Source organism: Agrobacterium sp. ST15.16.055 (genome assembly GCF_027956555.1).
Taxonomy (GTDB): Bacteria; Pseudomonadota; Alphaproteobacteria; order Rhizobiales; family Rhizobiaceae; genus Agrobacterium; species Agrobacterium salinitolerans.
Map to the genome: position 1 here is coordinate 109934 of NZ_JAQKGN010000010.1, position 55788 is coordinate 165721.

Below are 55788 nucleotides of genomic sequence, written 5' to 3' on the forward strand. Positions count from 1 at the left end.
TGAGCGGACCATAGGAGCGAAGCTCCATTTGGGCAACCTGTGAAATATCAAAATGTTCCGCCAAAGGGGAAAATTCCTCCAGCACCGGCAGCCACCATATTTGTTTCACAACCCCGGCGTACCGTTTTCCACCCTATCGGTTCGCTTTTGCCGAGATTGCAGGAAGGAAATTCCATGACCCGCGCTTTGCTCCGTCCCCTTATTCTCGCCGCCGCCCTCTCCTCCCTCGCCCTGCCGGCCGCCGCCTCGTCGGACGATGCCTGGAAGGAATTCGTGGCGGATGTGCAGACAGCCTGCCTAACCGGAGCCAAGGACATGATCGAGGATGCCAAGGCGGTGGTCGATCCTGTCGGTAGCGAAAATTACGGTCTCGCCATCCTGACCGGCAAAGCGAAGGGCGCGGATGCGACGGTCAGCCATATCTGCGTCTACGACAAGAAAACCAAGGCCGTGGAGCTGGGTAGCGAGCTTGCCGGGGACACGCTGAAGGTGGAAATCCCCGGTTCCACGAAACCCTGATCGTTCAGAAACGCGGCGTGGTATCGCCCTCGCCCAGCGAGCGCTGCATCAGCACCGTATCCAGCCATTGGCCATGTTTCCAGCCGATGGACTTGAACGTGCCGACAAGTTCGAAACCGGCAGCGCGATGCACGCCGACTGAAGCCGCATTGGCGCTGTCGCCGATGACGGCGATCATCTGCCGAAAGCCACGCGCGGCGGCTTCCGCAATCAGCGTATCGAGCAGTTTGCGGCCGATGCCCATGCCCTTCATGGCCGGATCGATATAAACGGAATCCTCGAGCGTCGCGCCATAGGCCGGGCGGGCGCGGTAGGCGCCGGCATAGGCGTACCCGGCTATCTTTCCATCGTGTTCGGCGACGAGATAGGGGTAATTGCCCTCCACCAGCAGGCGGCGACGCTCGGCCATGGTCTCCACATCAGGCGGATCGATCTCGAAGCTGGCGCGGCCATGCAAGACGGCATCCCGGTAAATTTCGGTGATGGCTGGAATATCCGCCTCATCACAGGGGCGGATTAAAAGGCTGGAAACGGTGGAAAGGGTCATTCTTTTGTCCTGCGGATCATTCACATCCTCATTGTGCATTGCGACGCAGCCAAAATAAAGATTATCTATCTTATACAAACGATAAGGTTTTCTTTGATGATGGACCTCGACCTGCGGCAGTTGCGCAGCTTCATGGATGTGGCCGATCTCGGCAGTTTTTCCGCCGCCGCCGACAAGGCCGGGCTCACGCAGCCAGCCGTCAGCCTGCATATAAAGCTTCTGGAAAAACAACTGGGCGTGCGGCTGATCGAGCGGGTCGGCAGGCGGGCGCAGCCAACGGCGGCGGGGCGGGATTTTCTCGTCCATGCAAGGCGCATATCCGAAGAGGTGGCGCATGCGATCGAGACGGTTGCGCCGCACCGTAGCGGGGCGACGGGAAGCCTGCGTATCGGCACGGGCGCCACCGCCTGCATCTATCTGCTGCCGCCGGTGCTGGGCAAAATCCGGCAGGCCATGCCCGGCATCGAGATCGTTGTGCAGACCGGCAATACCCACGATATCCTCCGGCTTCTGGAGGCCAATACCATCGATGCGGCGGTGGTGGCCCTGCCCGCCAGTGGCCGCAGCCTCGATATTCGCGACATCCATCTCGACGAACTCGTCGCGGTTTTCCCGCAAGGTTCCGTCTCTGACGCAACGGTGCTCAACGCCGAGACGCTTTCGGCGCGGCCGCTGCTGCTTTACGAGGGCGGCAATACGCGCCGGCTGGTGGATCAATGGTTTTCGGTGAGCGGCCGCACCGTGCAGCCCGCCATGGAACTGGGCAGCGTCGAGGCCATCAAGAAACTGGCGGGCGCGGGCCTTGGCATTGCCATCGTGCCGCGCATGGCGTTGGAGCATGAAGATGCGGCGTCCGGGCTCGGACACCGCTCGCTCGAACCGCCGCTTGAAAGGCGGATCGCGCTGGCGATGCGGAGAGACAAACACATGACGGCGCCGCTGCGGGCGCTTGCCGCTGCGCTGCCGGATGTGCGGAAACGGTGAAACCCGCGCCGGTCTCCGGCGCGGGTTTCATGATACTCTTCTTCCGTCATGACGGGCCTGAGACAGCCCCGCTCTCAGAACTCCGTCCAGTCGTCACCCTTCACGGCCAGCGCCGCATTGCCACGGGCGGCAGCCGGGCGGGCTTTGGGGGAGGAAGTGACCGGTGCGACGGGCGCGTGGACCGGATTTGCAGCACGCTGCATCTGCCGCGCCGTCTCCCGCAAGGCAGAAGTCTGCTGACCCAGCTGGAACTGTGCCAGCAGCGCCTGGAGATTGGCGCATTCCTGCGCGAGGCCGGCACCGGCCGCATTCATTTCCTCGACCATGGCGGCATTCTGCTGCGTGGCCTGATCCATGTGGTTGACGGCCGTGTTGACCTCGGAAAGGCCGGCCGACTGTTCCTGTGCTGCGGTCGCGATGGCGTCCATATGGCTGTTGACGGAAAGCACCAGCTGCTCGATCTCGGAGAGCCCGACGCCGGTATCGGCCACCAGCTTCACGCCTTCACCCACCGCAACGGCTGACGCGGTGATGAGCTGCTTGATTTCCTTGGCGGCGTTGGCGGAGCGCTGCGCCAGTTCGCGCACTTCCTGTGCGACGACGGCAAAGCCCTTGCCGGCATCGCCCGCCCGTGCCGCCTCGACGCCGGCATTCAGCGCCAGAAGGTTGGTCTGGAAGGCGATTTCGTCGATGACGCCGATGATCTGGCCGATCTGGCGCGAGGAATGTTCGATGCGCTCCATAGCGGCGACAGCATCGCGCACAACCTTGCCGGAAAGATCGGCCTTTGTCCTTGCCTCACGCACCGTGTCGCGCGCGTCGCTCGCCCGTTTGGAGGTGGCGGAAACATTGGCGGTGATCTCTTCCAGCGCAGCGGCGGTTTCTTCGAGAGAAGCGGCCTGCTGCTCGGTGCGGCGGGAAAGATCGTCGGAGGCCGACGACACCTCGTGAGCGCCGCCATTCACCGTCTGCACGGACTGGCCGACGCTGCTGAGCGCCTCGCGCAGCTGGTGCACGGAGCTGTTGAAATCGTGCCGCAACGCCTCGAATTGCGGTGCGAACGGCGTGGCGATCTCACAAACCATATCACCGGAGGCAAGCCGGCGAAGACCGCTTGCCAGCGAACCGGTCGCCTGATTGAGCCGCTCTTCGGCCTCCGCCTCCGCACGCTGCTGCAGTTCGGCCCGGTCGCGTTCGGCCTGCTCCCGGTTGGCGACGGCGTCGGCTTCCAGCTGCCTGTTGCGGACGGCCGCCTCGCGGAAGATTTCCACGGCGCGGGCCATCTCGCCGATCTCGTCGCCGCGTTTTGCACCGGGCACATCGATGGTCAGGTTGCCGGTGGACAATTCCATCATCGCATTTGTCAGGCGGCTGATGGGACGGGTGACGCGGCCGACGATGACGGCAAGGCAGAGAATGCAGATGCCAAGTGTGAGGATGAACGCGGCGAGATAGATCATCGCGCCGATAAAGGCGTCCTGTCTCGCCTTTTCGGCATTGGCGTTGAGAACATCCATCGCTTCAGAGGCGATTTTCGCAACCGTATCGAGGCTTTCGGTGACGGTATTGCGCCATGTATCGATGGTGAAGGTTGGCGTGCGGCCGTTGTTCAGATCGTCGATCAGCTTTGCGCGCTGCGCGACGAAATCACCCTTGAAATAGGTTCTGTCGGCAACGGCATAGATATCTTTCAGTGCCTTCGGCGTCGATTCATGCGCGACGAGGTCGCCGGTGGCTTTCCAGGCAAAAGCCGCGCCGGCATCGAAATTGCCAAGCTGCTGGGTTTCCTGCGGGGTCAGCGGCCGCTGCTGGGCCACGACCGCATTGATGACAACGGTGGCGCTGCCGCCGAGCGCTCGCGCCGACCAGCCATAGGACCGCAACTGGATGAGGCCGGTCAGGCTCTGGTCCAGCGAACGAACCTCACCTTCCACCGCCGTAGAGCCCGCTTCTAGCGCCGTCAGGAAATCCTGGCCGAGCGCCAGCACGGTCTTGTCCAGCCCGTTTTCACGACGGTCGAGCGGCAGGGTCACGTTGGCGTCAACCTTTTTGCGCAGCTCCAGGAATTGCGTGTAGACATCCTTCACGCGGGCAAGCGGGGCCTTGAGGCCAGCCTGATCGAGCGTGGCGGACTGTTCGAGAAAGGCGCCCATGGCGGCATCCACCTTCTGGCGCGACGCCTGCACGCTGGCGATGGTACTGGCCGTCTTCGCCGGGTCGACCGTCAGCGCCGAGGCGCTGTTGCCGCGTTCGCTGCGAAAGTTCAGCAAGGCGTTGAAAAGCAGCCTGTCCAGCGAAACGAGCTGCGCCACCTCCGAAAAGCTGCGGGCACGCTGCACGGACTGCAACATGCCATTGCCCACGAAGCCCGCCAGCGCGATGCCGACGAGCAGAAAAAATCCCACAAGTATATTACGAATGCTGAAAGACATTTGGCGGCCCCCATTAGCCCGGATCGGTAATGCCGCAAGCTAACCAGTGGTCCTCTAAAATTGGATTAAATTCCCCTGAATTTTTATGGGAAATAATGCGGTTCAAAATAAAAGGCCGCGGCAGGGATGAGCCCGCCGCGGCTTTTTGAAAAATTGGGGTTTACCCGGCCTTAAACATCCGCGCCGAGACGCGCCCAGTCCATGTAGAGATCAAGCGCCTTGCGCGCGACCGGGCCTGCCTGCAATTCGCGATCATCGAGCTTCACGACGGGCGAAACCTTGGAATAATTGCCGGAGCAGAATATTTCATCGGCCTCCCGGAAATCCTCGACCGAAAGCGTCGCTTCGCGCACGTCAAAACCGGCCTGGCGCAGAAGACCGATCACGCGCGAACGGGTAATGCCGGCAAGGAAGGTGCGGTTGGGAACCGGGGTAAGGACGACGCCGTCCTTGACCATGAAGATATTGGCCGAGGCGGATTCGGCGACATTGCCGTTCATGTCGCGCATCAGGGCATTGTCGAAACCGCGCGAGCGTGCTTCCAGAATGGCGCGACCGCTATTGGGATAAAGGCTGCCGGCCTTGGCGTCGGTCATGGCGGTTTCCGGCGAAGGGCGGCGCAGCGGCGAAACGGTGAGCGTCAGCGGCTTGCCGGCATCCATCGGCGCTTCGAACAGGCAGAGCGCAAAACGGGTGGAACCGGCATCGGGCGCCACGACGCTGCCGGGCATGCCGTGTTCGGCCCAATACATCGGCTTGATGTAGATCGCCGTCTTGCCGTCGAATTTCTTGACGCCTTCCAGCGCCAGGGACTCGATCTCCTCGGCCGTCATGGTCGGCTTCATGCCCATATTGGCGGCGGAGCGATTGACGCGCTGGCAGTGCAGATCGAGATCGGGCGCCACGCCATCGAACCAGCGGGCACCGTCGAACACCGTGGAGGCCAGCCACATGGCATGCGAGGTCGGGCCGATGAGCGGCGGGTTGCCGGGCAGCCATTGACCGTCAACATAGGTCCAGGTGGTTGATCGGGGTGCGGTATCGACGCTCATGATGGTCTCCTGTCTCAAGCGTTTTCGTTCGATAAAACGCTCCGTCTTTTTTTCTGATTCATTGCCGGATGAAGAACGCTGCGCGCTCTCAACTGGGCGTGTGCTGGAAATCGGCCGGAGTGAATGCCTCTCCCCTGACGAGGTCAAGTTTTAATTGCAGTGATTTCTGATTTTGATGGAAAATAACAAAGCGACGGCCCCGCAGGTACGTTTTATAAGGTGAAACAAAAGCTTGATGAATGAATTCATCACCATAATTCATTGATCGGATGATGGCGGGGCAATGTGGCCCATGCGATGCTGAGGATCTGACGGCAGTCTGCAGGAGAAAAATAATGGTATGGTCCGCACAGCAATATCTGAAATTCGAAGACGAGCGGACGCGTCCCGCGCGGGATCTTCTGGCGCAGGTGCCGCTGGAGCGGGTGCTGAACGGCTATGACCTCGGCTGCGGCCCCGGCAATTCCACCGAGCTTCTGACCGACCGTTACGGCGTCAATGTCATTACCGGCATCGACAGCGATGACGACATGCTGGAAAAGGCGGCGGACCGGCTGCCCACCACCAGTTTCGGAAAGGCCGATCTTGCCACGTGGAAGCCGGCGCAGAAGGCAGACCTGCTCTACGCCAATGCCGTGTTCCAATGGGTGCCGGATCATCTCGCCGTTCTTTCGCAACTGATGGACCAGCTGGAAAGCGGCGGCGTTCTGGCCGTGCAGATGCCTGACAACCTGCAGGAACCGACGCATCGCGCCATGGAGGAGACCGGGGCGAACGGGCCCTGGAAGGACACGTTCGCAGATGGCAGGCTGCGCCGCAAACCCCTGCCCGCGCCTTCGGATTATTTCGATGCGCTGACACCGAAATCCGCGCGGGTGGATGTGTGGCACACCATCTATAATCATCCGATGAAGGATGCGGAAAGCATCGTCGAATGGGTCAAGGGCACGGGACTGCGCCCCTATCTCACCGCCGTCGGCGAGGAAAACCGCGAAGCCTTCCTCGCCGATTACACGCGGCGCATCACGGCGGCCTATCCGCCGATGGCGGACGGCCGTTTGCTCCTGCGCTTTCCACGGCTTTTTGTGGTGGCGGTGAAGAAGTAGGGCACGCTACACGATGCCGCGTTTTTCGCATACTGGCGCATCCTCTCAATCCTCATTCCTGTGCTTGTCACAGGAATCCAGCCGACGCGCGTCTGCGCGGCGGGGAGTGTCCTCTCAGCCCAAGGACTTGGGCTGGCTGGATCCCTGTGACAAGCACAGGGATGAGGAGCGTACGGGATACGGAGTACGATGAAAAAGGTCAGGCTTCCTTAGCCAAAAAGTCCTCAACGCATTCTCTCTAACCAGCAAAGGCATAGACCCGGAGACGGTGGCTGTCCGGGTCGGCGGCCGTGAAGGTGTAGCCGAACTCCATTTTCGCGGGCTGCTGCAGCATGGCAATGCCTCTTGCCTTCCACCCGGCAAAAGTCTCATCCACCTGCACATCGTTTTCGACCCGGAAGGCAAGCTCGCCGCCACCGCCTGTCACCGATGCCATGGGCTCCACGGTGTGCCGCGACCAGAGGCCGAGCTTCATGCCATTGGCAAGGACGAAGAGGGAAAATGTCGGGGAAGATTCGACGGGATCGACACCCAGCAGGGCCTTGTAAAATTCGGTGCTGGCCGGCGGGTTGTCGACGTAAAGGATGGTGAAATCAGGGTGGGTCATGGCTGTTCTCCTGTGTTGCGGATGAACGGTTTCTAGACCCCGCTGCTGTCAATTTTTGTCAGCATGATGCCGCCGCCGCTGTTTTTCCCGTTCGCGCCATTCTTTCAGCAGCGCCTGGCGGCGGCGCGGATAACGGCTGTCGAGGGGACGGAAATCTTCGATGCGGTCGGCCCGGAAATTACGGTAGTCCTGCCGTGTCTCGCACCAGCCCAGCACCACCCGCACCAGATCGAAAAAAGCAAGCGCGAAAGGCCAGATCACCCGTTCCGTCAGGTCTCCCTTTTCATCGCGATAGGTGATGGCGACCCGGCTTTCCTTGCGGATCGTATCGCGAATGGCCGCCAGATCGACATGGATGGCCGCAAGGCCCTGCCCCGGACCGACAAGCAGGGTGGAATGATCGAGTTCCTCGCGCAGCGCATCGGGCAGGACGGCGCCGATCTTGACGAGAGCGGCGCGGGCGGCCTGCGCCAATCCCGCATCGGCGCGACCCGCCACCCAGCGCGAGCCGAGTACCAGCGCCTCGATTTCCTGCTGCGAAAACATCAGCGGCGGCAACAGGAAACCGGGGCGCAGCACATAACCCACGCCCGCCTCGCCTTCGATATCCGCACCCTGCGCCTGAAGCGTCGCTATATCGCGGTAGAGCGTGCGCAGGCTGACGCCAGTCTCAGCGGCAAGGGCCGCGCCGCTGACCGGCATGCGGTGGCATCGCAGGATCTGCAACAGATCGAGAAGCCGTTGTGAGCGTGACACTTGATACTCCTGCGTTGAACTTGCCTGGTTCGCCAGGGCGCGACGCGGTTGAGACTGGTAGCGCCGGAACGACCAATCCGCAACGAGCGCGGTTTCCCGCTATGGCAAAACCTTGAAACCGATTACGCTGTAACGAGTTAGTAAGGAAACGTCCCCCACCGGCTGTCTCTGCCGGCCATCACTTCAATGACAGGAGAAATATCCATGTATGACGTCAGCGCGAATGGCGCGAATATTCCCGCCCTCGGTTTCGGCACCTTCCGCATTCCGGAAGACGATGTCAGGCGCATTCTGCCGGAGGCACTGAAACTCGGCTTCCGCCATATCGATACCGCGCAGATTTACAAGAACGAGGGCGCCGTCGGCGAGGTCATCGCGCAATCGGGCATTTCCCGACATGATATCTTTCTTACCACCAAGGTCTGGGTGGACCGTTTCCGCCACGACGATTTTCTCGCTTCCGTCGATGAAAGCCTTGTAAAGCTGAAGACCGACTATGTCGATCTGCTGCTTTTGCATTGGCCGAAGAGCGATGTGCCGCTTGCCGAGCGCATGGGCGCGCTGAACGCGGTGCGCAAGGCCGGCAAGGCGCGCAATATCGGCATTTCCAACTTCAACGTGGCGCTGACGCAAGAGGCGGTGAAACTGTCCGACACGCCGCTTGCCACCAACCAGATCGAATATCACCCCTATCTCGACCAGACGAAGGTGATTTCGGCGGCGCGCAAGCATGGAATGTCGGTGACGGCCTATTATCTGATGGCCGACGGCAAGGTGCCGAACGATCCCGTGCTGAAGGATATCGGCGCAAAACACGGCAAGACCGCCGCGCAGGTGACCCTGCGCTGGGCGGTGCAGCAGCCGGATATCGTGGCGCTTTCCAAGACGGCGACGGAAAGCCGCCTCAAGGAAAATTTCGATGTTTTCGATTTTGTGCTGACGGAAGAGGAAATGCGGGCGATCCACGCGCTTGCAAAGCCGAATGGCCGCATCGTCAATCCCGGCCACCTCGCGCCCGACTGGGACGATTGAGGCGGCCTCCCCTCCGCTTTGGTCTCATCGTTCGGTCAAGGCCAGCTTCGCACCCAGCGCCACGAAAGCGGCCGCGAAGCTGCGCCGCAGCCAGGCGAGGACCGCCGGGCGCGACACCACCTGCCGCCGGACCGAGGCGGCGAAACAGCCATAAAGCGCAAAGACCAGAAACGTCATGGCCATGAAGATCAGCCCGAGATCGATCATGCGCCATGTCGGCAAAGCCTCATCCGGCGCGATGAACTGCGGCAGAAAGGCGAAAAAAAAGATCGACAGTTTCGGGTTCAGCAGATTGATGAGAATCGCCTCCCCGATGATACGGGCGGCCTTCCGGGGTTCTCTGGTATCGTCGATCTTCAGCGCACCCTCCTCCCGCAGCGTGTTCCACGCCATATAAAGCAGATAGGCAACCCCCAGATATTTGACCACGCCAAAAGCCAGCGCACTGGTGTGCAGAATGGCGGCAAGGCCGGTGATGGCGGCGAGCAGATGCGGCACGATGCCAAGCGCGCAACCAAAGGCCGCAACGACGCTCGCCCTCGCCCCCTGCGAGAGGCCTGCGGCCAGCGTGTAGACCACGCCGGTTCCGGGAGAGGCAGCGACAATGAAGGATGTGATGAGGAATTCGGGTGTCATGGTGCGGGTATGTCCTGTGGGTGGAGGACAGGAGCATGATGATGCGTGGGGCGGGTGTCTTGGATGAAATTGCAGCATTGGTGCTCGGAGGCCGGTGCCAAAGTGAGAGGCTACGGTGTCGGCCTCGTCCGGTTCCGTCCGGTTCCGTTCATTCCAGCTCACTTCAAAACGAGAAAATACGACTGACTTGATGAGGGTGGAGAGGTGCGTCCCGCGCTCCCCCGGATCCCGAGGCTGGCGCATAAGGCTATTCCCCATTTGCGCTAACATGCCTTACGAAAGTGCCGCCCGATAAACCGCCGGCGTCACGCCGAATTGTCGCACAAAAACGCGGTTCAGATGGCTCTGGTCGGCAAAACCGGCAATAAAGGCAGCCTCGGCGGGCGAGGTGCCGCCAGCCAGCGCGTGGCGCGCCAGATGGACGCGGCGCTGGAGAAGGTAACTGTGCGGCGTCAGGCCCGTGGCCTTCGCAAAAGCCCGCAGGAAGCGGAACTGGCTCATGCCGGCCTCCCTTGCCAGATCGGCAAGGCGGAACGGCCGGGCGGGGTCGTCATCGATGCTGCTTTTCGCCCGCCTTATGGTGGCGGGCGCCGCCACGACAGGCGAGTTGGCCGGGGTCTCCATCGCACCCGCCAGAAGCGTCAGCAGGGTCTCGTCACTATCGAGGGTTTCGCCCGGCCGTTCCCTTGCCGTCATGGCTGCAAAGACTGCATTGAACCGCTTCGCCAGCGGCCTGATATCGACGGGATAGGCGAATTCGAACGAACCTCGATCCTTCTCGCCGATATCGGCAACAGCGTCGCGGACGATATCGATGTCGAGATAGAGCATCCGCCATGCACGGCCGCCCTCCCCGAGCGGAATACCGTCATGCACCTCGCCCGGATTGACGGTGATGAGATGGCCGGCGCCCGCTTCCACCATGCCACGGCCGGAGAGCGATTTCTGCGCGCCGCGATGGATGAGGCCGATGCCGAACTGATCATGCATATGGCGCGGAAAGGAACGGTCGCTATCCGCCGCCACGGCGACGACGCCGGGCAGACTGGTTTTCGGCATCAGGAACCGGCCTTGGGCCATGAATGCGCGCGCTCCACAAATAAGAGCGCGACGCTATCACAGGATGTCCAGTCGCGACAGATGCTGCCCTTTACGGATGCATATGGTTGATCATGGCGAAGACCTGATCGAAATTGCCGTTCTGCGCGGCAAAACGCAAAGGCTTGCAGCGTTCTACCACCACTTCCTTCTCATCCGGGCGATTTTCAAGAATATCCATCACCTCGGAAATGAAAGCGTCGAGCGGCATGGCCCTTTCATCGCTCGCCTGCCCCTCGCCCATCAACGTCGTCTGCACATAGGGCGGCACGATTTCGATGACCTCTACCGGCGTTTCCTTCAACTGCTCGCGCAGCGCGACCGAATAGGCGTGGATGGCCGATTTGGTGGCGCTGTAAGTGGGGGTCAGCACCATGGGCACGAAAGCGAGGCCGGAAGAGACCGTCAAAACAGTTGCGGCAGGTTGCTTGAGGAAATGCGGCAGAAGCGCCGCCGTCAGGCGAATGGGCGCGAGAAGATTGGTGGCGATGGTTTCTTCGGCCGTGTCGAGATAATCCGGTGCTGCGGCGATGTCTTCCGGCCGCATGATGCCGGCATTGTTGATGACGGCGTTGAGGGTCGGATGGGCCTTCACCAGAGCTTCGGCAAACGCGCGGATGCCCGCGGCGTCCGTCGCGTCCATCACCATCGAGGCCATGCCAGGATTGGCGGCCGTCACCTCGTCGAGCACGGCCTTGCGGCGGCCGGAAATGATGACCCGGTTGCCGGCCTTGTGAAACGCCTCCGCCAGCGCCCGGCCGATGCCGGAACCGCCGCCGGTGATGAGAATGGTGTTATCAGCGATTTTCATTGCAACATCCTTTGCTTGTTGGCTGAAAGGAAGTTAGCTATTATGCTCTCTAATCGAAAGTAGGCACCCAAAAGATTTATACTTACCAAAAGGAGAGTGTGAAATGAAACGGCACGCCGCCGACCCGGCCATCGAGAGCCGGCGCAAGGTTCCGCCGCCCACGGATACCGATCCGGCAATAGAGGCGCTGGTTCAGGACATCATTGCCAAGGTCGCCGACAAATGGACGATGCTCATTCTGGAAGTGCTGGAAGAACATGGCACGCTGCGCTTCACGCAGATCGGCAGGCTGGTCGGCAATATCAGCCAGAAGATGCTGACGAAAACGCTGCGGCAGATGGAAAGCGACGGGCTGGTGCGCCGCACCGTGCATCCCGTCATCCCGCCGCATGTAGATTACGGCCTGACGAACCTCGGCCGCACGCTGGGCAGCGCCTTTTGCGGCGTGTGGATATGGGCGGAAACACACCATGCCGAAATAGAAGAGGCGCGGCGCCTGTTCAATGAACAGCCGCCGCGCCCCGCTACTGAGTAGTTTCGCCTCAGGCGAACTGGCTGAGGCCCGGAACCGAGGCAATCACCTGGTCGACGACCTCATCACCCGCATGCTGGCGGGCAACGGCGATGGTTTCCTTGGCGATGGTGGAAATTTCGCCCATGCCTAGGCCCTGGCTCATCAGTTGCTGGCCCAGCCCCATGATGCCGCCGCCGCCGATCGCGCTCATCAGGCCGCCGAGCAGACCGCCACCGCCCGCACCTTCGCCATTAAACTGCGCCACCAGTTCGCTGGCGCCGGGAATGGCTTCGATCATGCGGGCGATCGGGCCGTCTGCGGCCTCACGCTGAAGAAAACCGAGAATCATGCCAATGGCCTTTTCGGCCAGCTCGGGGCTTATTCCCGCCTTCTCGGCGATCTGGCTCACGACTTCGTTCATTCTTGCCTCCTGTTGAAAAACGACGCCAACATCGAATAACTGACGTTAACGTCAACGTAAAACAATATGGAGCCGCATTCAAGCGGCCACGGACAGGTGCGGCAACTTTCACCAGGCGGTTTTTCTTCATCGCCATCAAGCAGTTGTTGCGCCTTGAAACTGTCCTTATAAGATCATCACAACCAAACTATGAAAAGGCCGCTATCGTCAGAAGTGGCCACAACATGGTGGTGACGCTTTAAATTCGGACATGACTTTTACAAAATCCACCGCGATTTTAAGGGTCAGGCACCAGCCGCAGGAGAAATGGTCGATGTTGCAGGACGGACAGCTCTATATCGGGACCAGCCGCAATCCGGACGACAGCCTGAACAAGGGCGAATATCTCGAACTGAAATTCGGCAACCGCCACGGCCTCATCACCGGCGCGACGGGAACGGGCAAGACCGTGACCTTGCAGGTGCTGGCCGAAGGTTTTTCAAAGGCCGGCGTGCCGGTTTTCTGTGCCGATATCAAGGGCGACCTTTCCGGTATCGCCGCTGAGGGCGAAGCCAAGGACTGGGTGCAGAAACGCGCTGAACAGATCGGCTTCACCGATTTTGCCTATGGCAAATCGCCGGTGATCTTCTGGGATCTCTACGGTGAAAAAGGCCATCGCGTGCGCGCCACCATCGCCGAGATGGGGCCGCTGCTGCTCGCCCGGCTGATGGACGCTTCCGAAGCGCAGGAAGGCGTGCTCAACATTGCCTTCAAGATCGCCGATCAGGGCGGGCTGCCGCTGCTCGATCTCAAGGACCTGCAATCGCTCCTGAACTATATGGGCGAAAACGCAACCGAGCTTTCCAACCAGTTCGGCCTGATTTCCAAGGCCTCGGTCGGTTCGCTGCAGCGTGGGCTGCTGGTTCTGGAACAGCAGGGTGCGGCGAATTTCTTCGGCGAACCGGCGCTGAAAATCGCCGACATCATGCGTGTGGGTACGGATGGGCGCGGCACGATTTCGGTTCTCGCCGCCGACCGGCTGATGATGAACCCGCGCCTTTACGCCACCTTCCTGCTCTGGATGCTTTCGGAACTGTTCGAGGAGCTGCCGGAAGTGGGCGACCCGGAAAAGCCGCGACTGGTGTTCTTCTTCGACGAGGCGCATCTGCTGTTCAACGACGCGCCGAAGGTGCTGGTCGAGCGCGTGGAACAGGTCGTGCGGCTCATCCGCTCCAAGGGCGTGGGCGTCTATTTCGTGACGCAGAACCCGCTCGACGTGCCGGAAACCGTTCTCGCCCAGCTTGGCAACCGCGTGCAGCACGCGCTTCGCGCTTACACCCCGCGCGAGCAGAAGGCGGTGCGCACCGCGGCTGACACCTTCCGCCAGAACCCGGCCTTCAACACCGCCGACACCATCACCACACTCGGCACCGGTGAGGCGCTGATTTCCACCCTGCACGACAAGGGCGCCCCCTCCATTGTCGAGCGCACGCTGGTCCGTCCGCCATCCGGCCGTGTCGGGCCGCTGACGGATGCGGAGCGCAAGTCCCTGATCGATGTGAGCCCCGTCGCCGGGCAATATGACAAGGATATCGACCGGGAATCGGCCTTCGAAATCCTCGCGGCCCGCGCCCAGAAGGCGGCAGAGGCCGAGGCCGCCAGGCGCGCGGAAGAGGAAAACGCCAAAAACCAGTCCGACAACGCCTCCGGCCGCTGGCGCCTGCCCGGTTTTGGCGATGACGAACCCGCGCAAAATTCCAGCGGCTCACGCAGCGGCGGCGCCCGCCGGTCCGGCTACCAGCGCGAAACGGTGATCGAGGCGGCGATGAAAAGTGCTGCCCGTTCGGTCGCCACCTCCGTCGGCCGCGCCATCGTGCGCGGGATTCTGGGAAGTCTGAAGCGCTAAATGGAGACGCCGCCCGTTCTCGATGAGACGGGCGGCGCTTTATTGGCGTCGCGGTCACTTCTGGCGATAGAAAATCATGCCGCCGTGATGGAGCACATCGTCGACGAATTCACCGTCCGCCGTAAAACCGGTATCGTCCCAATAATCGATGTGGTTTCCCTTCACCTCATATCGTCCCCGATAGGCGCTCTTGCGGCTGCCTCGCGCCTCGTCATAACGACCATTGGGCAAAAGCTCCTGACGGACGTGCCCATCGCCGGTGACCCACATGCCGACATAAGGGTGGTTCTTGACTTCAGCGGTTTCGGTCATTGTCAGCTCCATGGCGTTATCTACTTTGCGGGTCTCGGCCTCGGCGGAAGCCGCTGCGAGCAGAACCGCAACTGACGTTGAAACAATATTCATTGCCACATCCTCCTCAGGCGGCGGTGGGTCGCACGACGATTTCGTTGACGTCCACATCGTCGGGCTGCTCGATGGCGTAACGCACCGCGCGGCCGATGGCGTCGGGCTTCAGGGCAATGGCGCGATAGGTCTGCATCAATTCCGCAGCCGCCGGATCGGTGATGGTGTGGGCAAGTTCGCTTTCCACCACGCCGGGGTGAATGCAGGTGACCCGCAGGTCGCGGTTTTCCTGACGCAGCCCGTCCGAAATGGCGCGAACCGCAAATTTCGTCGCGCAATAGACGGCTGCCGTGGGCGAAACGGCGAGCGCACCGATAGAGGCGATGTTGATGATATGGCCGGAGGCACGCGCCGTCATTTCCGGCAGCACGGCGGCGACGCCATAAAGCACGCCCTTGACGTTGACGTCGATCATCCGGTCCCATTCATCGACCTTGAGCGACGACATCAGCGACAGCGGCATGATGCCGGCATTGTTGACGATAACGTCGATCTGCCCGAAAGCCTTGCGCCCCGCTTCCGCGAAGACCTCGACGCTGTGCCTGTCGGTCACGTCAAGCGGGTGGACGACGACGTCAGCCCCCGTCCGCCGCAGCTTTTCGGCCAGTGTCTCGAGGCGATCCAGCCGGCGCGCGCCGAGCACCAGCTTCGCGCCGGCGGCGGCCAGTTCCCTGGCAATCCCCTCACCGATCCCGCTCGATGCACCGGTGATGAGAACAACTTTGTTCAGTGTCATGGCTATCTCCTTGCTGTTACGGCCGGTTTTTTCGAAACCGACCGTTGCAGGGAAGATAACGCTCAGGCATTGTCGTGATAACCTCGTCAATAATTAACTCAATGGATAGAATTTCTAACCAATGAATATTGATCTCAACGCTGTCTCGACATTCTGCCTTGTTGCCGAGGAACGGAATTTTCGCGCCGTTGCCGACAGGCTGGGCGTGACCCGTTCCGCTGTCAGCCAGACCATTCGCAAGCTCGAAGAAACAATGGGAATTGCGCTGGTGCAACGGACCACCCGCAGCGTCAGCCTGACGGAAGCGGGACAGCAGCTTTACGCCGATGCCTCGCCGTCCATAGGCGCGATCTCGCGGGCAGCGCAGGCGGCCTCATCGCTCGGCGGCACGGTGCGCGGTCAGCTTCGGCTCGCCGTTTCCTCCATTGCCGAGCGCTTCTTATCCGGCCCCCTGCTCGCGAGTTTTGCCGAGTCGCATCCACAGGTGCAGCTCGATATCGTCGTGACGGATGAGGAATTCGATATCGTTGCAGAGCATTACGACGCGGGCGTGCGACTGGGAGAGCTTATCGAACAGGATATGATCGCCGTTCCCGTCTCGGTTCCACAGCGGCAGCTGGCCGTGTGCTCGCCGCACTATCGGAACCGCTTCGGCCTGCCGACGCAGCCCCGCGAATTGATAGAGCACAGGTGTATCGGCTGGCGACCCCGCCCGGGCGTGGCGCCATACAGGTGGGAATTTGCGGAAAACGGCCGGGAATTTGCCGTGGCGGTGGAGCCTGATTTCACCACCAACGACATGCAACTGATGATAAAGCTCGCCTGTGCCGGTGCGGGCATCACCTTCGGCATGGAAGAGACGTTCCGGCCCTATCTGGAGCGCGGAGAGCTTGTTCCCATGCTGGAAGACTATTCACCCAGCTTCGCAGGGTTCTATCTCTATTACCCCAGCCGTCGAAACCTCGCGCCGAAGCTGCGCGCCTTCATCGATCATGTCCGCTTGTCGAGGGAGCGCTGATCTGCCGGATAATACCCCGGCAGATCGTCGGAAAAACATGATTACTTCTTCTGGGAAACCAGCGAGAAATAGGCACCCTGGGGATCGACGCAATTGACGATCCAGCTATCGCCGGGCACTTCCATCGGGCCGTTGACGACCTGTCCGCCGCCGGCGCTGACGCGGGTGACGGCATCATCGATACCGTCCACATTGAAGTAATAACCCCAATGGCAGACGGGAACCTCCGGCATGCGTTTCATGACGCCGCCGACGGCCTTACCGTTATGGGCGAAGATGCGGTAGGGGCCCATTTCGCCCATGTCGAAATCGTGGTCCTTGGTCCAGCCGAAGACCTCACCATAAAAGGCCATGGCCTCGTCGACATTGTCGGTGAAGAGTTCATACCAGCCGACATGGCCCTGCTTTGCCTGCTTGTCTTCAGGGAAGCCGCCGGTTTCCATCGGCTGCGGCGTCATGATGCAGAGCACCGCGCCGAAGGGATCGGCAACAACGGCGAAGCGGCCGATTTCGGGAATATCCTGCGGCGGACGCCTGACCGCGCCGCCCTTCTCGGCGAAAAGCCTCGCCGTGGCGTCCACATCGTCGACATCGACATAAGCGGTCCAGTTGGGCGGAATGCCCTGACCCTTGTGTTCGTCGGTCAGTTCCATGACCCCGCCCATGCCGCAGCCGTCGGCCTCCAGCACGAGATAGGGCATTTCCGGCGAGCCGAAATCCTTGGTCTGCCAGCCGACGACATGACCGTAAAAGCGGGCGGCCGCTTCCATGTCGGGCGTCATCAATTCAACCCAGATGAATTTTCCATGCGTATCGGACATTGTCGTCTCCTGTGGACGGTTTGGCGAGGTGTTCGGCGCGCACCCGCCGCAGGACGCGGCGGCGCTGTTGTCGACGGGCAATACCGGCCGGGCATCAGGCCTTGCGGCGGAATTCCGATGTCATGAAGGTCTTGAATGTGCCGTCCGGCTGCCTGACGCTGCCGGAAAAGCTGCGGTGATTGTCGTCATGCAGCACCAGCACGTCGTGATAGGTAGCGGTTCCGCCGGAACCGTCGAAGGCCGGGCCTTCCGCTTCCAGCGTCAGGGTCTTGCCGTCATCTTCCAGCCAGCCCTTGTAGACCCAGAGATTGGTCATCATCGACCCTACCCAGGTGCCGACGAAATTGCCCTTGGCCGGGTCGAAGCCGACCGTGATCACCGCCGTCATATCCGTACCATCAGGCATCTTGCCGGTGCCGTTGCCGATGATCCACAGACCGCCGACGGAGCGGACGGATTCGGTGAATTGCTGCGACGGGTCGCTGGCGTCGTAGTTCTCATGGCCGGAACTGGAGGTCATGACCCAGTCCCCGACGATTCTCTTGAGGAATTCATGTTCCTTCTGCGGCTTGGCGATTTCCATTTCCATTGTCTTCTCCTCCTCATCCGTCCGTTTTCAGTGGCAGCAGGCCGCCGCCTTCGGCGCGTCCTCGTACTGGTCGTGGCGACGCACCCAATCCATTACCTCATCTTCATTACGGCCCTTTGGCACCAGGTCGAGCAGCATCAGCGTGCCGAGCGTCTGTTCCGCACCGCGGGCGTATGTGGAATAGGTATGGTAGATCTTGCCGTCATCGCCCTTGGCGAAAACGCTGATGCCGTGCAGGTCCTTCAGGTCGCCATAGGGCGCCATGTTACGGTAATTATAGGTGATTTCGCCTTTGGCCATGTCCTCGTCGCGGAACGAGGCCTGATAATCATAGTTGAAATCGCCGCCCTCGGCCGAAACCCAGGGGAATTTCCAGCCCATGCGGTTTTTATAGCTTTCGATCTTCTCAAGCGGCGCACGCGACACGGCGACGAAACCCGCATCGCCATGCTTGAGGTGGATCAGCGCACCATCGACGTGATCGGCAAAAAAGGAGCAACCGACGCAGCCCTCCTCCCAGTCCGGTGCCAGCATAAAATGATAGACGATGAGCTGACTGCAGCCGCCGAACAGTTCCGTGAGCGACTTGGGGCCGGAAGGGGCATCGAAGATATAATCCTTCGTCACCTCTTCCCAAGGCAGCGCACGCCGGGCCTCGTTCAGCCTGTCGCGGGCGCGGGTCAGTTCCTTTTCCTTCACCAGCAGGTCGCGGCGGGCCGCAAGCCACTCCTCTTTCGAAACGACGGGATGAGACATGATCTTTCCTCCTTGGATCCGTCTTTCACTGCGGCTTGGCCTCTCCGTGGCGGGCGCCGCGCATCTCTGTGTTGAAATCCGAGAAATGGAGCCACAGAGCATCAAGTTCCGCTTGACTATTTAGGTTGATATCAACATATTTAGCGCATGTCAAACGCCAACGCGATTCCTTTTTCGACAACTCTTCTTGTGCGCGATTCCTGCCTGTGCCTGCATGCGCAGCGCGCGGCGCGGGCGCTGGCACGGCTGTTTGATAATGCGCTGAAGCCGGTGGGCATCAATAATGGCCAGTTTTCGCTGCTGATGTCGCTGAACAGGCCGGAGCCGCCGCCAATGGGGCCGGTCGCCAATCTTCTGGCGATGGACCGCACGACGCTGACGGCGGCGCTGAAGCCGCTGGAACGGCGCGGGCTGGTCAGCATTGAGCAGGACCCGAAGGACAAGCGCGGCAAACGGTTGCGGCTGACGGCTGACGGGATGGCCGTGCTCGCCGCCGCCTTCCCCATCTGGCAGCAGACCCATGCGGAAATAGAAGCCAAGATTGGCAGCGGCGACCCTGAAAGGTTGCGCCGCGATCTTGTCGACCTCGGCTGACAGGATTGACGGCATGGCGCCACTTTTGTCGGCGAAAATGTCATCCGGCCGTCGTGCCGGGGAGCGACACTACGAAGAAAGCGCAATCAAGGAGGAATGATCATGCGTGCAATCGTTTTTGTGAAAGCCACCAAAAGCAGCGAAGACGGCGTGATGCCAACGACGGAGCTAATTGAGGCGATGGGGAAATTCAACGAGGAACTGGTCAATGCCGGCATCATGCAATCCGGCGATGGCCTGCACCCCTCCTCCAAAGGCAAACGCGTGATTTTCGACGGCGACAGCCGCACCGTAGTCGATGGCCCCTTCCCCCATACCAACGAGTTGGTCGCCGGTTTCTGGATATGGCACGTGAAGGACATGGATGAGGCCGTGGAATGGGTGAAGCGCTGCCCGAACCCGATGCTGGAGAAGAGCGAAATCGAAATCCGCCCGATGTTCGAGATGGAAGACTTCGGCGATGCCGTGACGCCCGAGATCGCCGCCCATGTGGAAGAACTGCGCGCGCGTGTCGGCAAACAATGATGCCAGCGCGCTGAACAAATCCGCGTAAAATGATCCGGTGCGGCACCTGTCACCCTCCCGTCAGGGATGGATCCGGCCGCACCGCCCTTCCCAAATCTTCACCCTTCTCTAATCGGGTTGCCATGGATCACCACCGCTGGTAATGGTCAGGTGGTTCAACACGTTTCAAGAAAGGAGGCTTCGCATGGATATTTCCTGCTTCTGGCGCAATCGTCAGCTCTGCCACCTTTTTGCCCTGCGGACACGTTTGCAGGGCTGACCGGAACAACCACCCTCTGGTTTGCCTAAAAGGACGCGCAGGACGCAGTTTGTCTGCCATTGCGCATAGTTTCACGACGGATCACCGAGAACCGAAACCCGTCCTGCACGCGCAGGCAACGGTACGGGTCCGTCTTTGCCAGAGACGACATCATGACCATCATCACGCTGCGAAACCTCGGAATCATTCTGGGCAAACCGCTTTTTTCCAATCTCAGCCTCACCGTGAATACGGGAGACCGCATCGGTATCGTCGCCGCCAATGGCTGTGGCAAATCCACCCTGCTCAACTGCCTCGCAGGTGACATGGAGCCCACCAGCGGCGACATCACCCGGCTGCGCGGGCTGACGCAGTCCATCGTCCACCAGCACCTACCCTCGCCGCTAATGGAACGGACGATGCGCGATGCCGTACTTTCCGCCCTGCCGGCGGACACGATCGACAGCGACAGCTGGCGCGCCGACATCATCTTCGATGCCATGTTGGTGCCCGAACCGTTCCGCGAGCGGCGGCTGAAAGAACTGAGCGGCGGCTGGCAAAGGCTTGCCATGCTGGCCAAAGCCTGGATCACCGAACCTGACGTGCTGCTGCTCGACGAACCGACCAACCATCTCGACCTCGAAAAAATCAACGTGCTGGAAAGCTGGCTTGGGGAATTGCCGCGCGATACGGCCGTCATCATCGTCAGCCACGACCGGGCGTTTCTCGACAATGTCACCCGGACCACCCTCTTTCTACGACCGGAAAACTCGGCGCTGTTCCGCCTGCCCTATGGCCATGCGCGCGCGGCGCTGGAGGAGGAGGATGCCGCCGATGAGCGGCGTTTCCAGCGCGACATGAAAACCGCGCAGCAATTGCGCCGGCAGGCCGCCAAGCTCAACAATATCGGCATCAATTCCGGCAGCGACCTGCTGACCGTCAAGACCAGGCAATTGCGCGAGCGGGCGGAAAAGATCGAGGAAAAGGCGCGGCCCGCCCATATCGAGCGATCCGCCGGCAAGATCCAGCTCGCCAATCGCGGCACCCATGCCAGGGTTCTGGTCACTCTGGAAGATGTGCCGGTCTCGACGCCGGACGGGACAGTGCTGTTTCGCACCGGCCGGCAATTTATCCGCCAGGGCGACCGTATCGTCATTCTCGGCCGCAACGGCGTCGGCAAGACAAGACTGATGTCGCTTCTGCAGGCGGCTGTATCGGGCGCAGGCCAGATACAGGACGGTATCAAGGCGACGCCCTCGCTGGTGGCCGGATATGTCGACCAGTCGCTCGCCGAGATCGATGACGACAGCACGCCCGTTTCACTGCTGTCCCGCCGCTTCGACATTGGCGACCAGCGCATCCATGGCCTGCTTGCGGGCGCAGGCATCGACATGGAAATGCAGAAACGCCGCATCGCCGCCCTTTCCGGCGGGCAGAAGGCGCGGCTTGCCATGCTGGCGCTCAGGCTGGCGGAGCCGAATTTCTACCTGCTGGACGAGCCGACCAACCATCTGGATATTGAGGGGCAGGAAGCGCTGGAGACGGAAATCATCAGCCGCGAAGCCAGCTGCGTGTTCGTCTCGCATGACAGGCGTTTCGTTCGGGCTGTCGGAACCCGCTTCTGGCTGATCGACAAGCGCAAACTGGTGGAAGTCGACGATCCCGAAGGATTTTTCGCCTCGGCCTGATGGTTTTGAAAAGCAAACGCCCGTCAGCCCAAAAGGCTGGCGAGGCGTGGATCGCCGGCGAAATCCAAAACCGCAAAACCCGTTCTGCGCATCGGAAATTCGCAAAGCGCCTGCACCCCCGTTTTCGACAGGTGGATGCGCCAGCTCATCCGTTCCACCGGCGTCTTCGCGGCAAAAGCCGTCGGCGACAGAACCGCGATGTTGAGGCCGCCGGCGGGGTCACGTACCGAGCGATAGAGGATAGCTTCGATCTTCGCCAGACGTGCCTGATCGGCCAGCGCCTGGCATGGCTCGTAATTCTGCAGATCGGTCCACAGGCGAGCGTCCCGGTTCAGTTCAGGTTTCGTCAGATTGAGCGCCGCATCGGTGGCGATACGTGCGGCGAAGGCGGAATAGTCGGCGGGATTGGCAGGCAGCAGCGTTCCGGGCGATTCGGCATAAAACAGCAGCCGGTAAAAGGCCATTTCGGCCAGCGCCGTCTCCACTTTTTGGGCGGCGTAATAAACGCCTTCGGTATAGCCCGCGCGACGGAAGCGCGAACCATGCGGATAGGCGGCTCCATACCGGAAGGGCGTGGCGAGAAGATAATCGAAACCGGCGCAATCAGGCGGAAACGGCCGCTTGCTGGTCTCCAGAATATCTTCCAGCAGCGATTGCTCCTCCACCGTATCCACCAGTTTCATGGTGGAAACCTGATGCTGCGCTTCCACCAGCCGCCAGTATTTTCCCGATACGGTGCGTTTTTCAGACAGGAGCGCGTCGGGCGTCCAGATAGGAGAGGACATCGATCAATCCGGTAATGGTGGTCAGTTTGTCGGCAGGCACGGCGTTCAGCGCGACATTGCGATTGCGCAGCCAGTTTTTCGCCACGGCCTCATCGCCGCCGGCAATCGCATCCAGCGAGCGGAAAACCCGGATCAGCAGCACCGCAAGCTCGAAGGATTTGGCGCCCGGTTCCAGCAGGAAATCGAGCCGCTTCATGCGCGACACGGTGGGGGCGGAAACGCCGAGAATATCGGCCGTGCGAGCGGCATTGAGGCCCAGCCGCTCGGCGGCGGCGATAACGGCCTTGGTAACGACCCTGCCCTGTGAGGCGGGATCCATGGCGCTCTTGGCGTGAATATTCATGGCGCATATCCTTTCCTTGGAAAGAATATAGCATTTTTCTTTCTGAAAACAAGAAGGCCGGGATGAACCCGGCCTCATTGTTCACATGGATTGCTCCCGCGAATTGGATCAGGCCACCGAGACCGGCACTTCCGTGGAGGTGCGCATGGCGTGGCTGTAGGGGCAGACGATGTGAGCGGCGGCAACCAGCTTTTCGGCAACTTCGCGCTCGACGCCCGGAATATTGGCCTTCAGCGACACTTCGATGCCGAAACCGCCGCCGTCTTCGCGCGGGCCGATGCCGACGGTCGCCGTCACAGTCGTGTCTTCAGGAATTTTTACTTTTTCCTTGCCGGCGACAAATTTCAGCGCGCCCAGGAAGCAGGCGGAATAACCGGCCGCAAAAAGCTGCTCCGGATTGGTGCCACGGGCGCCATCGCCGCCCAGTTCCTTCGGAACGGTGAGGGTGACGTCAAGAACACCGTCTTCCGACTTGGCGTTGCCGGCGCGGCCACCGGTGGCGGATGCTTTGGTCGTGTAGAGAATGGGCATGACATTTACTCCTTCGGGTTGATGTGAATATCTTGTAGACCACAATTAAATTGTGCGCAATATAATTTTGCACATTGAATGCGATTTTGTTTTTTGCGATAATTTTCAAGAAATTTCGCCGCGCATCCATGCGGCAGGAACCGAAAGCGGGGGCTGATTGTTCCCCTCCCGGTTGATTTTGGAGCAGGAAAATGGACGCAGCGGGCGACGAGAAGACAATGGAAAGCCTGTTGAGGCTGGACCAGCAGATATGTTTTGCCCTTTATGGCGCGGCGCACGCCTTCACGCGCGCCTATAAGCCGTTGCTCGACCCGATCGGGCTGACCTATCCGCAATATCTTGTCATGATGGCGCTATGGGAAAAGGAGACATCCACCGTCAAGGCGCTCGGCGAAATGCTGGGCCTCGATTCGGGCACGTTGTCGCCGCTGCTGAAACGGCTCGAACATGCGGGGCTGATCACCCGCAAACGCGGCACGGTGGACGAGCGGCAGGTGCTGGTGGCCTTAACGCCCAAGGGCGCGGACCTCAAAAAAGAGGGCGTGAAGATCATGGCCGCCATCGGCGGCGCCACCGGCTGCGGGCTGGAGGAACTGGCCCAGCTGCGGGACCGGGTGAATGCGTTGAAGGATGGCCTTTCGAGGGGTTGACCCCCTGAAAACAAGGGGTCGGAAAGGATTTATTAACTAGTTCCCGATAAAGTTGCATTTATATTTTATGCAGCTAATATGATTTGCAGCTGCATTTCCAGCCCCAAAAGCCGATGAAGGCATTTTGCGGCAGATTTCAAAAGGCATATTGATGACTTTGATCTCTGCGAATTCGATGGCATTGACCATTCTCAATCAAATTTTTTCCACGCGGGACATCTCACAGAATAGAGCCGCTAACTCGATCCTCAATATTGTCGCAGACAGCCCGCAGAAGACTGCGCAAGCCATTGACACGATCGTATCGCTTGCTTCCCGCGTTACCAAAGTAAAACAGGAGACTGTTGCCACAAAGGAGATAGTCTCCGCCGCCATTCCGCAGGCAACGGTAAGCGCGATGAACGCCGCGGCGACGTATATAATGTCGTCCTCTTACATCAAGCCGATCGAACGGACAGCGGAGAATGCAGAAGCGATTGTAAAGGAGCTAATATCCATGGCTTCGAGAGCCAGTCCGCGCCAAGTATCAAAAATCATTGTGCCAGCGCGCGAAGAGTACGATGCCCAGTACACTGAGTGGGGTGCAAAACGCATCGCGAATGGTGAGGATGAGGCGCTTGTGAAAAAGCAGGTCGCGTATTTTATCAGTGACCGAGTTTACGAAGGCCAAGTCAAAATGGCGGAACTCAACAACTCTCTCGATGGAACATATTGCGAAGTGTCGAGACAGTATATGCATGACAGCGAAAAAGCGCTTAAGGAATTTTTCGGTTCCGCCATAGTTCTTAAACTGGGTGAAAATGGTCAGGTGTCGGTTACACCCGGTACGCTATATTACGGCAACGGGCAGAAAATGGTTGAGTACAAAGAAACCGGCGAACTGGAAATTTTCGACAAAATGGGGAGCTTGGTAAAAGCCTACAAAAAATCGGAACTCCAGTCGTATTCAAGTTGAGAGTGCCCCGTCGGTTTTCCGACGGAGCGCCGACCCTTTAACTCATGCAAGCAAGCCAAATTCAAACATAGAAGGGACCAGTGATGCAGCCGAGACGTCAGAAAGCACAATTTGCAAACCGTCCACGCTAATATTGGCGTGTCCGTTGACACCGTCTGCAATCATAAGATCCGCAAAATCGTCTGCTATCGCGGTGTCAAACCGTATTCTATCACTTCCTAACTGGAAGTCTTTGATAGTGTCTTGCGCGTTCCTGACGGAAAAATAGAACGTGTCAGCGTCAGCCCCACCCCAAAGAACGTTTTCACCATCTCCACCTTCGATCAAATCGCTGCCTGCGCCTCCGTCGAGAACATCGTTTCCAGCTCCGCCGCGCAACTGGTCATTTCCAGCTTCACCAAATAGCTTGTCTGCGCCGTCCCCACCGCTAAGCTGGTCGGTTCCAGTCCCACCATAAAGACTGTCATCGCCTCCATCGCCATACAGAAGGTCGTTACCACCTTGGCCGTTAAGGTAGTCGTTTCCATCACCACCATAGAGCTTATCGTTCCCGGCCGCGTTCAAATCCGCAATCCAGCGATTAGCACTGGTAGAGTCGCCGAATAGTCTGTCATTGCCACCATTGCCGTAAAGCGTGTCGTTCCCGCCATCGCCTTGAACTGTCTCACCGAGCCTGCCGCCGATGAACGTATTATCGTTCGCCCTGCCATAGATCGTAACGCTGGAATCCATGTACTTAACACTCGAAAAATCAACTTTTCCTGCAAAGTAGACGGGCTCCACCGGCCATTGGCTAAACTGATTGAATTGAATTTTTTCAATACTGCTCAAGCCATTATCGGCAATCATGATGGCGGTCCACGAGTAGCCCGACGTTGGAGAGACATAAATTCTATCCTCCCCTTCACCGCCATAAAACCGCTCCCACCCGTTCTGGACTCCACCTAGACCGCCAAACGCACTGCCACCAAGCTGAAACGTATCGTTCCTAACCGCGCCGTAACGATCACCATAATAACCCGTATTCATTATAACAAAAAATGGCCGCAGCACGTTTCGTGTTGCAGCCATTATTTTTCAGCTCGGTCAGCTTATGTACTGAATGTGGTTCGGATGCTCCGTCAGCTTACTGCCACACCACCACACGCGCCTTTTGCGGCACGCGGTCGTAGAGGTCGATGACGTCCTGGTTCATCAGGCGCACACAACCGGAGGAGACGGCCTTGCCGATGGAGTTCCATTCCGGCGAGCCGTGCAGGCGGTAGAGCGTGTCCTTGCCGTTCTGGAAGATATAAAGGGCGCGCGCGCCGAGCGGATTCTTCAGGCCGGGCGGCATGCCACCGTTCTTGGAAGAATATTTGGTGAGTTCCGGCTGGCGGGCGACCATTTCGTCCGGCGGGGTCCATTTCGGCCATTTCTGACGCCACTGGATGACGCCCTCGCCCGACCAGGCGAAACCTTCGCGGCCGATGCCGACGCCGTAGCGCATGGCGCTGCCGCCCGGCTCCACCACGTAAAGGAAGCGCGAACGCGTATCGACGACGACGGTGCCGGGGCGTTCGCCGGTCGGATCGACAACCCGCTGGCGATAATAACGCCGGTCGATCTTCTGATAGGGCACGGCGGGAATGACGTAACCGCCATCCTCAACAGAGCCGTACATGACGGCCAGTTCCGCATCGCTGACGCCCGGCGAGAACATCTGCCGGAAATCGCTGCCGATGGCGCCTGCCTGCTGGCGAATGGCGCCTCCCGGACCGGATGAGGCACAGCCTGCGAGAAGCGAAGCGGAGGAGATGCCGAGAAGGGAAAGGAAGGTGCGTCTGGAAAAATCTGTGTCGGTACTTGTCATAAGGCCGGGTTGTCCCACATTTCGAACGGCTATACCGCCGTTGTACGTCATTTGTTCCGTTTCATGCGTATTGCGAAAATAGTTAACCGACCGCTAAAAGCCAGTCACAAGGCGCCGGCGGAATGGGTCTGGCAACTCTTTCTTTTAGAACGTGTTCAGATAACCACAATCTGCCCCCCTTGCGGCACACGCTCATAGAGATCGATCACATCCTGATTGAGCATGCGCACGCAGCCGGAGGACGTCGCCTTGCCCACGGATTGCCAGTCCGGCGTGCCGTGCACGCGGTACAGCGTGTCCTTGCCGTCCTTGAAAATATAAAGCGCGCGCGCGCCGAGGGGGTTGTTGAGACCTGGCGTCATGCCGCCATTGGCAGCGGAGATGGAGGCGAGTTCCGGCTGGCGCTTGACCATTTCATCCGGCGGCGTCCAGCGCGGCCATTTTGCCTTCCACTGGATCTTGCCGCGACCCGACCAGGCATAACCGTCGCGCCCCAGCCCAACGCCGTAACGGATCGCCTTGCCGCCGGACTGCACGAGATAAAGAAAATGCTGCTTCGTATCGACCACGATGGTGCCCGGCGCTTCCGCCGTCTGGTAGCTCACTTCCTGCCTGAGATAACGCGGATCGATGCGACCATAGGGAATGGCCGGCAACGAGCGATCATCGTCGCGGATCGGGCCATATATGACCCGGTGCAGCGGATTGGAAACCGGCAGGCCATAAGCCATGGCCTGACCACGTCCCTGAGGGGCGTTATAACCTTGCACCTGCGGGGCTTGCAGCCCCTGCCCGCGCACTGGCGGACCGTATTCCTGATGGAAGCGGGTTCTGAACAGATCCGGCGGGCGGGTTGAAAGCTGGCCCGGCTGCGGCGGCAGTTCCGGCTGGCGATTGGAGCTGACGGAGTTGAAATTGAACACCGGCGCCGTTTCCCTGACGAAAACATCCGGGTCCATCCGGGTCGTATCCGTCACGAAAAGGCAACCGCCCAGCAGCGGCAGAACCGCAAGAGCCATCAGAGAGGCCGCCCGGCGACCATTTTTCAAAAGGAGTGCTATCATCTGAACCGCTTCATGGAATCCAATCTGCCGGCATGATGGACCCCGCGGCTGGCGCGAAGCTGGCGTCGTTTTTTCAAAAAAATCGAAAAACCGCATTTTTCCTCTTGAAGCTCTAGTTGCTAGAGGTGCCAGATTGGCTGTCGAGTGGAATTCAGGAGCGAACCATGAATATTTCGACACGCGGCAGTTTGAACGGAGCATCGGAGGACCTGACCTTTTCGGTCGGCGGCATGGATTGCGGCAGCTGCGCGGCGAAGATTGAAACCGCGCTCTCCCGCCTGCCCGGCGTCGGCGACGTCAAGGTTTCCGTCGCTCGCGAAAGGCTGAACCTTTCGTTGGCGGAGAACAAGACTCCGGTCGAAAAGATCGAGGATACGTTGCGCAAGCTCGGCTTCAAGCCCGCTCTGCTGCCGCGCGACAAAGCGCCTGCTGCAAAGGTCGAAGCCGATCATCATGATCATTCCTCCTGCGGCGGCCACCACCATGACGAGGCCGAAACGGGCGCCGACAAGAGCAACGCGCTGATCTTTTCAGTCGGCGGGATGGATTGCGGCAGCTGCGCGGCCAAGATCGAAACCGCGCTTTCCCGTTTGCCCGGCGTCGGCGACGTCAAGGTTTCGGTGGCCCGCGAAAGGCTGAACCTCTCGCTTGCCGAGAACAAGACCCCGGTCGACAAAATCGAGGACACGCTGCGCAAGCTCGGCTTCAAACCCGCTCTGCTGCCGCAGGAAAAGACCGCACGCGAAAAGACGCCGGATCATAAGCACGAACATGACCATGATCACGCGACATGCGGTGGCCATCACGATCACGACCATTCCGGGCATGATCACGCAGCACACGACCATTCGGGACACGAGCACCATTCCTGCAACGGGCATGACCACGATCACTCCGGCCATGATCATTCAGGTCACGATCACGGACACGACCATGCGGGCCACTCCCACGCTGCCGCGCCTGCCGCCGCAAGCCAGAGCGCCGAGATAGGGCACGCCCATGGCGCGGACGAAAAAGGTGCATGGTGGCGCACCGCCAAGGCGCGCAACACCTTCACCGGCACCATTCTGGTCGCGATTGCCTATGCGGCGGAACTGACCTTCCCGGCCTGGGGAAGTTACGCCTTCGTCGTCGCGACGCTCGCCACGCTTTTCCCCATCGCGAAGAACGCCGTCAACGCCGCCCGTTTCGGCGCGGTCTTCACCATTGAGATGCTGATGACGATTGCCGCCATCGGCGCGATCATCATCGGCGAGGCGGAAGAGGCGGCCATCGTCGTGCTGCTCTTCTCCGTCGGCGAATTGCTGGAAGGTTTTGCGGCCGCCCGCGCCCGCTCCGGCATCAAGGCGCTCGGTTCACTGCTGCCGAAAACGGCGCTGGTGGAAGAAAACGGATCGCTTCGGCAGATCTCCGCCGATCAGGTGCGCATTGGCCAAGTGGTCGTGGCGCGTCCCGGCGACCGTATCGCCGCCGACGGCGTTGTCATGGAAGGCCAGTCCAGCGTCGACGAATCGCCGATGACCGGCGAGAGCATTCCGGTCGCAAAAGAAAAGGGCGACCGAGTCTTCGCCGGCTCGATCAACCATGACGGTTCGCTGCGCATCCGTGTCGACCGCGCGCCGGAAGACAACACCATTGCCCGGATCATCACGCTGGTCGAGGAAGCGCAGGATGCCCGCGCCCCGACCGAGCGCTTCATCCAGAGCTTCTCGCGTTATTACATGCCGCTGATCGTCGCGATCTCGGTGCTGACCATCGTCGTTCCGCCGCTTGTGGGCCTCGGCGACTGGGATACCTGGATTTATCGCGGTCTCGCGCTGCTCCTCATCGGTTGCCCCTGCGCGCTGGTCATCTCCGTTCCCGCGGCGATTGCCTCCAGCCTTTCGGCTGCAGCACGCCACGGCATGCTGGTGAAGGGTGGTGCTGTCATCGAGATGCTGGCGCGCACCGAAACCGTCGCCTTCGACAAGACCGGCACGCTGACGCTCGGTGAGCCCGTCGTGACGGATGTGATCGCGCTTGACGGCAACGAGGCCGAACTGATTGCGCAGGCCGCGACCATCGAAAACGAGTCGAGCCACCCGCTCGCCCGCGCCATCGTCAATCATGCCGAAAAGGCCGGCGTGAAGCCCCTGCCCGGCTCCAACATCAAGGCGATTTCCGGTCGCGGCATGCAGGGCACTGTCGGAGGCAAGGAGCTGTTCATCGGCGCACCGCGCTTTGCGACTGAGGTCGGAACGCTCTCGAAGGACCTCTCTGATCGCATTTCCGCGCTGGAAAGCGAAGGCAAGACGGTGGCTGTCGTGATGACCGGCGGCGCGGCAAGCGGCCTCTTCGCCATGCGCGACGAGCCGCGCAAGGATGCGGCCGAAGGTGTGAAAGCGCTGAAGGATATGGGCATTTCCTCGCTGATGCTGTCGGGCGACAATGCCCGCACCGCACGCGCCATCGGCAACAAGCTGGGCCTTGAGGCGCGCGGCGAACTGCTGCCGCAAAACAAGGTCGAGGAAATCCGCAAGCTGGCTGAAAAGAAAACCGTTGTCATGGTGGGCGACGGCATCAACGATGCGCCTGCCCTTGCTGCCGCCAGCGTCGGTGTCGCCATCGGTTCCGGTACGGATGTGGCGATGGAGGCGGCGGATGCGGCGCTGATGCGCAACAATGTCGGCGATGCCGCGCGCCTCATCGGCCTGTCTCGCGCCACCATGAGCAATATCCGCCAGAACGTAACCATCGCGCTTGGTCTGAAAGCGGTCTTCCTGGTGACCACCGTAACCGGCGTTTCAGGCCTGTGGCTCGCCGTTTTCGCCGACACCGGCGCGACGGTTCTGGTCACCGCCAACGCTATGCGGCTGCTCGGCTATTTCAACCGCAAGGGCTGAAATTCCATTTGCGTGCACGACGGCCGGGCCTCGTCCATCGAGGCCCGGCCGTCTTATTTACGGCATATTGACAAACTAATTGCGTCCAATACATACCGCGTACCGCCGTTTTCCACGCGCGTGACAAACGATTCCACGCGCAGGAGCGCTGACATTGGCAAAGACTGGCTATAACCGCATTGCGTATCGCGCGATCAAAATCGGCGGCAATATCGTGAAGGTTATTTTCTCCATTGATCTGTTTTTGCGGCCCGGCAGAAGAAAAACGCTTCCGCAGTATCGGCCCGCCAGGCGCAGCCCGAAATCGGAAAAAGCCATTCCCCGCATCATCTGGCAGACCAATTACTCCAACCGGGTAACGACGCCGATCTATGCGAATTTCCTGTTCAACCGTTGGCTGACGCCGGAATTCGAATATCGCTATCATGATGACGAGGCGTGCCAGGCCTATATCGACCGGCATTTTCCCGGACGTTACGCCGATGCCTTCCGCCGCCTGCAGGTGGGCGCCGCCAAGGCCGATTTCTGGCGTATTCTGGTGCTTCTGCAGGAAGGCGGCATCTATCTCGATATCGATTCCAATTTTGCGGCTCGCCCGGAAGATGTGATCGGCACGGATGAAGAAGCCGTTTTCATTGCCATGAAAGACGGCGAAATCACAAATTACTTCATGGCATCAAAACCCGGCCACCCGGCGCTCAGGCTGATAGCCGATCGTATTGCCCAGAATATCGAAGACGGGACGCTCGTCAGCGTCTATGACATGACCGGCCCGACGGTGGTGCATGCCGTCGTCAAGGAACTGGGCCTGCCTGTCCGCAATTACCGCGAAATGTGTACCCAGGGGCAGTTCACCAACAAGCGCGCCCAATATGCCGACAAGAAGGACGGCGCATGGTGGGCGGAGCAGGCCAAAACCGCAATCGTCAAAAACTAGCGGCGGCCTTTCTGCTGGAGGCGAAACTGGCGCCTCAGGCGAAACTGTTGAAAAAGCGGATGCTTTCCTCGACCGCATGCGGAACAACACCATTATGGGTGCCGGGCAAGAGCGTTTTGTCGACCTTGAAACCCGATGTCAGGGCGCGATCCACGAAAAGCTGGTGATCGGCATCGAAAGGCCGTTCCTCCGTGCCCCGCAAAAGCAGCGCCGGACATTTGAGGCTGGGGCCGAAACAGACGGAGGAGCGCATGATGAATTCGCGCTCGTCGGTCTCGTCGAAACAGATCTCGTCGCTATAGCGGTTGAAATAACGCCAGGAACTGACGCCGGCGGAGATGGGTGCTGCGGCGCGAAACGTCCGGCTCATCGCGGCCAGAAGCGTCAGCGTGCCGCCATTGGAATGGCCGGCGATGAAGAAGCGGTTTCTGTCGATGCCGGGAAGATTTTCCAGATAGGCGGCGGCGGCCAGCGCATCCGTCGTTTCGTCGTAAAAGCCGGAATAATTGCCGCTCTGGCCGTTTTCACCACGGAAGGATGGCAGAAGCACGACATAGCCCGCTTCCCAATAGGGCTTCATCAGCGCCCAATGGCCGTCCCCGGTGGCGTTGCCGCCGTGGAGGAAAAGAACGGCGGGCTTTAGCGTTTTTGAGGGCTGGTAGCGGGAGAGCCACGCGGCAAGCGCAATGGAACCGTCCGGCCCGCCCGGATAGGTGATCCGTGTCGCCCCGGGCGGCGTGCCGAGCGCGGAAGATTTTTCCGGTGCCGGCATTTTTCGCAGGAGATGGGTGTGGAAATGCCGACGCGCCACCGCATAATCCTGCCGCTCCAGCGGCAGCACCTCTGGCGCAGCAATGCCCGCTTTCGCACGGGGTGGTAAAAATGCGGACGCTGACAGCCCCATGGCGCCGGCCACAAGGCTTCGCCGCGTCAGGCCCGGCGAGATGGCGCCGCTCTTTTCCTGTCCGAAGGCTTGGGAAAGAAAGCGTTTGTCTGCCATATGGTCACCTGCGGGGGATGGTTACTAGAGCAGTTCAACACTGCGGCTGGAGGCTGTCCAATCACGGATTCGCGAATGACAACAATGTATTCGCAGCCATCATGGCAATTTCGGGACAGCGTCTCTCCGTTCCTGCGCCTGCCACGGGGGATGAGGGACGGTCAAGGCGCCTTTACCCTTCCACGCCGTCGATCATCGCCACCAGAGTCGAGAGCCTGTCCGCCTCCGCCGGCACCTTGTCGGCGCGAAGCCGCGAAATGCGCGGGAAGCGCATGGCCACGCCGGATTTGTGGCGGGTGGAGCGGTTGATGCCTTCGAAGGCCACCTCCAGCACGAAACCGAAATCCGGCGTCGCGCGCACCGCCCGCACCGGGCCGAAACGCTCGACGGTGTTGTCGCGCACGAATTTGTCCAGCACCTCCAGCTCCGCATCGGTGAAACCGAAATAGGCCTTTCCGACCGGCACCAGCTGTTCGCCATCCTCGCCTTCCGCCCAGACGCCAAAGGTGAAATCGGAATAATAGCTCGATCTTTTGCCGTGGCCACGCTGGGCATACATCATGACGGCGTCGATATTATAAGGATCGCGTTTCCACTTGAACCAGGGGCCCTTGGCGCGCCCGGCCTGGTAGGTGCTGTCACGGCGCTTGATCATGACGCCCTCGATCACAGGATCGGGCGGTGCGGCACGAAGCGTATCGAGTTCCTGCCAGCTGGAAAAGCCAATCAGCGGCGAGAGGTCGAAGCGATCATGCGGCGCGTGCTCGATAATATCCGAGAGGCGGCCGCGGCGCTCCATGTAGCTTTCGGCGCGAATATCGTTCTCGCCCTCGAACAGCAGGTCATAGGCGCGAATGAAGGCTGGATAATCATCCAGCATCTTCGCAGTCACCGTCTTGCGGTTCAGCCGCTGCTGCAAGTCGGAAAAGGTGCGGGTGAGATTGTTGGAGCGCGACGTGCCCCCAATCAGCAATTCGCCATCCATCACGCCTTCGAAATCGATTGCCTCCAGAACATCGGGAAAGGCGGCGGAGATATCGTCGCCGGAGCGGGAATAGAGTTTTCGCGTGGCGCCGGCGCGGGACAATTGCACGCGAATACCGTCCCATTTCCATTCGGCGGCATAGTCGGCCGGGTCCAGCGCATCGAGATCGCCATCGGAAACCGGCGTCGCCAGCATGACCGAATGGAAAATCGCGGGCGTCGCCAGAACCGGCCGCCCGGACTTCCCCTCAAGCCACGCGAAAAGCGGCGTATAGGGCGGCGTCAGCCCGTGCCAGAGGGTTTCGATCTCGGTGATGTCTTTGCCGGCAAAATCCGCCAGCGCCTGCCGTGCCAGCCGCGCCGAAACGCCGATGCGCAGGCTGCCGGTTGCGAGTTTGAGGAAAGCGAAACGCGAGGACGTATCGAGCCGATCCAAGAGGTCGCGCACCGCGCCGCGCACCTCGGTACGCCCCAGCGAATTCATCAACGTTACGACCTCTCCGAGGCGCGGGTCCTGCGCCTCGGCGTCATCCGCGCCACCGATATTGCCCCAGACCAGCGAGATGGTCTCGGCAAGATCGCCGACATAATCATAGGAATAACTAAACAGCACCTCGTCCATCCGCTCCATGACCAGTTCGCGCAGCATGGCCGGCTTGACGCTCTTGAGGTCCAGCGTGCCGGCAATCGCCGCCAGACCGTAACCCCGGTCGGGATCGGGCGTATCGCGGAAATAATCGGTGAGCAGCTTCAGTTTGCCGTTGCGCGACGGGGTGAGAACGAGACGGTCGAGCAGCGTGGCGAAGGCTTTCATCTCAGTCCCCCTCATCCTCGTAACCGACAAGATGCAGCGGCTTGGCGGCAATACCCTGCAATTGACACCAGCGTACCAGCGCCTCCTCACGGCCATGGGTGACCCAGACGGCCTGTGGGGAAATTTCCTTGATCGTCTCCAGCAGTTCCGGCCAGTCGCAATGGTCGGAGATCACCAGTGGCAGCTCTACTCCGCCCTGCTTCGCCCTCTGCCGCACCATCATCCAGCCGGACGCGAAGGCGACCAGCGGTTCGTTGAAGCGCCGTGCCCAGCGTTCCTGAAAGGCGGAGGGCGGGCCGACGACGATCGCGCCCTTGAAGGCGGAGGGATCGCTTTTTTCGAGCGTCGCGGGGCGCAGATCGCCGAGATCGATGCCCTGCGAGACGTAATAATCACACAGCCGTGCCAGCGCGCCGTGAATATAAATGGGATCGGAATAACCGTTGTCGCGGAGCAGACGGATGACGCGCTGCGCCTTGCCAAGCGAATAGGCCCCGACGAGGTGGGTGCGGTCGGGAAACTGTTTGATGGAGGTGAGCAGCTTGGCCGTTTCCACGCGCGGCAGCGGATGATGAAACACCGGCAGGCCGAAGGTGGCCTCTGTGATGAAGACATCGCAAGGCACCGTCTCGAAGGGCGCGCAGGTGGGGTCCACGCCGCGCTTGTAGTCTCCCGAGGCGACGATGCGCATCCCGTTCATTTCCACGGAGATTTGCGCCGAACCCAGCACATGGCCTGCTGGATGGAAACCGACGGTAACGCCGTTTACCTCCACCCTTTCGCCGAATGCGACCGCCTGCTCGCTGCCGCAGAGATCCTCGCCATAACGGATGCGCATTATATCCAGCGTCTGGCGCGTGGCCAGCACCGCGCCATGGCCGGCGCGGGCGTGGTCGGAATGACCGTGGGTGATGAGCGCCCGCGCCACCGGGCGGACGGGATCGATATAAAAATCACCCGCCGGGCAATAAAGGCCCTTGGGCGTGGAATTCAACAGCTGTTCCGGCTTCATATTCATTGAGATAGTGCCGCCCGCGCGAATCTAAAGTGCTGCGAGCATAACGCGGAACGTGCATTAAATTTCCAGCGGCGGTGTTTTTGTTGTGTAGGACCGTGATGGTGAAACACATTGCACGGCCCGTCCTTTCCCTCATTCTGCGCTCGTCACAGGGATGAGGGTATGGTGAGCAACGTGAACAAGGCGCATCAATCCCATCGAACCGTATTGCGTGACGGCCTTTACTCCCCCGCCCCTTCGGCCGGCTTCGCCTCAACCGCCGCCGGTAGCCGCACCGGCTTCAGCATCAGCGCCGCGGCAAGGCCGATGGCGGCGGTTGCGGCGGCCGCGAAGAACAGCGGCGTAAACGCATCCGAGTAGAGCGCGGCGACGGCGGCCTGTGAGGCGGCGGGGAGTTCGGAGAGGATTTTCGGCGTCAGTTCCTCGATCTTGCCGACACCGGGAATATTGACCGCGATGCCTTTCAGGCTCGAGGACACGATGGCGCCATAGACAGAAATGGCAATGGCAGCACCGCCCATGCGGGTCAGCGTCACCGCGCCGCTCGCCGCGCCGATATCCGCCTTGGGCGCGGAATTTTGCACGCCGATGATCGGCGCCTGCTGGCCGAGCCCGACAGCAAAGCCTTGTGCCAACATGAGGACCGCAATCACCCAAAGCGGCGTTCCGGCATGCATCTGCGTGAAGAGCAGCATGGCGATGACGTTGATGGTAAGACCCGCCACAGAGAAGGGCTTGTAGACGCCGGTGATCGAAATCAGCCGTCCGGCCGAAAGCGAGCCCATGACGATGCCGCCGGTGACGGCGATGAAGAACAGGCCGGCATGGGAAGGCGAAAGCCCGGTGGTGGTCTGCAGGAACAGGGCATAATAATTGACCATGCCGATGCCGATGCCGCCGCTGGTCAGCGAGACGATCATCAAGAGCGGAAAGGTGCTGTCCTTGAAGAGCCTGAGCGGCACCACCGGTTCCGGCGCGCGGCGTTCCACCTGCACCCAGAGAAAAGCGGCGATGACGGCAAACGCGATAATGCCGAGACTGGGGGCTGCGATGAGCGAGCCGAACAATTCGCTGCTGTCAGCCCAGAAGACCACGCTGGCAATGGTGGCCGCCAAAAGGACCGCGCCGAGATAATCGATCTTCGGCTGGCGCGCCGGGCGGCGGTAAGGCAGCATCAATGCCAGCCCTGCAATGACGATGATGCCGAGCGGCAGGTTAATGAGGAAGATTGACCGCCAGCCGAACAGGTCGCTCATCGTACCGCCGAGGATCGGGCCGACACTGCCTGACGCCATGATGGTGAGGCTGGAATAGCTCTGGTAGCGGGCGCGTTCACGCGGCTCGAACAGATCTGCATTGACGGAAAAGATCGAGACCATGATGCCGCCGCCGCCAAGCCCCTGCAACACGCGGGCGGCAATCAGGCTGTCCATCGACCATGCCAGCCCGCAGGCCAGCGAACCCAGCGTGAAGATGACGACCGCCGCGATCATCACATATTTGCGGCCGAACAGATCGCCGAGCTTGCCATAGACAGGCATGACAGCACTGGTCGCCAGCAGATAGGCCGAGCCGATCCAGCCGAAACGCTCCAGTGCGCCGAATTCACCGACAATGGTGGGAAGCGCTGTCGATACGATCTGGTTATCGAGAGTTGCCATGAACATGGCCAGCATCAGGAACAGAAAGACGATGAGCCTGCGCCGATGATCCGACACAAGCGGCGCCACGGGGGCGGTGGACATATCCATGAAAAATCTCGTTGGCTACGGCGGTTTTGCTACGGCAATTTGTGTGCTATCAGCACATATATGTCAATGGCAAGTTTTTGACATCCATGTTATTCGCGCTAAATGTGATCGCGAACTGGCAATGAAAGGAACGGCAAAGCGTGGCGAGCGAGGAAAACTGGAACGAGGATCTGCCCGAGGACATCAAGCGGATCGGCAATACGATGACGCGCATGCGCATCATGATCGGCCGCCGCATCATCGGCCGCATGGCGCTTGCCAAGCTCGCTCCGGGTCTTGAACTCTCCCATATAGACGTTCTCGACATTCTGCGCCGCACCGAAGGCGATGTTACCGTGGGTGCGATTGCCGAGGGCATGCGCATCGATCCCTCACGCGGTAGCCGGGTGGTGGCGGATATGGTGGGACGCGGCCTGCTGAAACGCAGCGTTTCCCAGGAAGACGGCCGCCGCAGCATTGTCGAGATTACGCCGCTCGGCACCAGCCTTTTGCAGGAAATGCGCCGGACCAAGATGAGCGTCATCGAGGACGTGATGGATGGCTGGCCGGCGGAGGATGTGGAGACATTCGCCCGCCTGTTCGAACGCTTTATCGACCGTTTCGAATATCGCCTGTCACCGGATACGGACTTATTCGCGGATCAGAAAAAATCATAGTTGGCACGGGGATCTGCAACTTCACTTTAAAGCGACGAAACCGTAACGTGCGGCGCATCGAACTGGTCAAAGGGTAATTTCGATGTTGACGATTTACGGTGTCTACCGTTCCCGCGCCACGCGCACGTTGTGGCTCGCGGGTGAACTGGGCATAGAATTCAAGCATGTGCCCGTCATACAGGCCCGCCGCCTTGCCGATCCGCTGGCTGCGGATGCGCCGCTCAACACGCTGTCTCCCGCATTTCTCGCCGTCAACCCGATGGGCACCATTCCCTGCATTGAGGATGACGGCATGGTGCTTTACGAATCCATGGCCATCAATCTCTACCTTGCCCGCAAATATGGCGGACCGCTTGCGCCGGTCGATCTGAAGGAAGATGCGGCGATGCTGCAATGGTCCTTCTTCGCCGCCACCGAAATCGAGACGAATTCGCTGAAGATTTCCTCCGCCATCGCCGAGGGCCTGTCGGAAAGCGATACTGGTAAGGCTGTTATCGACGTCGCCGCCCGCCTGCTGAAGCGCCCCTTCCGGGTGCTGGAACAGCATCTCGCCACCCATGATCATCTGGTGGGAGACCGTTTCACCGTGGCCGATCTCAACGCGGCGGAAATCGTTCGTTACGCGCAGGGCCACAAACCGCTGTTCGATGCCCATCCGGCGCTGAAAGCCTGGCTGGATCGTTGCCAGGCCCGCACGGCGTTCAAGACCATGTGGGACAGCCGGGCCGCCGAGGCGGCTTGACACGAGCTTTGGGCGCGGACTGGAGACGTCCCTCCGTACTCAACGCCATCCTCGGGCTTGTCCCGAGGATCCAACCACGTCAAATAAAATCAATACGTTGCAGATCCTCGGGACAAGCCCGAGGATGACGACAGTAACTATTAACCCCTCTCGCCCGCAAGCGCCCGCTGCACCGCCGGCCGGTCGTTCATGCGGCGGAAATGGTCGTGCACCTTCGGGAAGCGGGCAATATCCACGCCGTCGCTTTCCAGCCAGCCGGACATGACGAAAAGATAGGGATCGGCAACCGAATAAGCGGTGCCCAGAACCCATGGGCCGTGTAGCATGCCGTGTTCGATCAGTTCGAAGCACTCGCCCATGGTCTGCGGCACTTTCGCCTTCATATCGGCCAGCGAACTTTCCTCATTCGCCCAGCGGCTGCCCCGCCGGCCGTGGGCATGGGCGACATGCACCGTCGAAGAAATGAAGGAGTTGAAGGACTGCATCAACGCGAATTCGAAGGGATCGTCGAGTGGCGCGAGTTTCTTTTCAGGCGCCATCTGGGCGATGAAGGCGAGGATGGCGGGCGTCTCCGTCAGCACGCCGCTTGCCGTTGCCAGCGCCGGCACGCGGCCCTTGGGATTGATCTTTAAAAATGCCTCGGAGCGTTGCTCGCCTTCCGCAAAATTGACGCGGTGGGCCTTGTAAGGCAGGCCGGATTCCTCAAGCACGATATGGCTGGCGCGGGAACAGGAACCGGGAGAAAAAAACAGTGTGAACATGGGTATGCGACCTCCAAAGCAATGAAGCGCCCGTTTCTTCCTCGTACGGACGCCGACCCGCGGCGACCAAGGGATAGCCGTCACACGCAGGGCGCACCATCATCGTGCCGGCAAACGGCCGCGTCAAAGGTTATTTAGAGACCGACGACCCTGACATCGCCGACATGGATGCCGTTCCAGTTGCGCATCTGTCGGTTCGCCATGCCGCTCAGCGCCTGTTGTTCGGCGCTGCCTTCATCGAAATGGCGGGCGAGCAATGCCGAAACCATGGCTTCTGCCGCACGCGTCGTGCCGTCTTCGCATTTCACCGCCATGGCGATGCCCTTTGCCGGCAGGGCGGCGATGAAGACGCCCTCCGCGCCGGTCTTTGCGAAGATTTTTCCCGGCGCGATCTGCATCAGCTTCGTGCAGGCGCGGCCAGTGCCCGCCACGTAAAAGGGTTCAGCCATGCAGGCCTCGATGAGACGACGCGAGGCTTTCGCACGGCCCGGTTCCAGCCCCCTGCCCGTCGCCATTTTCGCGAAACCATGGGCCAGCCCCTTGAGCGGCACGGCATAGGTGGGGATGGAGCAGCCGTCCACGCCGCAATTGTCATGGCCGAGAGTAGCACCCGTCAGGCTTGCCATCGTGGCGCGGATTTCCCGCTGCAGCGGATGATCGTAACCGACATAGCCCTCAGGGTCAGTGCCGGCGTGGCAACAGGCGCAGATGAAACCGGAATGTTTGCCGGAGCAATTATTGTGAAGCGCCGTCGGCTTTTCCAGCGTGCGGGCCTGATGGATGATGGTTTTCTGGTCGGAAGACCAATGCGCGCCGCATTCCAGCGTATCCACGTCCCTGCCCGCCTTCGCCAGCATCGAAGCGGCGAGTTCCACATGCGCGTCCTCGCCGGAATGGGAGGAACAGGCAAGTGCGAGTTCGCGGCTGCCGAACTGATAGACATCCGCAGCACCGCTTTCCACCAGCGGCAGCGCCTGCATGGCCTTGCAGGCGGAACGCGGAAAGATGCCGCGCTCAATATCGCCAGCCGAAAACAGCACGCCGCCATCGCCATCCACCACCACGGCGAGGCCATGATGGCGGCTTTCGACCAGATTACCCCTGGTGACTTCGACGGTAACGGAATTGTTCATTTTTGCGGCCTCAAAAAATTCTGATTTCATGTGGTTGATACCGCAATTGATTTTTCGATGCACGGGGCTATCAGTGAAATTTGCAAAACGTCTGCTGCTGGCGATTGCCGTTATCTATCTGCTTCCCGCGCTGGCATCGGCCGGCCTGTGGGCCATGAAGGACCATCCGCGCGGCTGGAACGCCGCGAGATGGTCGTCCTCCGGCATGCTGCCGGCCGCATCCAGCAACAGAGAAGCCGCCGTCTACGTCTTTTCCGCCATGACCGGCGGTTTCAAGGGCTCGGTCGCCAGCCATGCCTGGGTCGTGCTGAAAAAGCCGGACGCCACAAATTATGACCGTTATGACAAGGTGGGCTGGGGCACGCCGATCCGCCACAATGGTTATGCGGCGGATGCCTACTGGTATTCCAACATGCCGCGTCAGGTGGTGGCCATTCACGGCGCGGAAGCGGAAAAGCTGATCCCGAAGATCGAAAAGGCGATTGCCGACTATCCCTACGGCAAGCCGGGCGGCTATCGCATCTATCCCGGCCCCAACTCCAACACCTTCGTCGCCCATGTGCTGCGCAGCGTGCCGGAACTCGGCGTCGTGCTGCCGCCGGATGCGGTCGGTCGCGATTATCTGCCGGACGGCGCGTTTTACCACATCGCCGACGACTGGAAGGATGTAAGCGTTTCGCTTGGCGGCCTGTTCGGCGTTTCGGCGGGTGCCCGCAGCGGTCTCGAGGTGAATTTTCTCGGCCTTGTCGCCGGCATCGATTTCAGCCGGCCCGGCGTAAAGATACCGGGGCTCGGTTATTTCGGCGTGGCGGGCATCCGCGCGTAAACGGTTACGTTTCGCTGGCCTGAGCGGCGCGTCGGGCGCGGATGCTCTGGGCGATGAAGACCCGCGACAGGCCATGATAAAGCGGCTCGCGGGAGAAAAGCCGCGATGTCAGATATCCCAGCATCGATGCGGCCATGATGGGCATGACGCCTTCATGATTGCCAGTCATTTCAAGGATAATGACAAAGGCCGTCATCGGCGCCTGCACCACGCCCGCAAAATAACCCGCCATGCCGACGATGGCGCCAAGGCCGATGCTGGTGCCGAGCAAGGTGGCCATGGTGCTGCCGAAACCCGCGCCCACGGACAAGGACGGCGCGAAAATGCCGCCGGGAATGCCCGAGATCATGGCAAGGAACGTCGCCGCCAGTTTTTCGATGAAGAAGAAGGTAGGCGCGGCCTCGCCCTCGATTGCGGCGCGCGCCTGTTCGTAACCGGTTCCGAAGGTGGCGCCTCCAGACACTATTCCGATTGCCGCGGAGGCAAGGCCGCAGACCGCCGCCACTGCCAGCATCCGCTTTAACGGCATGGTCTGGGCGAAACGGCGGATGCGCGCAGATAGGCGCAGGGCGCCAGAGCTGAAAAGAGCGCCAAATGCACCACCGCCGACACCGCAGACGAGCACCAGCAGCCAGTCCATCGTCGTTTTCGCCATGACTGAACTGGTGCCGAAATAGGTATAGCTGCCGACCAGAGCCAGCGAGGCAAGGCCCGACAGGATGACGGCAGTGAGAACCAGACCATTGGCGCGGGATTCATAGGTCTTGCTCATTTCCTCGATGGCGAAGACGATGCCCGCAAGCGGCGTGTTGAAGGCCGCCGCAATGCCTGCCGCCGAACCGGCGAGAATGAGGCCCTTCGCCTGCGCCATGCCGCCCCAACGGGCTGCCTGCAGCATGATCGAAGCGCCAACCTGAACGGTCGGGCCTTCACGGCCTATGGACGCGCCGGAGAGCAGACCGGCGACCGTCAGCACCACCTTGCCGAAAGCGAGCTTCAGCGACAGAAGCCGCGAACGGTCCGCATCTTCCCGCAGGTGCCGCGCAGCGATGGCCTGCGGAATGCCGCTACCGCCGGCATTGGGAAAAACCGTGATCGCGAGCCAGGCGCAGAGCGTGAAGCCGAGCGGCGTGATGATGAGCGGCAGCAGAAACGCCCATTCCCCCGATGAGGTTGCCGCGAAGAAAAGGTGCTGGGCCCGATCCGCCGCCCACGCAAACCCGACGCTGATAAGGCCAACCGCAATCGCACCTATCCAGAAAACCGCCCTCGGCCTCCACACCCGCCATGAGCCCCAGACAACACGGGAACGGCGGAGCATCTTCAGCTTCTTGTAATCGGCGGGCATGGCAATCCGGATCGGTAATTGGTGTTCAAGGCGGGTGTTCGTTATCGGCCTCCCGGACGGTGATTGCAAGTTTTGCATTTGACAATTCCATCCAGCCGGGTCAAGTTGTGCATCGCAATTGCAACGCAAGGAGATGCAACATGAAAACGGCGACACTTCCCTCGCTGCGGGTGACGGCCGATTTTCGCGAAGCAGCGGAAAGCGTGCTGAAGGATGGCGAGACGCTCTCCTCTTTCGTTGAAGATTCCGTACGACGGCAGGTAGAAATCCGTAAATCGCAGGCGGAGTTCATTGCGCGGGGCTTGGCTTCGCTAGAAGAGGCTGAACGAACAGGCGTGTACTATACGACCGACGATGTCCTCTCGATGATGGAACGGAAGCTCGATGCGGCAAAGGCTGCAAAGCGCAAATGACATATTCGCTTCGCTATACCCAGGAAGCGTTAGATGACTTTGATCGCATTTATGATTTTCTGATTGTTTACGATATCGATGTCGCGGACAAGGCGATCCGCGCTGTCAGGGCGGGCCTCGAGATTTTGACCGACTTCCCGTTCAGCTGCCGCAAGGCATCCCCTGACAACAGCCTGATACGCGAACTCCTCATACCTTTCGGTTCATCAGGCTATATCGTGCTGTTTCGCATCGACAGCCCGGAAACCGTCACAATAGCCGCCGTTCGCCACCAGCGCGAGGATGACTATCATTGACCCTCACCGATCGCTGACAGCCGCACGCGGGTTCGCCCACGGCTCCTGATTGGAGCGGGGCAGCGGGGTTTTGCCGAGAATATGATCAGCGGCTTTTTCGCCCGTCATGATCGAGGGGCCGTTGAGGTTGCCGTAGGTCACGTGCGGGAAGATCGAGCTGTCGGCAACGCGCAGTCCTTCGACGCCGATCACGCGGCACTCGGGATCGACCACCGCCATCGGATCGTTCCTGTCGCCCATCCGGCATGTGCCGCAGGGGTGATAGGCGCTTTCCAGATGTTCTCGCAGAAAGGCATCGATCTGCTCGTCGGTCTCGATATTCTCACCCGGCTGGATTTCCGGGCCACGGAATTCGTCGAATGCTTTCTGGCCAAAGATTTCCCGCGTCAGGCGCACGCAATGGCGGAATTTTTCCCAGTCTTCGGGATGGCTCATATAGTTGAAACGAATGACCGGATCATCCGTCGGATCGGCGGAGCGAAGCGTGACATTGCCGCGCGATTTCGACAGGTTGTAACCCACATGCGCCTGGAAACCATGGCTTTTCGCTGCCGCCTTGCCGTCATACGAAATCGCGACGGGCAGAAAATGATATTGGATATCAGGCTGTTTCAGGTCGGGCGCGGAGCGCAGGAAGGCGCAGGCCTCGAACTGGTTGGAGGCGCCGAGCCCGCCTTTCGACAGCAGCCATTGCGCACCGGCCACGCCCTGCCAGAACCATGGCAACCATGAATAAAGCGAGACCGGCTTGGTGGAGACCTGCTGGAAATAAAACTCCATATGGTCCTGAAGATTGGCGCCGACACCGGGACGATCCGCCTTTACCTCGATGCCCATGTCTTTCAGATGCGCGGCAGGGCCGATGCCCGACAACATCAGCAGTTTCGGCGAATTGAAGGAGGATGCGGACACGATGACTTCACGACCGGCCTTGATGGTTTCCACCACGCCCCTTCGCTCGATCTCGACACCCACGGCACGGCCATTCTCGATGACGATCTTGCGGGCAAAACCATTGACCAGCGTGACGTTGCCGCGCTTCAGCGCCGGTTTCAGATAGGCGTTGGCGGCGGACCAGCGGCGACCATTGTGGATCGTCTGCTCCATCAGGCCGAAACCTTCCTGCTTGGAGCCGTTATAGTCATCGGTCAGTTCAAAACCGGCCTGCGCGCCGGCCTGAATGAAAGCGTGAAACAGCGGATTGTTGACCGGCCCGCGCTGTACATGCAGCGGCCCTTCCGTACCACGCCAGCCCTCCTCACCGCCATGGCTGTGCTCCATGCGCTTGAAATAAGGCAGCACATCCGCATAGGCCCAGCCATGCGCGCCAAGCTCTTCCCAGCGATTGAAATCCTCCGCATGGCCGCGCACGTAAACAAGGCCGTTGATGGAGGACGAGCCGCCGATGACTTTTCCACGCGGGGCGGTGATGCGGCGATTGTTCAGCCTCGGCTCAGGCTCCGAGAGATAACCCCAATTGTAGCGCTTCATGCTCATCGGCCAGGCAAGTGCTGCCGGCATCTGGATGAAGGGGCCGAAATCGGAACCGCCGGCCTCGACGACGATGACGGAATAGCGGCCATCTTCCGACAGGCGATAGGCGATGGCGGAGCCTGCGGAACCGGAGCCGACGATGACGTAATCTGCTTGCATTTCGAAACATCTCCAGAATGAACATCTGCGCCTGTGGCTTCACCCCCCCTCTGTCCTGCCGGACATCTCCCCCTCAAGGGGGGAGATCGATCTGCGGCGAGGTCGCGCCCATCTCAACGTTAGCGAATGAAGTGGTGGTGGCGCCGCTTGCCGATTTTCCCCCTTGAGGGGGAGATGCCCGGCAGGGCAGAGGGGGGTGAAGCCACAGGCACCGCCCCATCAATAAGGCGCGTCCACCTTCCCCGTGCTCACGTAAACCGTCTTCAACTCGCTATAATGCTCCAGCGCCGCCGCCGAATTCTCGCGTCCGAAGCCGGATTGTTTCGAGCCGCCGAAGGGAATTTCCACCGGGCAGAGATTGTACGTGTTGATCCACAGCGTCCCCGCCTCCAGCTGATCCACCACACGGTGAGCGCGGGCGAGATCAGCGGTGAAGACGCCGCCGGCGAGGCCGAACTCGGTGGCGTTGGCGCGGGCGAGAACCTCTTCTTCGTCGTCAAAATCCAGCACGCACATGACTGGGCCGAAGATTTCTTCACGGGCAATGGTCATGTCGTCGGTCACATCGGCAAACACGGTCGGCTGAACATAGGCGCCCTCGCCCGCGACATTGTTGGGAATGCCGCCGCCGGTGATGAGGATCGCGCCTTCCGCCTTGCCCTTTTCGATATAGGAAAGCACTTTCTCCTGCTGGGCCTTGGAGACCAGCGGGCCGAGATGGGTGGCGTAATCGAGGGGATCGCCGAGGATCATTGCTTCCGTGCGGCTTTTCAGGTTTTCGAGGAAACGGGCCTTTGCCTTTTTCTGCACGAAGACACGCGTGCCATTGGAGCAGACCTGGCCGGAGGAATAGAAGTTGCCGAGCATGGCCCCACCGACGGCGCTTTCAATATCGGCGTCGTCGAAAACGATCATCGGCGACTTGCCGCCGAGTTCCATCGTCACATGTTTCAGATGCCCGGCGGCGGCGGCAGCCACCTTGCGGCCGGTCGGGACTGAGCCGGTGAGCGAAACCTTGGCGACATCCGGGTGGTTGACGAGCAGCGGCCCGGTATCACGATCCCCCTGAATGACGTTGAACAGGCCCTTTGGCAGACCGGCTTCGATGAGGATTTCGGCGATCTTCAAGGCGCCAAGCGGGGTGTTTTCCGAGGGCTTGAAGACCATGGCGTTGCCGGCGACCAGCGCAGGCGCGGCCTTCCAGCAGGCGATCTGCTGCGGATAGTTCCACGCGCCAATGCCAACGCAGACGCCGAGCGGCACGCGCTTGGTATAGGCGAAATCGCCACCGAGGGGGATGTAATCGCCATTCAGAGCCGAAGGCGCGATGCCGCCGAAAAATTCGAAGGCATCCGCACCCGAGGTCGGGTCGGCGACGATGGTTTCCTGAATGGGTTTGCCGGTATCCAGCGTTTCCAGCGTGGAAAGCGCATCGTTGCGTTCGCGCATGATATCGGCGGCGCGTTTGAGGATGCGGCCGCGCGCCATGGGGCTCATCGCCGCCCATTCCTTTTGGGCGCGCTTGGCCGAGGCGATGGCACGCTCGACAATCGCCGGCGTTGCTGCGTGAAGCCGGGCGATGATCTCACCGGTTGCGGGAAAGACGCTGTCGAACGGCGTGCCGGTATTATCTTCGACATAATCGCCGTCGATGAAATGCGAGGCTTTCGGCTGCGCCCTGAGCGGCGTGGCGATGGTCATGTCGAAGTCTCCTAGAGAATACGGACGGACGGCTTGGCGCGCTGTCCATCGGGAAAAGATTTGAGCTGCGTGTCGAAATAGTCCTCGACGAGCGCCGGCGCGGAAGCGAGGCCGAGCGGCGCGGAACGCAGGCTGTGCCTGATATAAAGCCCGTCGATCAGCGCCGCCGCCCCTTCCGCAATGCGCGCGGCATCATCGGGCGGGCAGAGCCGGTTGAGGCTCGCCATGAGGTTGGAGCGCAGGCGGCGGGAATAAAGGACCAGCAGGCGGCGGGTTTCTTCCGAGCGCTGCGCCTCGACATAAAAGGCAAGCCACGCCGCCACCGTTTCCGGCGTGAACTGGTCGCTCTGGAAGGAGACATGCACGATGGCGCTCAGCTTTTCGCGCGGACCGGAGGCGCGGATCAATGCCGCCACGGCATCACGCCTCAGATCGCGCAGCAGGCTGCGAATGGTTTCCAGAAGCAGCTGCTGCTTGCTGCCGAAATAATGATGCGCAAGGGCCGCCGACACGCCCGCTTCCCGGGCGATGTCGGACATTGTCACATTCAGCGAACCATGGTGACCTATGGTGCGCAGTGCCGCATCCACCAGCGCCTTGCGGCGCAAAGGCTCCATTCCGATCTTGGGCATAAGCGTCTCCTTGATGGCGGGCAAAATATTCTTGATTGATCAATCAATCAATAAAAAACGCGCCATTTTTTGTCGCTGATTTGCGATAGATCATATTTTCCGCCGCCGGGGAGCTTTAGGTTGCCGCTTATCCGCCCAGCATGGCGAGCCACGCCGCCGCCCGGCTCACGCGGGAAAAACTAAACCGTGATTTACTGCGAATTGGGAATGGAACGCGTTTCGTGCTAATATTGATGACGATATAAATTTCGCTGGAAGCGGCGCCAGACGAAAGACGATAAAAACGCCCGCCATAGACCACGACGGCACCCGATCCCATACATCGAAAGACCGTTCGCAGTGTTTAAAGAAGGGAGTGATATCATGCCAATGGTGACAGTGTCGATTTCCCCGGAACAGGCAGCAAGAATGCGCGAGGCCGTGAATTGCGGCGCTTACGCATCCGGCAGCGAGGTCGTCAGGGCAGCGCTGAGACTATGGGCTGCCTCCGCCGAACATGGCGTCGGCGCAACGTCGACCGAACCTGTCGAAGCGGACCGGGAACGCATGAATGTTGCGGAACTTTATGCCGCACACACCGGGCATATCCGCCGGGCATAAGGCCCGGCGTAACAACCTTCCATATTGAAAGGGTTGTAACAAAACGTTCATCAAAGCTTCACAGTCGTGAAAGCTTTTGTTGACCTGTAATCTGCGATTGTTCGCCGCAAAAGAGACGGGTTCCCGATGGCGCATTCCATACGGCGCGCCACCAAAAGGACCGGCAACAGCGGAGAAATAGAAATGCAGGCCGTCACGCTGGAGAACGATGTCATAAGGCGTTTTGCCTCCGGGCATATGTTTCCCATGGCGAAACTGGTGCTTGAAACGGCGTTTCAGCCGATTGTCGAGGCGACGACAGGCACGATCTTCGGTTATGAATCGCTGATGCGCGGCCATGACCGGCTCGGTTTTTCGAGTCCGCTGGCGCTTCTCGACCAGGCTGCCGCAGATGGCGAGTTGAAGGCCTTCGAGCAGATGCTGGCAAGCCGCGCGCTCGCGAAATTCTCCACGCTGCCCGACTTCTCCTCCGCCACCCTGTTTCTCAACCTCGATGTGCGGCTGATCCCGCATGGCGACGCCATTTTGGACAAGCTCGTCGGCTATCTGGCGCGGGCGGGCATACCGGCCTCCTCGATCTGCTTCGAGCTTTCCGAACGTTTCGACAATACCAGCGTGCCGGAATTCACGGCGCTGATCGCCCGCATGCGCAAGGAAGGCTTCAAGCTGGCGATCGACGATTTCGGCGCCGGCCATGGAGAGATGAAGCTGCTCTGCGACTTCCCGCTGGATTACCTGAAGATCGACCGGCATTTCATCACCGGTGTCGACCAATTGCCGCGCAAGCAGCACCTTGTGCGCAACATCGTCAATATCGCTCATATTCTCGGCGTCAGGGTCATTGCGGAAGGTATCGAAACCGAGGCGGAGTTTTTGACCTGCCGCGAATTCGGCGTCGATCTGGTGCAGGGCTGGCTGATCGCCAGACCGACGGTCTTCACCAGCGAATTGCCCGAAAGTTTTCCGCACCTCAACCGCATGGGCGTGGCGCGGCGCAACAGCCAGACGCTGGACGAGATTCTTATCCGCCGGGAAATAGAACGCCTTCCCACCGTATTCGAACATGACAGCGTCGATAGCGTCTTCGAGCTGTTCCGCAGAAATCCGCAGCAGGCCTTCTTCCCGGTTCTCAACGCCAATGGCGAACCGCGCGGCGTCATCAACGAATATCACCTCAAGGAATATATCTACCGGCCCTTTGGCCGCGATCTGCTCAAGAACAAGATTTATGAGCGCACCATTTCCCATTTCGTCGACCCCGCACCGATCGTCGGCCTCGATGCCGACGCGGACCAGTTGATGAACATGTTCGCCAGCATGGGCGGCAGCGCCTGCATCATCCTCACAGAAAACATGCGTTATGCCGGCATCGTTTCCGCCGCTTCGCTCATCAAGGTCATCAATGAAAAACAGCTGAAGATGGCGCAGGACCAGAACCCGCTGACGGCGCTGCCCGGCAACCGCGCGATTGGCGGCTTCATTACCGACCGCTGCAGCGACGGCGACGAGACGCGCTTCTTCTGCTATTGCGACTTCGATAATTTCAAACCCTTCAACGACAAATACGGTTTCAACGCCGGTGACCACGCCATCACCCTGTTTTCAGCGCTGATGCGGCGTTACTTCTTCGCTGGCGACTGCTTCCTTGGTCATATTGGCGGCGACGATTTTTTCATCGGCGTGCGTGACTGGTCTGTGGAGGAATTGACGGAAATCCTCGAGCGGCTGCTCAGCGATTTCCACGACGATGTCGCCGGGCTTTATTCCGACGAAGACCGTGCTGCCGGATGCATGAAGGGGCAGGACCGCAACGGCGATGAACGGGACTTTGCGCTGCTGCGCTGTTCCATCGGTGTCCTCACTTTGCCGAAAGGGTCGATCATCGCCAATCCCGAACGAATCGGCAGCGAGATTGCCGGTGTGAAGGCGGCCGCCAAGGAAAACGAAGGCGGTCTCGTCGTCAGGGTATTCGGCGAGACAAATTGACACTCGCGACCAACGGCCTTCTTCCCACGAACGCACATCTGACCTACATCTTCGGGTGAGGCCGACAAGTGAGGAGTTGCCCCTGCCCATGTCCGACACCAAGACCCTGCCCGAAATAATGCGCTTCATCGACCTGCCGTCCCATGGCGGCCCGGAAGTGATGCAGTCTTCAAAAGCGCCTTTACCGAAACCCGCCAAGGGGGAGATATTGGTGAAGGTCGAGGCGGCTGGGGTCAACCGTCCCGACGTCGCGCAAAGACAGGGCATCTATCCGCCGCCAAAAGGTGCAAGCCCGATTCTCGGGCTGGAAATCGCCGGCGAGGTGGTTGCGCTGGGTGACGGCGTCACCGAATTCAAGTTGGGCGACAAGGTCTGCGCGCTCGCCAATGGCGGCGGTTACGCCGAATTTTGCGCCGTTCCCGCCGGGCAAGCCCTGCCCTTCCCCAAGGGCTACGATGCCGTCAAAGCGGCCGCGCTACCGGAAACCTTCTTCACCGTCTGGGCCAATCTCTTCCAGATGGCGGGCCTGACGGAGGGTGAAACCGTGCTTATCCACGGCGGCACCAGCGGCATCGGCACGACGGCGATCCAGCTTGCGAAAGCCTTTGGCGCGGAGGTTTATACAACGGCGGGCTCAGCGGAAAAATGCGAGGCCTGCGTGAAGCTCGGCGCTAAGCGCGCGATCAATTACCGCGAGGAGGATTTCGCCGAGGTCGTGAAATCCGAAACCGGCGGCAAGGGCGTCGATGTCGTTCTCGACATGATCGGCGCGGCCTATTTCGAAAAGAACCTTTCCGCACTCGCTAAGGACGGTTGCCTCTCCATCATCGCCTTTCTGGGTGGTGCGACAGCCGAAAAAGTCGACCTGCGGCCGATCATGGTCAAACGCCTGACCGTCACCGGCTCGACCATGCGGCCCCGCACCGCCGACGAGAAGCGCGCCATCCGCGACGAGCTTGTCGGAGAGGTCTGGCCGCTCATCGAAAACGGAAAGGTTGCACCCGTGATCAACCGGGTGTTCACCTTGGACGAGGTCACGGAAGCGCACCGGCTGATGGAAAGCAGCAGCCATATCGGCAAGATCGTGATGAAGGTGTCGTGACGAGTGCCTCTTGCATTACTGACGAATCGTACTACCTTCTAGTCATGTTCAACGTATCGGAAGGAGGTGATCCAATGTCTAGTGAGATTTCGGTCTCTGGTGCAGGCAATGGAAAGGGTGGTTTTGCGACGGGGCAGCCCTCGTTGTAAGCCTCTTCTGCCTTCGGAACGTTGAGAAACAGTCCCGGGTCTGTAAACAGGACCAAACTCATGGAAGGGTCGCTTCGGCGGCCCTTTTCCGTTTCTGCGTATTGCTTTGAGTATTGGGGAGATCTGCGCCTCGAGTGCCGGTGCGGTTCTCTCGCGACGAGAAAACCTCCTTAATCACATCGCAGTTCACCGCAGTTGAAACCATTGATGGTTTCAACTGCGGTGTAAAGTGGAATCGGAGTAAATGTGGCGCGCGTTAGAAAGCGACAAATCATCGACCATCAACTGCGGTCACGTCTCCCTTATTTCTTCCCGAACACCTTCCACCGCGTCGGGCGGAAGCGCAGTTGCGCGCCCACGGCCACGGCGGCGTTAAGCGGCACTTCGATTTCGAGGTGATAGGGCTCGTGGCCGTTATTGGCGATGTCGATTTCGGCGATGCGGGCGCCCGCGAGGCGGCGACAGGTGGTGACCTTGCCGTAAAGCGCGTCCTTCTCCTCAGTCAACACTACATCTTCCGGACGGAAGAAAAGCTCGCCCTCGCCTGTGCCGTTCCCGTCGATGCCGATGCTTTCGCCCTGGAACAGCACGTGGCCGTCGCGGATCGCCACCGGCAGGTTGGAGGATTCGCCGATGAAGGAGAAGACGAAGGGGGAGTTGGGCGTGTCATAGACATCATCCGCCGTGCCGACCTGCTCGATCTTGCCCTGACTCATGACGACGACGCGGTCAGCCAGTTCCAGCGCCTCTTCCTGATCGTGGGTGACGAAGACAGTGGTGTGGCCGGTACGGTCGTGGAACTCGCGCAGCCAGCGGCGCAGCTCCTTGCGCACCTTGGCGTCCAGCGCGCCGAAGGGCTCGTCGAGCAGCAGGACCTTCGGCTCGATGGCGACGGCGCGGGCGAGCGCCACGCGCTGACGCTGACCGCCGGAAAGCTGCGATGGGTAACGCTTCTCAAGGCCGGAGAGATGCACCATATCGAGAAGTTCGGAGACGCGCCTGCGGATTTCCGCATTCGGCGGACGCGTGGCGGAGGGGCGGACCTTGAGACCGAAGGCGATATTGTCGGCCACCGTCATGTGGCGGAACAGGGCGTAATGCTGGAACACGAAACCGACATTGCGCTCCTGCACCGTGCGGTGCGAGGCATCCTCGTCGCCGAAGAAAATCTGGCCGGTCGTCGGCTGATCGAGACCGGCGATAAGACGCAAAAGCGTCGTCTTGCCGGAACCGGAAGGACCGAGCAGCGCGATCAGCTCGCCGGAACGAATGTCGAGCGACACGTCGTTCAGCGCCGGAAAGCGGTCGAACTGCTTGGTGATGCCGGAGACTTTCACTTCCATGAAGATGCCTTTCAATGCTTGCCGGCTGCGTTGCCCGCGCCAAAGCGTAGTTCGAGAATGGTTTTGAGAACGAGCGTCACCAGCGCCAGACCGGCGAGCAGCGTCGCCACAGCAAAGGCCGCGCCGATATTGTACTCATTATAGAGTATCTCGACATGCAGCGGCATGGTGTTGGTCTCGCCGCGAATATGACCCGACACCACAGAGACGGCGCCGAACTCCCCCATGGCGCGGGCGTTGCAGAGCAGAACGCCGTAGAGCAGACCCCATTTGATATTGGGAAGCGTGACGTACCAGAAGGTCTGCCAGCCGGAGGCGCCGAGCGAAATCGCCGCCTCCTCGTCACCATTGCCCTGATCCTGCATCAACGGGATAAGTTCGCGCGCGACGAAGGGAAAGGTGACGAAGATGGTGGCGAGCACGATGCCGGGCACGGCGAAGAGGATTTCTATGCCGTAGCTCTTCAGCCATGGCCCGAGCACGCTATGGGACGAGAACAGGATGACATAGACCAGACCTGAGATCACCGGCGAGATCGAGAACGGCAAGTCGATCAGCGTGATCAGGAACGCCTTGCCCTTGAACTCGAATTTCGCGATCGCCCAGGCGGCCATCACCCCGAAGATCAGGTTCACCGGCACGGAAATGGCCGCGACGAGCAGCGTCAAGCGGATGGCGGAGAGTGCGTCGGGTTCGACAATCGCCTCCCAGAAGGCGTCTGCGCCCTTGCGGAAGGCTTCGAAGAAGACCGATATCAGCGGCAGAACCAGAAAGGCCGCAAGGAACAGGAACGCTATCGCAATCAACGCCAGCCGGGCGGGAAGGCTCTCGCTGGCGGGATCGCGGAACGGCCGGGGGGATGTGCGGGAAACGGTCTCAGACATAACCGTACCTCCTTCGGCTCCAGGCCTGAATGAGATTGATGAGGAACAGCATGGCGAAGGAGATGATCAGCATGATGGTGGCGATGCCCGTCGCGGCCGCATAATTGAACTCCTCCAGCCGGATGACTATGAGGAGCGGCGCGATTTCCGAGACGTAGGGAATATTGCCGGCGATGAAGATGACCGAGCCGTATTCCCCAACGCCGCGCGCAAAGGCGAGCGCGAAACCCGTGAGGATGGCGGGCGTGAGGCTCGGCAAAAGAACGCGGCTGATAGTCTGAAAACGATTGGCGCCAAGCGTTGCCGCCACCTCTTCCACCTGCCGGTCGATCTCCTCCATGACAGGCTGCACGGTGCGGACCACGAAGGGCAGACCGATGAAGATCAGCGCAATGACGATGCCGGTCGGCGTAAAGGCGATCTTGATGCCGAAGGGTTCGAACAGCGAGCCGACCCAGCCTCTGTTAGCATATAGCGTGGTGAGCGCGATGCCCGCCACCGCCGTCGGCAGGGCGAAGGGCAGATCGACGATGGCGTCCACAAAGCGGCGGCCGGGGAAGCGATATCGCGTCAGCACCCAGGCGACGATGACGCCGAAGACGGCGTTGACCAGCGCGGCAAGAAATGCCGTGCCGAAACTGACACGCAGCGCATTCAGCGTGCGGCTATCCGTGGCGATTGCAATGAAATCTGAAAAACCGAGTTTCGCCGTGGACCATATGAGACCGCCCAGCGGAATAAGAATGATGAGAAACAGATAGGTCACGGTGTAACCAAACGTCAGGCCGAAGCCCGGTATGACGCTCGACTGCCGCCATTTCCACCTGTTTCCGGATGTATTATTGCTCATCAAGGCTCCGGATAAACTTTGTTCTATTTTATTTTCAGGACAGAAACCGGGGTCGGTTGTCCTGAAGATGCCCTATGGGACCCGGTATTCCCGGCGTCCATTACAAAGTATCGACCGGCACGAGGTCCGGTCGATCAGGCTTTCATCGCCTTGTCCCCGCGGACGGATGACGACGTTTCACCCCATCATCCGCTTACTTGGCGGGCTTGTAAATCTGGTCGAAGATACCGCCGTCACCGAAATGTTCAGGCTGCGCCTTCGCCCAACCGCCAAACTGCGGGTCGTCAATGGTGACGAGCTTGATCTCGGGCAGCTGCTTGAGCAGATCCTTGGAAACCGCAGCGGGATTGGACGGGCGGTAGAAGTGTTTCGCCGCAATATTCTGGCCCTCGTCGGAATAGAGATATTGCAGATAGGCTTCTGCCACCTTCCGGGTGCCCTTGGCATCGACATTGGCGTCAACCACGGCGACCGGCGGTTCCGCAAGGATCGAGATCGGCGGCACCACGATATCGAAAGCGTCAGCGCCGAATTCCTGACCGGCGAGATAGGCTTCGTTTTCCCAGGCGAGCAGCACGTCGCCGATCTGGCGCTGTGCGAAGGTCACCGTGGAGCCACGGGCACCGGTATCAAGAACCGGGGCGCGCTTGTAAAGCTCGCCGACATAGGCCTCGATCTTGTCCTTGTCGCCCTTGAACTCTTCGTTCGCCCAGGCCCAGGCCGCCAGGTAGTTCCAGCGCGCGCCGCCAGAGGTCTTTGGGTTCGGCGTCACGATCTGCACATCGCCCTTCACCAGATCGCCCCAATTATGGATGCCCTTGGGGTTACCCTTGCGAACGAGGAAGACGATGGTGGAGGTGTAAGGCGAGGAATTATGCGGCAGGCGGGTGCGCCAGTCCTTGTTGATCTTGCCGGAGTTCTGAACGATGGCGTCGATATCGCTCTGCAGCGCCAGCGTCACCACGTCGGCTTCCAGACCATCGATAACCGAACGGGCCTGCTTGCCGGAGCCGCCATGCGACTGCTGGATGGTGATATCCTCGCCGGTGTCGGCCTTCCACTTCTTGGCGAAGGCTTCGTTGAAATCCTTGTAGAGTTCACGGGTCGGGTCGTAGGACACGTTGAGCAGCTTGGTCTGCGCAGCGGCCGAGCCAGCGCCGCCAAGCGCCAGTGAAAGGCCAAGCGCCACAACGCTCAAACCGGACAGAAGCTTGGACATCGGTATTCCCTCCTGATTGCGACGGCTTAACTCTACCGGTTGGGTAGAGTTGGTCAATGAGGCCGAATACGATCGAAAAACTGTTTCCCGAGAGCGTTTTTCCGGGCAACAAAAACAGCGCAGCGTAAGCGAAAGGCGCAACAAGCGTCGTGTAAAAC

56 protein-coding genes are annotated in these 55788 nt (G+C 60.3%); 22 read left to right on the plus strand and 34 right to left on the minus strand.

Annotated elements, in window-relative coordinates:
* Positions 1-174 precede the first annotated feature (174 nt).
* A complete protein-coding gene (locus PL599_RS15645; RefSeq protein ID WP_269824431.1) occupies positions 175-519 on the plus strand; it encodes a hypothetical protein in 345 nt (114 codons plus the stop codon).
* A 4-nt stretch (positions 520-523) separates the two neighbouring features.
* Here the strand turns inward: PL599_RS15645 and PL599_RS15650 are convergent, their stop codons facing one another.
* Positions 524-1066, minus strand: coding sequence for a GNAT family N-acetyltransferase (locus PL599_RS15650; protein ID WP_269824432.1), 543 nt, complete (start codon positions 1064-1066; stop codon positions 524-526).
* 96 nt (positions 1067-1162) lie between these two features.
* Between PL599_RS15650 and PL599_RS15655 the strand changes: the two genes are divergently transcribed.
* Positions 1163-2050, plus strand: coding sequence for a LysR family transcriptional regulator (locus PL599_RS15655; RefSeq protein WP_269824433.1), 888 nt, complete (start codon positions 1163-1165; stop codon positions 2048-2050).
* A gap of 74 nt (positions 2051-2124) precedes the next feature.
* On the opposite strand, the gene PL599_RS15660 is transcribed toward PL599_RS15655, so the two are convergent.
* Both PL599_RS15660 and PL599_RS15665 read right to left on the minus strand, forming a co-directional pair.
* Entirely contained in the window at positions 2125-4482 is a 2358-nt protein-coding gene (locus PL599_RS15660) for a methyl-accepting chemotaxis protein (RefSeq protein ID WP_269824434.1), read from the minus strand.
* Positions 4483-4652: 170 nt separating this feature from the next.
* Positions 4653-5534 carry a branched-chain amino acid aminotransferase gene (locus PL599_RS15665; protein ID WP_191216956.1) on the minus strand — a complete coding sequence of 294 codons (882 nt, stop codon included), beginning with the start codon at positions 5532-5534 and terminating at the stop codon, positions 4653-4655.
* Positions 5535-5869: 335 nt separating this feature from the next.
* On the opposite strand from PL599_RS15665, the gene tam reads away from it, so the two are divergent.
* The gene (gene tam, locus PL599_RS15670; RefSeq protein ID WP_269824435.1) at positions 5870-6640 is read left to right on the plus strand and encodes a trans-aconitate 2-methyltransferase; all 771 of its coding nucleotides are present in this window, start codon (positions 5870-5872) and stop codon (positions 6638-6640) included.
* Positions 6641-6878: 238 nt separating this feature from the next.
* On the opposite strand, the gene PL599_RS15675 is transcribed toward tam, so the two are convergent.
* Both PL599_RS15675 and PL599_RS15680 read right to left on the minus strand, forming a co-directional pair.
* Positions 6879-7247 carry a VOC family protein gene (locus tag PL599_RS15675; RefSeq protein ID WP_269824436.1) on the minus strand — a complete coding sequence of 123 codons (369 nt, stop codon included), beginning with the start codon at positions 7245-7247 and terminating at the stop codon, positions 6879-6881.
* A 48-nt stretch (positions 7248-7295) separates the two neighbouring features.
* Positions 7296-8003, minus strand: a complete 708-nt coding sequence (locus PL599_RS15680) for a helix-turn-helix transcriptional regulator (RefSeq protein ID WP_173988370.1) — start codon at positions 8001-8003, stop codon at positions 7296-7298.
* 204 nt (positions 8004-8207) lie between these two features.
* Here PL599_RS15680 and PL599_RS15685 point away from each other — a divergent pair, with 204 nt between their 5' ends.
* Positions 8208-9035 carry an aldo/keto reductase gene (locus PL599_RS15685; protein ID WP_077982739.1) on the plus strand — a complete coding sequence of 276 codons (828 nt, stop codon included), beginning with the start codon at positions 8208-8210 and terminating at the stop codon, positions 9033-9035.
* A 24-nt stretch (positions 9036-9059) separates the two neighbouring features.
* Here PL599_RS15685 and PL599_RS15690 read toward each other — a convergent pair whose 3' ends face one another.
* From PL599_RS15690 to PL599_RS15700, 3 genes are all read right to left on the minus strand, one after another.
* Positions 9060-9671 carry a LysE family translocator gene (locus PL599_RS15690; RefSeq protein WP_191216958.1) on the minus strand — a complete coding sequence of 204 codons (612 nt, stop codon included), beginning with the start codon at positions 9669-9671 and terminating at the stop codon, positions 9060-9062.
* 273 nt (positions 9672-9944) lie between these two features.
* Positions 9945-10751: an AraC family transcriptional regulator gene (locus PL599_RS15695; RefSeq protein ID WP_269824437.1), complete on the minus strand. Its 807-nt coding sequence runs from the start codon at positions 10749-10751 to the stop codon at positions 9945-9947.
* 70 nt (positions 10752-10821) lie between these two features.
* Positions 10822-11580 carry an SDR family oxidoreductase gene (locus PL599_RS15700; RefSeq protein WP_059753982.1) on the minus strand — a complete coding sequence of 253 codons (759 nt, stop codon included), beginning with the start codon at positions 11578-11580 and terminating at the stop codon, positions 10822-10824.
* Positions 11581-11683: 103 nt separating this feature from the next.
* Between PL599_RS15700 and PL599_RS15705 the strand changes: the two genes are divergently transcribed.
* Complete coding sequence (locus PL599_RS15705; RefSeq protein ID WP_077982743.1) at positions 11684-12115, plus strand: winged helix-turn-helix transcriptional regulator; 432 nt, start codon at positions 11684-11686, stop codon at positions 12113-12115.
* A gap of 7 nt (positions 12116-12122) precedes the next feature.
* On the opposite strand, the gene PL599_RS15710 is transcribed toward PL599_RS15705, so the two are convergent.
* Positions 12123-12515: a hypothetical protein gene (locus PL599_RS15710; RefSeq protein ID WP_077982744.1), complete on the minus strand. Its 393-nt coding sequence runs from the start codon at positions 12513-12515 to the stop codon at positions 12123-12125.
* 313 nt (positions 12516-12828) lie between these two features.
* Here PL599_RS15710 and PL599_RS15715 point away from each other — a divergent pair, with 313 nt between their 5' ends.
* Positions 12829-14400: a helicase HerA-like C-terminal domain-containing protein gene (locus tag PL599_RS15715; protein WP_077983016.1), complete on the plus strand. Its 1572-nt coding sequence runs from the start codon at positions 12829-12831 to the stop codon at positions 14398-14400.
* 54 nt (positions 14401-14454) lie between these two features.
* Here PL599_RS15715 and PL599_RS15720 read toward each other — a convergent pair whose 3' ends face one another.
* On the minus strand, positions 14455-14805 hold the full coding sequence (locus PL599_RS15720) for an Atu4866 domain-containing protein (RefSeq protein ID WP_173988366.1): 351 nt from the start codon (positions 14803-14805) through the stop codon (positions 14455-14457).
* A 13-nt stretch (positions 14806-14818) separates the two neighbouring features.
* Positions 14819-15541, minus strand: coding sequence for an SDR family oxidoreductase (locus PL599_RS15725; RefSeq protein WP_269824438.1), 723 nt, complete (start codon positions 15539-15541; stop codon positions 14819-14821).
* Between the two features lie 121 nt (positions 15542-15662).
* Between PL599_RS15725 and PL599_RS15730 the strand changes: the two genes are divergently transcribed.
* Positions 15663-16559 carry a LysR family transcriptional regulator gene (locus tag PL599_RS15730; RefSeq protein ID WP_077982747.1) on the plus strand — a complete coding sequence of 299 codons (897 nt, stop codon included), beginning with the start codon at positions 15663-15665 and terminating at the stop codon, positions 16557-16559.
* A gap of 41 nt (positions 16560-16600) precedes the next feature.
* Here the strand turns inward: PL599_RS15730 and PL599_RS15735 are convergent, their stop codons facing one another.
* The 3 genes from PL599_RS15735 to PL599_RS15745 all read right to left on the minus strand — a co-directional run bounded on the left by PL599_RS15735 (position 16601) and on the right by PL599_RS15745 (position 18725).
* The gene (locus PL599_RS15735; protein ID WP_077983017.1) at positions 16601-17380 is read right to left on the minus strand and encodes a VOC family protein; all 780 of its coding nucleotides are present in this window, start codon (positions 17378-17380) and stop codon (positions 16601-16603) included.
* Between the two features lie 94 nt (positions 17381-17474).
* Positions 17475-17969 (minus strand): DUF1579 domain-containing protein, encoded by a 495-nt coding sequence (locus PL599_RS15740; RefSeq protein ID WP_077982748.1) that lies wholly within the window; start codon positions 17967-17969, stop codon positions 17475-17477.
* 27 nt (positions 17970-17996) lie between these two features.
* Positions 17997-18725 (minus strand): DUF899 domain-containing protein, encoded by a 729-nt coding sequence (locus tag PL599_RS15745; RefSeq protein ID WP_077982749.1) that lies wholly within the window; start codon positions 18723-18725, stop codon positions 17997-17999.
* Between the two features lie 147 nt (positions 18726-18872).
* Here PL599_RS15745 and PL599_RS15750 point away from each other — a divergent pair, with 147 nt between their 5' ends.
* From PL599_RS15750 to PL599_RS15760, 3 genes are all read left to right on the plus strand, one after another.
* The gene (locus PL599_RS15750) at positions 18873-19319 is read left to right on the plus strand and encodes a MarR family winged helix-turn-helix transcriptional regulator (protein WP_077982750.1); all 447 of its coding nucleotides are present in this window, start codon (positions 18873-18875) and stop codon (positions 19317-19319) included.
* 102 nt (positions 19320-19421) lie between these two features.
* Positions 19422-19844: a YciI family protein gene (locus tag PL599_RS15755; protein ID WP_077983018.1), complete on the plus strand. Its 423-nt coding sequence runs from the start codon at positions 19422-19424 to the stop codon at positions 19842-19844.
* A gap of 411 nt (positions 19845-20255) precedes the next feature.
* A complete protein-coding gene (locus tag PL599_RS15760; RefSeq protein ID WP_271359270.1) occupies positions 20256-21770 on the plus strand; it encodes an ABC-F family ATP-binding cassette domain-containing protein in 1515 nt (504 codons plus the stop codon).
* A 23-nt stretch (positions 21771-21793) separates the two neighbouring features.
* Here the strand turns inward: PL599_RS15760 and PL599_RS15765 are convergent, their stop codons facing one another.
* The 3 genes from PL599_RS15765 to PL599_RS15775 form a co-directional block, all read right to left on the minus strand.
* Positions 21794-22555, minus strand: coding sequence for an RES family NAD+ phosphorylase (locus PL599_RS15765; RefSeq protein ID WP_271359271.1), 762 nt, complete (start codon positions 22553-22555; stop codon positions 21794-21796).
* On the minus strand, positions 22515-22898 hold the full coding sequence (locus PL599_RS15770) for an MbcA/ParS/Xre antitoxin family protein (protein ID WP_142912392.1): 384 nt from the start codon (positions 22896-22898) through the stop codon (positions 22515-22517). Before PL599_RS15770 ends, PL599_RS15765 begins: the two co-directional genes overlap by 41 nt.
* Before the next feature lie 108 nt (positions 22899-23006).
* Positions 23007-23429, minus strand: coding sequence for an organic hydroperoxide resistance protein (locus PL599_RS15775; protein WP_003509379.1), 423 nt, complete (start codon positions 23427-23429; stop codon positions 23007-23009).
* 191 nt (positions 23430-23620) lie between these two features.
* Here PL599_RS15775 and PL599_RS15780 point away from each other — a divergent pair, with 191 nt between their 5' ends.
* Positions 23621-24079 carry a MarR family winged helix-turn-helix transcriptional regulator gene (locus PL599_RS15780; RefSeq protein ID WP_191216965.1) on the plus strand — a complete coding sequence of 153 codons (459 nt, stop codon included), beginning with the start codon at positions 23621-23623 and terminating at the stop codon, positions 24077-24079.
* Between the two features lie 175 nt (positions 24080-24254).
* Positions 24255-25034: a hypothetical protein gene (locus tag PL599_RS15785; protein ID WP_191216966.1), complete on the plus strand. Its 780-nt coding sequence runs from the start codon at positions 24255-24257 to the stop codon at positions 25032-25034.
* 42 nt (positions 25035-25076) lie between these two features.
* Here PL599_RS15785 and PL599_RS15790 read toward each other — a convergent pair whose 3' ends face one another.
* From PL599_RS15790 to PL599_RS15800, 3 genes are all read right to left on the minus strand, one after another.
* On the minus strand, positions 25077-26105 hold the full coding sequence (locus PL599_RS15790; protein WP_271359273.1) for a calcium-binding protein: 1029 nt from the start codon (positions 26103-26105) through the stop codon (positions 25077-25079).
* A gap of 55 nt (positions 26106-26160) precedes the next feature.
* The gene (locus PL599_RS15795) at positions 26161-26886 is read right to left on the minus strand and encodes a L,D-transpeptidase (RefSeq protein WP_077982755.1); all 726 of its coding nucleotides are present in this window, start codon (positions 26884-26886) and stop codon (positions 26161-26163) included.
* Positions 26887-27041: 155 nt separating this feature from the next.
* Positions 27042-27950, minus strand: a complete 909-nt coding sequence (locus tag PL599_RS15800) for a L,D-transpeptidase (protein ID WP_269824442.1) — start codon at positions 27948-27950, stop codon at positions 27042-27044.
* A gap of 164 nt (positions 27951-28114) precedes the next feature.
* Between PL599_RS15800 and PL599_RS15805 the strand changes: the two genes are divergently transcribed.
* On the plus strand, positions 28115-30832 hold the full coding sequence (locus tag PL599_RS15805) for a heavy metal translocating P-type ATPase (protein WP_269824443.1): 2718 nt from the start codon (positions 28115-28117) through the stop codon (positions 30830-30832).
* A 154-nt stretch (positions 30833-30986) separates the two neighbouring features.
* Positions 30987-31769 (plus strand): glycosyltransferase family 32 protein, encoded by a 783-nt coding sequence (locus PL599_RS15810; protein ID WP_162520407.1) that lies wholly within the window; start codon positions 30987-30989, stop codon positions 31767-31769.
* A gap of 34 nt (positions 31770-31803) precedes the next feature.
* Here PL599_RS15810 and PL599_RS15815 read toward each other — a convergent pair whose 3' ends face one another.
* The 4 genes from PL599_RS15815 to PL599_RS15830 all read right to left on the minus strand — a co-directional run bounded on the left by PL599_RS15815 (position 31804) and on the right by PL599_RS15830 (position 37336).
* A complete protein-coding gene (locus PL599_RS15815) occupies positions 31804-32769 on the minus strand; it encodes an alpha/beta hydrolase family protein (protein WP_269824444.1) in 966 nt (321 codons plus the stop codon).
* A 172-nt stretch (positions 32770-32941) separates the two neighbouring features.
* Positions 32942-34567 carry a cisplatin damage response ATP-dependent DNA ligase gene (locus tag PL599_RS15820; RefSeq protein ID WP_269824445.1) on the minus strand — a complete coding sequence of 542 codons (1626 nt, stop codon included), beginning with the start codon at positions 34565-34567 and terminating at the stop codon, positions 32942-32944.
* A gap of 1 nt (position 34568) precedes the next feature.
* Positions 34569-35579 (minus strand): ligase-associated DNA damage response exonuclease, encoded by a 1011-nt coding sequence (locus tag PL599_RS15825; RefSeq protein ID WP_269824459.1) that lies wholly within the window; start codon positions 35577-35579, stop codon positions 34569-34571.
* Positions 35580-35806: 227 nt separating this feature from the next.
* The gene (locus PL599_RS15830) at positions 35807-37336 is read right to left on the minus strand and encodes an MDR family MFS transporter (RefSeq protein WP_269824446.1); all 1530 of its coding nucleotides are present in this window, start codon (positions 37334-37336) and stop codon (positions 35807-35809) included.
* 140 nt (positions 37337-37476) lie between these two features.
* Between PL599_RS15830 and PL599_RS15835 the strand changes: the two genes are divergently transcribed.
* Together PL599_RS15835 and PL599_RS15840 are read left to right on the plus strand one after the other, a co-directional pair.
* The gene (locus PL599_RS15835; RefSeq protein WP_077982761.1) at positions 37477-37992 is read left to right on the plus strand and encodes a MarR family winged helix-turn-helix transcriptional regulator; all 516 of its coding nucleotides are present in this window, start codon (positions 37477-37479) and stop codon (positions 37990-37992) included.
* Positions 37993-38074: 82 nt separating this feature from the next.
* Positions 38075-38734, plus strand: coding sequence for a glutathione S-transferase family protein (locus PL599_RS15840; protein WP_142912387.1), 660 nt, complete (start codon positions 38075-38077; stop codon positions 38732-38734).
* Between the two features lie 140 nt (positions 38735-38874).
* On the opposite strand, the gene PL599_RS15845 is transcribed toward PL599_RS15840, so the two are convergent.
* Both PL599_RS15845 and PL599_RS15850 read right to left on the minus strand, forming a co-directional pair.
* Positions 38875-39495 (minus strand): glutathione S-transferase family protein, encoded by a 621-nt coding sequence (locus PL599_RS15845; protein WP_077982763.1) that lies wholly within the window; start codon positions 39493-39495, stop codon positions 38875-38877.
* 134 nt (positions 39496-39629) lie between these two features.
* Positions 39630-40628 carry an asparaginase gene (locus tag PL599_RS15850; protein ID WP_269824447.1) on the minus strand — a complete coding sequence of 333 codons (999 nt, stop codon included), beginning with the start codon at positions 40626-40628 and terminating at the stop codon, positions 39630-39632.
* Positions 40629-40701: 73 nt separating this feature from the next.
* Between PL599_RS15850 and PL599_RS15855 the strand changes: the two genes are divergently transcribed.
* The gene (locus tag PL599_RS15855; RefSeq protein ID WP_162520405.1) at positions 40702-41454 is read left to right on the plus strand and encodes a DUF3750 domain-containing protein; all 753 of its coding nucleotides are present in this window, start codon (positions 40702-40704) and stop codon (positions 41452-41454) included.
* A gap of 4 nt (positions 41455-41458) precedes the next feature.
* On the opposite strand, the gene PL599_RS15860 is transcribed toward PL599_RS15855, so the two are convergent.
* Positions 41459-42802 carry a chloride channel protein gene (locus tag PL599_RS15860; protein WP_191216974.1) on the minus strand — a complete coding sequence of 448 codons (1344 nt, stop codon included), beginning with the start codon at positions 42800-42802 and terminating at the stop codon, positions 41459-41461.
* 140 nt (positions 42803-42942) lie between these two features.
* Between PL599_RS15860 and PL599_RS15865 the strand changes: the two genes are divergently transcribed.
* Both PL599_RS15865 and PL599_RS15870 read left to right on the plus strand, forming a co-directional pair.
* Positions 42943-43215 carry a YlcI/YnfO family protein gene (locus PL599_RS15865; protein ID WP_142912384.1) on the plus strand — a complete coding sequence of 91 codons (273 nt, stop codon included), beginning with the start codon at positions 42943-42945 and terminating at the stop codon, positions 43213-43215.
* The gene (locus PL599_RS15870; protein ID WP_142912383.1) at positions 43212-43511 is read left to right on the plus strand and encodes a type II toxin-antitoxin system RelE/ParE family toxin; all 300 of its coding nucleotides are present in this window, start codon (positions 43212-43214) and stop codon (positions 43509-43511) included. Before PL599_RS15865 ends, PL599_RS15870 begins: the two co-directional genes overlap by 4 nt.
* A gap of 3 nt (positions 43512-43514) precedes the next feature.
* Here PL599_RS15870 and betA read toward each other — a convergent pair whose 3' ends face one another.
* The 3 genes from betA to betI form a co-directional block, all read right to left on the minus strand.
* Entirely contained in the window at positions 43515-45164 is a 1650-nt protein-coding gene (betA, locus tag PL599_RS15875; RefSeq protein WP_269824448.1) for a choline dehydrogenase, read from the minus strand.
* Between the two features lie 219 nt (positions 45165-45383).
* Positions 45384-46865 (minus strand): betaine-aldehyde dehydrogenase, encoded by a 1482-nt coding sequence (gene betB / locus PL599_RS15880; RefSeq protein WP_269824449.1) that lies wholly within the window; start codon positions 46863-46865, stop codon positions 45384-45386.
* 11 nt (positions 46866-46876) lie between these two features.
* Complete coding sequence (betI, locus tag PL599_RS15885; RefSeq protein ID WP_077983026.1) at positions 46877-47497, minus strand: transcriptional regulator BetI; 621 nt, start codon at positions 47495-47497, stop codon at positions 46877-46879.
* Between the two features lie 363 nt (positions 47498-47860).
* Here betI and PL599_RS15890 point away from each other — a divergent pair, with 363 nt between their 5' ends.
* The 3 genes from PL599_RS15890 (at position 47861) to PL599_RS15900 (ending at position 51185) form a co-directional block, all read left to right on the plus strand.
* Entirely contained in the window at positions 47861-48097 is a 237-nt protein-coding gene (locus PL599_RS15890; RefSeq protein ID WP_077982768.1) for a ribbon-helix-helix domain-containing protein, read from the plus strand.
* 183 nt (positions 48098-48280) lie between these two features.
* Complete coding sequence (locus tag PL599_RS15895; protein WP_142912380.1) at positions 48281-50083, plus strand: GGDEF domain-containing protein; 1803 nt, start codon at positions 48281-48283, stop codon at positions 50081-50083.
* A gap of 88 nt (positions 50084-50171) precedes the next feature.
* Positions 50172-51185 (plus strand): NAD(P)H-quinone oxidoreductase, encoded by a 1014-nt coding sequence (locus tag PL599_RS15900; protein WP_269824451.1) that lies wholly within the window; start codon positions 50172-50174, stop codon positions 51183-51185.
* Between the two features lie 451 nt (positions 51186-51636).
* Here PL599_RS15900 and PL599_RS15905 read toward each other — a convergent pair whose 3' ends face one another.
* The 4 genes from PL599_RS15905 to PL599_RS15920 form a co-directional block, all read right to left on the minus strand.
* Positions 51637-52677 carry a sulfate/molybdate ABC transporter ATP-binding protein gene (locus PL599_RS15905; protein ID WP_269824452.1) on the minus strand — a complete coding sequence of 347 codons (1041 nt, stop codon included), beginning with the start codon at positions 52675-52677 and terminating at the stop codon, positions 51637-51639.
* Between the two features lie 11 nt (positions 52678-52688).
* A complete protein-coding gene (gene cysW / locus PL599_RS15910; protein WP_269824453.1) occupies positions 52689-53561 on the minus strand; it encodes a sulfate ABC transporter permease subunit CysW in 873 nt (290 codons plus the stop codon).
* Positions 53554-54411, minus strand: a complete 858-nt coding sequence (gene cysT, locus PL599_RS15915; protein WP_142912378.1) for a sulfate ABC transporter permease subunit CysT — start codon at positions 54409-54411, stop codon at positions 53554-53556. The genes cysW and cysT overlap by 8 nt, the downstream gene beginning before the upstream one ends.
* Positions 54412-54604: 193 nt before the next feature.
* Positions 54605-55630: a sulfate ABC transporter substrate-binding protein gene (locus PL599_RS15920; protein ID WP_142912377.1), complete on the minus strand. Its 1026-nt coding sequence runs from the start codon at positions 55628-55630 to the stop codon at positions 54605-54607.
* Positions 55631-55788: the final 158 nt, after the last annotated feature.

Excerpts from the sequence above, each read along its gene's own strand:
- PL599_RS15720 (WP_173988366.1), bottom strand. The coding sequence starts at position 14,805 with ATGAATATTGTTTCAACGTCAGTTGCGGTTCTGCTCGCAGCGGCTTCC.
- tam (WP_269824435.1), top strand. The coding sequence starts at position 5,870 with ATGGTATGGTCCGCACAGCAATATCTGAAATTCGAAGACGAGCGGACG.
- PL599_RS15745 (WP_077982749.1), bottom strand. The coding sequence starts at position 18,725 with ATGTCTCATCCCGTCGTTTCGAAAGAGGAGTGGCTTGCGGCCCGCCGC.
- PL599_RS15660 (WP_269824434.1), bottom strand. The coding sequence starts at position 4,482 with ATGTCTTTCAGCATTCGTAATATACTTGTGGGATTTTTTCTGCTCGTC.
- PL599_RS15850 (WP_269824447.1), bottom strand. The coding sequence starts at position 40,628 with ATGAACAATTCCGTTACCGTCGAAGTCACCAGGGGTAATCTGGTCGAA.
- PL599_RS15740 (WP_077982748.1), bottom strand. The coding sequence starts at position 17,969 with ATGGAAATGGAAATCGCCAAGCCGCAGAAGGAACATGAATTCCTCAAG.
- betA (WP_269824448.1), bottom strand. The coding sequence starts at position 45,164 with ATGCAAGCAGATTACGTCATCGTCGGCTCCGGTTCCGCAGGCTCCGCC.
- PL599_RS15805 (WP_269824443.1), top strand. The coding sequence starts at position 28,115 with ATGAATATTTCGACACGCGGCAGTTTGAACGGAGCATCGGAGGACCTG.
- PL599_RS15775 (WP_003509379.1), bottom strand. The coding sequence starts at position 23,429 with ATGCCCATTCTCTACACGACCAAAGCATCCGCCACCGGTGGCCGCGCC.
- PL599_RS15790 (WP_271359273.1), bottom strand. The coding sequence starts at position 26,105 with ATGGCTGCAACACGAAACGTGCTGCGGCCATTTTTTGTTATAATGAAT.
- PL599_RS15785 (WP_191216966.1), top strand. The coding sequence starts at position 24,255 with ATGGCATTGACCATTCTCAATCAAATTTTTTCCACGCGGGACATCTCA.
- betB (WP_269824449.1), bottom strand. The coding sequence starts at position 46,865 with ATGACCATCGCCACGCCGCTCAGGGCGCAGCCGAAAGCCTCGCATTTC.
- PL599_RS15825 (WP_269824459.1), bottom strand. The coding sequence starts at position 35,579 with ATGAAGCCGGAACAGCTGTTGAATTCCACGCCCAAGGGCCTTTATTGC.
- PL599_RS15920 (WP_142912377.1), bottom strand. The coding sequence starts at position 55,630 with ATGTCCAAGCTTCTGTCCGGTTTGAGCGTTGTGGCGCTTGGCCTTTCA.
- PL599_RS15780 (WP_191216965.1), top strand. The coding sequence starts at position 23,621 with ATGGACGCAGCGGGCGACGAGAAGACAATGGAAAGCCTGTTGAGGCTG.
- PL599_RS15700 (WP_059753982.1), bottom strand. The coding sequence starts at position 11,580 with ATGAAAATCGCTGATAACACCATTCTCATCACCGGCGGCGGTTCCGGC.
- PL599_RS15675 (WP_269824436.1), bottom strand. The coding sequence starts at position 7,247 with ATGACCCACCCTGATTTCACCATCCTTTACGTCGACAACCCGCCGGCC.
- PL599_RS15830 (WP_269824446.1), bottom strand. The coding sequence starts at position 37,336 with ATGGATATGTCCACCGCCCCCGTGGCGCCGCTTGTGTCGGATCATCGG.
- PL599_RS15845 (WP_077982763.1), bottom strand. The coding sequence starts at position 39,495 with ATGTTCACACTGTTTTTTTCTCCCGGTTCCTGTTCCCGCGCCAGCCAT.
- PL599_RS15840 (WP_142912387.1), top strand. The coding sequence starts at position 38,075 with ATGTTGACGATTTACGGTGTCTACCGTTCCCGCGCCACGCGCACGTTG.
- PL599_RS15860 (WP_191216974.1), bottom strand. The coding sequence starts at position 42,802 with ATGCCCGCCGATTACAAGAAGCTGAAGATGCTCCGCCGTTCCCGTGTT.
- cysT (WP_142912378.1), bottom strand. The coding sequence starts at position 54,411 with ATGAGCAATAATACATCCGGAAACAGGTGGAAATGGCGGCAGTCGAGC.
- PL599_RS15645 (WP_269824431.1), top strand. The coding sequence starts at position 175 with ATGACCCGCGCTTTGCTCCGTCCCCTTATTCTCGCCGCCGCCCTCTCC.
- PL599_RS15890 (WP_077982768.1), top strand. The coding sequence starts at position 47,861 with ATGCCAATGGTGACAGTGTCGATTTCCCCGGAACAGGCAGCAAGAATG.
- PL599_RS15715 (WP_077983016.1), top strand. The coding sequence starts at position 12,829 with ATGTTGCAGGACGGACAGCTCTATATCGGGACCAGCCGCAATCCGGAC.
- PL599_RS15815 (WP_269824444.1), bottom strand. The coding sequence starts at position 32,769 with ATGGCAGACAAACGCTTTCTTTCCCAAGCCTTCGGACAGGAAAAGAGC.
- PL599_RS15750 (WP_077982750.1), top strand. The coding sequence starts at position 18,873 with ATGTCAAACGCCAACGCGATTCCTTTTTCGACAACTCTTCTTGTGCGC.
- PL599_RS15735 (WP_077983017.1), bottom strand. The coding sequence starts at position 17,380 with ATGTCCGATACGCATGGAAAATTCATCTGGGTTGAATTGATGACGCCC.
- PL599_RS15870 (WP_142912383.1), top strand. The coding sequence starts at position 43,212 with ATGACATATTCGCTTCGCTATACCCAGGAAGCGTTAGATGACTTTGAT.
- PL599_RS15665 (WP_191216956.1), bottom strand. The coding sequence starts at position 5,534 with ATGAGCGTCGATACCGCACCCCGATCAACCACCTGGACCTATGTTGAC.
- PL599_RS15650 (WP_269824432.1), bottom strand. The coding sequence starts at position 1,066 with ATGACCCTTTCCACCGTTTCCAGCCTTTTAATCCGCCCCTGTGATGAG.
- PL599_RS15795 (WP_077982755.1), bottom strand. The coding sequence starts at position 26,886 with ATGACAAGTACCGACACAGATTTTTCCAGACGCACCTTCCTTTCCCTT.
- PL599_RS15905 (WP_269824452.1), bottom strand. The coding sequence starts at position 52,677 with ATGGAAGTGAAAGTCTCCGGCATCACCAAGCAGTTCGACCGCTTTCCG.
- PL599_RS15900 (WP_269824451.1), top strand. The coding sequence starts at position 50,172 with ATGTCCGACACCAAGACCCTGCCCGAAATAATGCGCTTCATCGACCTG.
- betI (WP_077983026.1), bottom strand. The coding sequence starts at position 47,497 with ATGCCCAAGATCGGAATGGAGCCTTTGCGCCGCAAGGCGCTGGTGGAT.
- PL599_RS15865 (WP_142912384.1), top strand. The coding sequence starts at position 42,943 with ATGAAAACGGCGACACTTCCCTCGCTGCGGGTGACGGCCGATTTTCGC.
- PL599_RS15895 (WP_142912380.1), top strand. The coding sequence starts at position 48,281 with ATGCAGGCCGTCACGCTGGAGAACGATGTCATAAGGCGTTTTGCCTCC.
- PL599_RS15690 (WP_191216958.1), bottom strand. The coding sequence starts at position 9,671 with ATGACACCCGAATTCCTCATCACATCCTTCATTGTCGCTGCCTCTCCC.
- PL599_RS15755 (WP_077983018.1), top strand. The coding sequence starts at position 19,422 with ATGCGTGCAATCGTTTTTGTGAAAGCCACCAAAAGCAGCGAAGACGGC.
- PL599_RS15695 (WP_269824437.1), bottom strand. The coding sequence starts at position 10,751 with ATGGCCCAAGGCCGGTTCCTGATGCCGAAAACCAGTCTGCCCGGCGTC.
- PL599_RS15760 (WP_271359270.1), top strand. The coding sequence starts at position 20,256 with ATGACCATCATCACGCTGCGAAACCTCGGAATCATTCTGGGCAAACCG.
- PL599_RS15710 (WP_077982744.1), bottom strand. The coding sequence starts at position 12,515 with ATGAACGAAGTCGTGAGCCAGATCGCCGAGAAGGCGGGAATAAGCCCC.
- PL599_RS15705 (WP_077982743.1), top strand. The coding sequence starts at position 11,684 with ATGAAACGGCACGCCGCCGACCCGGCCATCGAGAGCCGGCGCAAGGTT.
- PL599_RS15725 (WP_269824438.1), bottom strand. The coding sequence starts at position 15,541 with ATGACACTGAACAAAGTTGTTCTCATCACCGGTGCATCGAGCGGGATC.
- PL599_RS15770 (WP_142912392.1), bottom strand. The coding sequence starts at position 22,898 with ATGAATATTCACGCCAAGAGCGCCATGGATCCCGCCTCACAGGGCAGG.
- PL599_RS15800 (WP_269824442.1), bottom strand. The coding sequence starts at position 27,950 with ATGATAGCACTCCTTTTGAAAAATGGTCGCCGGGCGGCCTCTCTGATG.
- PL599_RS15730 (WP_077982747.1), top strand. The coding sequence starts at position 15,663 with ATGAATATTGATCTCAACGCTGTCTCGACATTCTGCCTTGTTGCCGAG.
- PL599_RS15765 (WP_271359271.1), bottom strand. The coding sequence starts at position 22,555 with ATGTCCTCTCCTATCTGGACGCCCGACGCGCTCCTGTCTGAAAAACGC.
- cysW (WP_269824453.1), bottom strand. The coding sequence starts at position 53,561 with ATGTCTGAGACCGTTTCCCGCACATCCCCCCGGCCGTTCCGCGATCCC.
- PL599_RS15655 (WP_269824433.1), top strand. The coding sequence starts at position 1,163 with ATGATGGACCTCGACCTGCGGCAGTTGCGCAGCTTCATGGATGTGGCC.
- PL599_RS15820 (WP_269824445.1), bottom strand. The coding sequence starts at position 34,567 with ATGAAAGCCTTCGCCACGCTGCTCGACCGTCTCGTTCTCACCCCGTCG.
- PL599_RS15685 (WP_077982739.1), top strand. The coding sequence starts at position 8,208 with ATGTATGACGTCAGCGCGAATGGCGCGAATATTCCCGCCCTCGGTTTC.